General features: G+C 40.1%; 47 protein-coding genes, 2 tRNA genes and 1 pseudogene (1 of these 50 running past the window's edge). 9 read left to right on the top strand and 41 right to left on the bottom strand.

Features of this window, described 5'->3' with window-relative positions; translation table 11 throughout:
* The 11 genes from recA to ACTQX6_RS03560 all read right to left on the bottom strand — a co-directional run.
* Positions 1–523: the 5' portion of a recombinase RecA gene (recA, locus tag ACTQX6_RS03610; protein WP_117446263.1), read on the bottom strand. 479 nt of this gene lie to the left of the window's left edge; the window shows 523 of its 1,002 coding nt (coding positions 1–523); the start codon lies at positions 521–523; its stop codon lies off the left edge, out of view.
* Between the two features lie 3 nt (positions 524–526).
* Positions 527–997 (bottom strand): CinA family protein, encoded by a 471-nt coding sequence (locus ACTQX6_RS03605; RefSeq protein ID WP_168964438.1) that lies wholly within the window; start codon positions 995–997, stop codon positions 527–529.
* Positions 997–1,575: a CDP-diacylglycerol--glycerol-3-phosphate 3-phosphatidyltransferase gene (pgsA, locus tag ACTQX6_RS03600; protein WP_441657338.1), complete on the bottom strand. Its 579-nt coding sequence runs from the start codon at positions 1,573–1,575 to the stop codon at positions 997–999. Before pgsA ends, ACTQX6_RS03605 begins: the two co-directional genes overlap by 1 nt.
* A complete protein-coding gene (locus tag ACTQX6_RS03595; protein ID WP_181965605.1) occupies positions 1,559–2,551 on the bottom strand; it encodes a helix-turn-helix domain-containing protein in 993 nt (330 codons plus the stop codon). The genes pgsA and ACTQX6_RS03595 overlap by 17 nt, the downstream gene beginning before the upstream one ends.
* 72 nt (positions 2,552–2,623) lie before the next feature.
* A complete protein-coding gene (locus ACTQX6_RS03590; protein WP_117446267.1) occupies positions 2,624–3,211 on the bottom strand; it encodes a uracil-DNA glycosylase family protein in 588 nt (195 codons plus the stop codon).
* A gap of 686 nt (positions 3,212–3,897) precedes the next feature.
* Positions 3,898–5,280, bottom strand: coding sequence for an NADPH-dependent glutamate synthase (gene gltA / locus ACTQX6_RS03585; RefSeq protein WP_117446268.1), 1,383 nt, complete (start codon positions 5,278–5,280; stop codon positions 3,898–3,900).
* A gap of 1 nt (position 5,281) precedes the next feature.
* Positions 5,282–6,124, bottom strand: coding sequence for a sulfide/dihydroorotate dehydrogenase-like FAD/NAD-binding protein (locus tag ACTQX6_RS03580; protein WP_117446269.1), 843 nt, complete (start codon positions 6,122–6,124; stop codon positions 5,282–5,284).
* A gap of 60 nt (positions 6,125–6,184) precedes the next feature.
* On the bottom strand, positions 6,185–7,162 hold the full coding sequence (locus tag ACTQX6_RS03575) for a hypothetical protein (protein ID WP_117446270.1): 978 nt from the start codon (positions 7,160–7,162) through the stop codon (positions 6,185–6,187).
* The gene (locus tag ACTQX6_RS03570; protein ID WP_294686721.1) at positions 7,155–8,630 is read right to left on the bottom strand and encodes a DUF2779 domain-containing protein; all 1,476 of its coding nucleotides are present in this window, start codon (positions 8,628–8,630) and stop codon (positions 7,155–7,157) included. Before ACTQX6_RS03570 ends, ACTQX6_RS03575 begins: the two co-directional genes overlap by 8 nt.
* Positions 8,611–9,588, bottom strand: coding sequence for a helix-turn-helix transcriptional regulator (locus tag ACTQX6_RS03565; protein ID WP_294686723.1), 978 nt, complete (start codon positions 9,586–9,588; stop codon positions 8,611–8,613). The genes ACTQX6_RS03570 and ACTQX6_RS03565 overlap by 20 nt, the downstream gene beginning before the upstream one ends.
* Before the next feature lie 57 nt (positions 9,589–9,645).
* Positions 9,646–10,812: an AI-2E family transporter gene (locus ACTQX6_RS03560; protein ID WP_294686725.1), complete on the bottom strand. Its 1,167-nt coding sequence runs from the start codon at positions 10,810–10,812 to the stop codon at positions 9,646–9,648.
* Between the two features lie 219 nt (positions 10,813–11,031).
* Here ACTQX6_RS03560 and ACTQX6_RS03555 point away from each other — a divergent pair, with 219 nt between their 5' ends.
* Together ACTQX6_RS03555 and ACTQX6_RS03550 are read left to right on the top strand one after the other, a co-directional pair.
* Positions 11,032–12,663 (top strand): CTP synthase, encoded by a 1,632-nt coding sequence (locus ACTQX6_RS03555; protein WP_294686728.1) that lies wholly within the window; start codon positions 11,032–11,034, stop codon positions 12,661–12,663.
* A gap of 36 nt (positions 12,664–12,699) precedes the next feature.
* A complete protein-coding gene (locus tag ACTQX6_RS03550) occupies positions 12,700–14,787 on the top strand; it encodes a glutamine synthetase III family protein (protein ID WP_117446274.1) in 2,088 nt (695 codons plus the stop codon).
* A gap of 31 nt (positions 14,788–14,818) precedes the next feature.
* Here ACTQX6_RS03550 and ACTQX6_RS03545 read toward each other — a convergent pair whose 3' ends face one another.
* Positions 14,819–16,120, bottom strand: coding sequence for an alpha-amylase family glycosyl hydrolase (locus ACTQX6_RS03545; protein WP_294686732.1), 1,302 nt, complete (start codon positions 16,118–16,120; stop codon positions 14,819–14,821).
* Positions 16,121–16,130: 10 nt separating this feature from the next.
* Positions 16,131–16,694, bottom strand: coding sequence for a TetR/AcrR family transcriptional regulator (locus ACTQX6_RS03540; RefSeq protein WP_022788931.1), 564 nt, complete (start codon positions 16,692–16,694; stop codon positions 16,131–16,133).
* Between the two features lie 216 nt (positions 16,695–16,910).
* On the opposite strand from ACTQX6_RS03540, the gene ACTQX6_RS03535 reads away from it, so the two are divergent.
* On the top strand, positions 16,911–17,789 hold the full coding sequence (locus ACTQX6_RS03535) for an Rpn family recombination-promoting nuclease/putative transposase (RefSeq protein ID WP_294686760.1): 879 nt from the start codon (positions 16,911–16,913) through the stop codon (positions 17,787–17,789).
* A gap of 33 nt (positions 17,790–17,822) precedes the next feature.
* On the opposite strand, the gene ybaK is transcribed toward ACTQX6_RS03535, so the two are convergent.
* From ybaK to ACTQX6_RS03520, 3 genes are read right to left on the bottom strand one after another with little or no spacing between them, the layout of a single operon-like run.
* Positions 17,823–18,305 carry a Cys-tRNA(Pro) deacylase gene (gene ybaK / locus ACTQX6_RS03530; protein WP_117447053.1) on the bottom strand — a complete coding sequence of 161 codons (483 nt, stop codon included), beginning with the start codon at positions 18,303–18,305 and terminating at the stop codon, positions 17,823–17,825.
* Positions 18,302–18,877: an ANTAR domain-containing response regulator gene (locus tag ACTQX6_RS03525; protein ID WP_195223054.1), complete on the bottom strand. Its 576-nt coding sequence runs from the start codon at positions 18,875–18,877 to the stop codon at positions 18,302–18,304. Before ACTQX6_RS03525 ends, ybaK begins: the two co-directional genes overlap by 4 nt.
* Positions 18,878–18,890: 13 nt before the next feature.
* Positions 18,891–20,096, bottom strand: a complete 1,206-nt coding sequence (locus ACTQX6_RS03520; RefSeq protein ID WP_294686740.1) for a glutamine synthetase family protein — start codon at positions 20,094–20,096, stop codon at positions 18,891–18,893.
* A gap of 218 nt (positions 20,097–20,314) precedes the next feature.
* Between ACTQX6_RS03520 and ACTQX6_RS03515 the strand changes: the two genes are divergently transcribed.
* The 4 genes from ACTQX6_RS03515 (at position 20,315) to ACTQX6_RS03500 (ending at position 30,025) form a co-directional block, all read left to right on the top strand.
* Positions 20,315–22,411, top strand: a complete 2,097-nt coding sequence (locus tag ACTQX6_RS03515; RefSeq protein WP_294686742.1) for a glutamine synthetase III family protein — start codon at positions 20,315–20,317, stop codon at positions 22,409–22,411.
* Between the two features lie 72 nt (positions 22,412–22,483).
* Entirely contained in the window at positions 22,484–24,067 is a 1,584-nt protein-coding gene (gene asnB, locus ACTQX6_RS03510; RefSeq protein WP_117447057.1) for an asparagine synthase B, read from the top strand.
* A 12-nt stretch (positions 24,068–24,079) separates the two neighbouring features.
* On the top strand, positions 24,080–28,561 hold the full coding sequence (gene gltB, locus ACTQX6_RS03505) for a glutamate synthase large subunit (RefSeq protein ID WP_294686746.1): 4,482 nt from the start codon (positions 24,080–24,082) through the stop codon (positions 28,559–28,561).
* Positions 28,562–28,570: 9 nt separating this feature from the next.
* Entirely contained in the window at positions 28,571–30,025 is a 1,455-nt protein-coding gene (locus ACTQX6_RS03500; protein WP_294686748.1) for a glutamate synthase subunit beta, read from the top strand.
* A gap of 70 nt (positions 30,026–30,095) precedes the next feature.
* On the opposite strand, the gene ACTQX6_RS03495 is transcribed toward ACTQX6_RS03500, so the two are convergent.
* The 5 genes from ACTQX6_RS03495 to ACTQX6_RS03475 all read right to left on the bottom strand — a co-directional run bounded on the left by ACTQX6_RS03495 (position 30,096) and on the right by ACTQX6_RS03475 (position 35,129).
* Positions 30,096–30,677: a metallophosphoesterase gene (locus ACTQX6_RS03495; RefSeq protein WP_294686750.1), complete on the bottom strand. Its 582-nt coding sequence runs from the start codon at positions 30,675–30,677 to the stop codon at positions 30,096–30,098.
* Positions 30,631–31,197 (bottom strand): NAD(P)H-dependent oxidoreductase, encoded by a 567-nt coding sequence (locus tag ACTQX6_RS03490; RefSeq protein WP_294686753.1) that lies wholly within the window; start codon positions 31,195–31,197, stop codon positions 30,631–30,633. The genes ACTQX6_RS03495 and ACTQX6_RS03490 overlap by 47 nt, the downstream gene beginning before the upstream one ends.
* Positions 31,190–31,792 carry a sugar O-acetyltransferase gene (locus tag ACTQX6_RS03485; protein WP_272005879.1) on the bottom strand — a complete coding sequence of 201 codons (603 nt, stop codon included), beginning with the start codon at positions 31,790–31,792 and terminating at the stop codon, positions 31,190–31,192. Before ACTQX6_RS03485 ends, ACTQX6_RS03490 begins: the two co-directional genes overlap by 8 nt.
* Before the next feature lie 47 nt (positions 31,793–31,839).
* Complete coding sequence (ppdK, locus tag ACTQX6_RS03480) at positions 31,840–34,467, bottom strand: pyruvate, phosphate dikinase (protein ID WP_195222851.1); 2,628 nt, start codon at positions 34,465–34,467, stop codon at positions 31,840–31,842.
* Between the two features lie 212 nt (positions 34,468–34,679).
* Positions 34,680–35,129, bottom strand: coding sequence for a Spx/MgsR family RNA polymerase-binding regulatory protein (locus tag ACTQX6_RS03475; protein WP_022788917.1), 450 nt, complete (start codon positions 35,127–35,129; stop codon positions 34,680–34,682).
* Positions 35,130–35,237: 108 nt separating this feature from the next.
* On the opposite strand from ACTQX6_RS03475, the gene trpS reads away from it, so the two are divergent.
* Entirely contained in the window at positions 35,238–36,227 is a 990-nt protein-coding gene (trpS, locus tag ACTQX6_RS03470) for a tryptophan--tRNA ligase (RefSeq protein ID WP_117447064.1), read from the top strand.
* 26 nt (positions 36,228–36,253) lie between these two features.
* Here trpS and ACTQX6_RS03465 read toward each other — a convergent pair whose 3' ends face one another.
* Genes ACTQX6_RS03465 through mraY form a run of 3 tightly spaced genes read right to left on the bottom strand, consistent with a single transcriptional unit; the run spans position 36,254 to position 39,371 of the window.
* Positions 36,254–37,078, bottom strand: coding sequence for an undecaprenyl-diphosphate phosphatase (locus ACTQX6_RS03465; protein ID WP_117447065.1), 825 nt, complete (start codon positions 37,076–37,078; stop codon positions 36,254–36,256).
* Between the two features lie 3 nt (positions 37,079–37,081).
* Complete coding sequence (murD, locus tag ACTQX6_RS03460; protein ID WP_294688112.1) at positions 37,082–38,398, bottom strand: UDP-N-acetylmuramoyl-L-alanine--D-glutamate ligase; 1,317 nt, start codon at positions 38,396–38,398, stop codon at positions 37,082–37,084.
* Position 38,399: 1 nt separating this feature from the next.
* The gene (gene mraY / locus ACTQX6_RS03455; protein ID WP_294688109.1) at positions 38,400–39,371 is read right to left on the bottom strand and encodes a phospho-N-acetylmuramoyl-pentapeptide-transferase; all 972 of its coding nucleotides are present in this window, start codon (positions 39,369–39,371) and stop codon (positions 38,400–38,402) included.
* Between the two features lie 140 nt (positions 39,372–39,511).
* Between mraY and rpmB the strand changes: the two genes are divergently transcribed.
* Positions 39,512–39,703: a 50S ribosomal protein L28 gene (rpmB, locus tag ACTQX6_RS03450; RefSeq protein WP_117447068.1), complete on the top strand. Its 192-nt coding sequence runs from the start codon at positions 39,512–39,514 to the stop codon at positions 39,701–39,703.
* A 36-nt stretch (positions 39,704–39,739) separates the two neighbouring features.
* Here rpmB and ACTQX6_RS03445 read toward each other — a convergent pair whose 3' ends face one another.
* The 17 genes and pseudogenes from ACTQX6_RS03445 to ACTQX6_RS03365 all read right to left on the bottom strand — a co-directional run bounded on the left by ACTQX6_RS03445 (position 39,740) and on the right by ACTQX6_RS03365 (position 57,327).
* Entirely contained in the window at positions 39,740–41,008 is a 1,269-nt protein-coding gene (locus tag ACTQX6_RS03445; protein WP_117447069.1) for a hypothetical protein, read from the bottom strand.
* Positions 41,009–41,027: 19 nt separating this feature from the next.
* Entirely contained in the window at positions 41,028–41,633 is a 606-nt protein-coding gene (locus ACTQX6_RS03440; protein WP_181965666.1) for a thiamine diphosphokinase, read from the bottom strand.
* Complete coding sequence (rpe, locus tag ACTQX6_RS03435; RefSeq protein WP_117447071.1) at positions 41,630–42,289, bottom strand: ribulose-phosphate 3-epimerase; 660 nt, start codon at positions 42,287–42,289, stop codon at positions 41,630–41,632. The genes ACTQX6_RS03440 and rpe overlap by 4 nt, the downstream gene beginning before the upstream one ends.
* On the bottom strand, positions 42,286–43,137 hold the full coding sequence (gene rsgA / locus ACTQX6_RS03430) for a ribosome small subunit-dependent GTPase A (protein ID WP_117447072.1): 852 nt from the start codon (positions 43,135–43,137) through the stop codon (positions 42,286–42,288). The genes rpe and rsgA overlap by 4 nt, the downstream gene beginning before the upstream one ends.
* Positions 43,138–44,802: a Stk1 family PASTA domain-containing Ser/Thr kinase gene (gene pknB / locus ACTQX6_RS03425; protein ID WP_259295360.1), complete on the bottom strand. Its 1,665-nt coding sequence runs from the start codon at positions 44,800–44,802 to the stop codon at positions 43,138–43,140. It lies immediately after the preceding gene.
* Between the two features lies 1 nt (position 44,803).
* On the bottom strand, positions 44,804–45,541 hold the full coding sequence (locus ACTQX6_RS03420) for a Stp1/IreP family PP2C-type Ser/Thr phosphatase (protein WP_117447073.1): 738 nt from the start codon (positions 45,539–45,541) through the stop codon (positions 44,804–44,806).
* A complete protein-coding gene (gene rlmN / locus ACTQX6_RS03415; protein ID WP_117447074.1) occupies positions 45,542–46,585 on the bottom strand; it encodes a 23S rRNA (adenine(2503)-C(2))-methyltransferase RlmN in 1,044 nt (347 codons plus the stop codon). It abuts the gene before it with no gap.
* A gap of 39 nt (positions 46,586–46,624) precedes the next feature.
* The gene (gene rsmB, locus ACTQX6_RS03410; RefSeq protein ID WP_117447075.1) at positions 46,625–47,839 is read right to left on the bottom strand and encodes a 16S rRNA (cytosine(967)-C(5))-methyltransferase RsmB; all 1,215 of its coding nucleotides are present in this window, start codon (positions 47,837–47,839) and stop codon (positions 46,625–46,627) included.
* 1 nt (position 47,840) lies between these two features.
* The gene (gene priA / locus ACTQX6_RS03405) at positions 47,841–49,964 is read right to left on the bottom strand and encodes a replication restart helicase PriA (protein WP_117447076.1); all 2,124 of its coding nucleotides are present in this window, start codon (positions 49,962–49,964) and stop codon (positions 47,841–47,843) included.
* 134 nt (positions 49,965–50,098) lie between these two features.
* A tRNA-Leu gene (locus ACTQX6_RS03400) sits at positions 50,099–50,185 on the bottom strand.
* Between the two features lie 4 nt (positions 50,186–50,189).
* A tRNA-Cys gene (locus tag ACTQX6_RS03395) sits at positions 50,190–50,263 on the bottom strand.
* 539 nt (positions 50,264–50,802) lie between these two features.
* Positions 50,803–51,432, bottom strand: coding sequence for a hypothetical protein (locus ACTQX6_RS03390; RefSeq protein ID WP_294688095.1), 630 nt, complete (start codon positions 51,430–51,432; stop codon positions 50,803–50,805).
* A gap of 27 nt (positions 51,433–51,459) precedes the next feature.
* Positions 51,460–52,530, bottom strand: a complete 1,071-nt coding sequence (locus tag ACTQX6_RS03385) for an FIVAR domain-containing protein (RefSeq protein WP_294688092.1) — start codon at positions 52,528–52,530, stop codon at positions 51,460–51,462.
* A complete protein-coding gene (locus ACTQX6_RS03380; RefSeq protein WP_366558439.1) occupies positions 52,494–55,043 on the bottom strand; it encodes an endo-alpha-N-acetylgalactosaminidase family protein in 2,550 nt (849 codons plus the stop codon). Before ACTQX6_RS03380 ends, ACTQX6_RS03385 begins: the two co-directional genes overlap by 37 nt.
* Positions 55,044–55,114: 71 nt before the next feature.
* A pseudogene (locus tag ACTQX6_RS03375) lies at positions 55,115–55,528 on the bottom strand (endo-alpha-N-acetylgalactosaminidase family protein); the annotation flags it as partial.
* Positions 55,468–56,301, bottom strand: coding sequence for a hypothetical protein (locus tag ACTQX6_RS03370; RefSeq protein ID WP_294688089.1), 834 nt, complete (start codon positions 56,299–56,301; stop codon positions 55,468–55,470). The gene ACTQX6_RS03370 and the pseudogene ACTQX6_RS03375, both read right to left, overlap by 61 nt.
* Positions 56,302–56,313: 12 nt before the next feature.
* Positions 56,314–57,327, bottom strand: coding sequence for a carboxypeptidase regulatory-like domain-containing protein (locus tag ACTQX6_RS03365; RefSeq protein WP_294688086.1), 1,014 nt, complete (start codon positions 57,325–57,327; stop codon positions 56,314–56,316).
* Positions 57,328–57,671: the final 344 nt, after the last annotated feature.

Below are 57,671 nucleotides of genomic sequence, written 5' to 3'. Positions count from 1 at the left end.
CCTTAGACATCATACGAGCCTGAGATCCAACTTGCAGATCGCCCATTTCCCCATCTAATTCAGCCTGAGGAACTAAAGCGGCAACACTATCTACGACAACCAGATCAACAGCACCACTTTCAATCAACATCAACATGATGTTTAACCCTTGTTCACCGGAATCCGGCTGTGAAAGGATCAACTCATCAATATCAACACCTAAATTACGGGCATAAACAGGATCAATCGCATTTTCGGCATCGATAAACGCTGCACGACCGCCCATTTTCTGCACTTGTGCAATCGCATGCAGGGCCAATGTCGTTTTACCACTTGATTCCGGTCCAAAGATTTCAATAATACGACCTTTTGGATAACCGCCGATTCCTAAAGCCTGATCTAACAGTAAACTTCCACTGGGGATCGGTTCTACATCCACTGCTGCACGATCGCCCAGCTTCATGACTGCGCCTTTTCCATATTCCTTTTCAATTTCATTCAATACATCATGTAGTAATTTATCTTTATTTTCTTCTTTTGGCATTTTTTACTCCTTTGTGATTTCCTGTATAAGATTCTGGATCATGATCTCAACCGCCTCTTTTCGTACTTCATTACGGCTTTTGTGATCCAGAAATAATTTAAAATTTTTGACATTTTTTTTGGATGCGATCGAGCAATAGACTAAACCAGCCGGCTTATCCTCCATCGTATCCGGACCGGCATTACCGGTAAAGGAAACGCAGTAATCGCTCTCTAACAATTCCCGTGTCTTTTGAGCCATTTGATCCGCACATTCTTTAGAAACGACACCGTATTTTGAAATCACTTCTGCATCGACACCGACTACTTTTTCCTTGATTTCTGTAAAATATGTGACAATGCCACCCTTGAGTACTTTACTGGCACCAGGTACAGAGGCAATTTCAGCACTGAATAGACCGGCAGTCAAACTTTCGCACGATGCGATCGTCCGCTTTTTTCTGGTACATAACTTTACAAGCTCTTGTGCACTCATTATATGCTCTCCAATACATAATCTTTTAACTGTACAAAATAGACAAAACCGCTCCACAAGCTTGCGAGGGTAGCTGCCCATAACAAAATCTGATCAACCGGTAATCCAATATAGACAAACGGCCAGTTCTTTAATAATAAGAACACGATCGCAAACATCTGCAATACCGTTTTCAGTTTACCAAAAAAGCCGGCACTGACAACTTTTCCGTGCTGCGAAGCAAGCATACGAAGACCATCAACCACAAGATCGCGAGCAATCATCAATAATACTGCCACAACATTGGCCTGATGCGTATAAACCAATAAAATCAACAATGTATTCACCAGCATCTTATCCGCAATCGGATCGACAAATTTACCAAACGAGGTAATCAAATGCTGTTTACGAGCGATCTGTCCATCTAACATGTCTGTAAAGCTGGCAGCCGCAAAGACCAGAAAAGCTAAAATATCCCGCAATGCCAGTCCATTGGTTTGCGATACAATACAAAAATCTTGCGGTATCAACAGATAGATCAATACCACAACCGGTACCATCACGATCCGCAGCATGGTCAGTTTATTCGGTAAGTTCATAATTTGTCTCCTCTGTACTCTGGTTTTCCTGACTGGTTGCCGTTTCATTGCTTACTACATCCACATAGAGTGTAGCCGGCATTCCCTGTGCCCAATAGGTAGGATCAAAGGTCACCGTTTGATCGGCAATCGTAATAGTCGTCCCTTCGGCAACATAATTTCCGATTTCAATGCTGATGCGACAAGCTTCACTTACTTCAATTTCCTGTTCAAAGGTATCCGTATAAACTGTATCTACATTGTCTTCATCCATTGGTACATCATCTTTATAAATCACTACCGTACTCTCCTGCGGCAGTTCAATCTTCACAGTAAAGCTTTTTGTCGTTTCCAATACATTGGAAAGCTGGAACACGTTAGTTGAGGCATCCATGACCTTAAACTTCAAGGACTGATTTTCTCTTTCCTGCTGGCGCTGTTTGGCAAGACGATCAGTTTCCTCTTCTTTTTGACGCAACTCTTCCTGACGCTGGCTTTCCTGTTGTGCCTGCTGACTGGCAGAACGAGCATCCAGCCAAAAACTGACGCCGGCCGCCAAAACAATCAATGCGACACCGGCAAGCAGGATTTTTTGAAGATTCTTCCGGTTTCGAAACTGTAAATTTCGCGATATGGCCGAAACCCGCTTTTGAAAACGACTATGTGACGGATGTTTTCGTTTTGAAACCGATGAACGATTCGGCATCTGTTGTACGATTTTACGCTGCGCCTGACTTAAAGCCATGGAACGCTTACGCGCATAATCATTGATATCCGCATCCACTTCCTGACTGATCACGCTCCAGTTGACACCGATTGCATCACAATACGCATGAACAAAGTACCGGACAAACGAAAAGTCATCCGAGAAAACATCAAGATTATGTTCTTCAATGGCCTGAATATACTGCGGAGCCAGACGTGTCTGACTGGATACATATTCAATAGTGAGATTTAAATCCATTCGTCTTTGTCTAAGAATATGATAATAGGCCATCTGTTCTCCCCCTTTTAGCCATTCCATTATATCAAAATGGTTCCTAAATTTCTTAGAAAATCCTATTTTTTTTCATTCTTCATCCAAAGATAAAATTTCAGCAATTTTTGTACGCAATACCGGTAGTACATCTTGTTTGAACCATGGATTCTTTTGTTGCCAGCGAAAGTTCAATGGACTCGGATGCACAATAGGAAAATACAAAGGTAGATATTCTGAAAAAGAGCGTACAGTTTCGGTTAAATTTTTCTTCATCGAGTGCTGTAGATAATGTGCCATCGCATATTTTCCCACTAAAATGGTCATTTCTACAGAAGGCATATTATCAAAAAGCTTTTTATGATAAGTATCGGCAACCCAGGGCCGTGGTGGAAGATCCCCGGTCTTTCCCTTTCCCGGATAATAAAAATCCATAGGTACAATGGCAATCTGCTTAGAGTAAAAAATCGAAGCGGAGATTCCCATCCATTCCATTAAAGTCTGCCCTGATTTATCATGGAAAGGAATCCCATTTTGTTCCACCTGTCTTCCCGGCGCCTGCCCGATTATACAGATTTTTGCCTGTGGATCAACCTGCAGAATCGGTAAGATACCTCTTTCTGTAAATTCTTGATTTCTTGGATCTTCCGAAATTTTTTTGATGATAGTCTCTAAACGCATATAGATTTCCTCTTCTTCATTCTTGAAAGGAGTATAACATCTACTATGAAAAAAATATATTTCTTTGCATAAAACAGATAAAAAGCACTCTAAGAGTGCTTTTTATCAAGTATCGAAAGGAATCGATATGAATAAATTGTCTCACACACAATAAGGAAGGATGTAAGTATGTGAGTTGTTGAAATTGAGCCTTATTTCAACTTTATTCGTCTTTATAGTACACCTGCTTTCATAAAATGTAAACCCTTTCATTTGTAAAAACCAAATAAAAAAACAAAATTTACAACAATAAACTTATAATGAAAGCCAATATTGCTAAAGAAGTCGCTTAAAAAGAAGCGATTTTTGACGAGTTATGGCACCATAACAGGTCACACATATAAAATAAATCAAAAATAATCGACTAAACGCAAAAGAACCTGCCCCAAACCAGCCATAAAGCAAACAGATCACAATCAGTACATTATGATTTCTAAAAAGTACTTGCACCTTTTTTTGATGGATATCCTAACTGTCAATTTAAAAAATCGATGTGTTTGTTTTGATGTAACCACCAAAGTTTCTAAATAGAAGATATACAGAAACTTTTCATTGTTACCTTCCTATACAGGGAAATCTATGTATCATGGCAGCACAAATTATTTCTATTCATTTGACCATAAAAAAGAATGCCTTTTCAGACATTCCTATTCACTCATTAATTTCTTATCAATGGCAGCGGCTGCTCTTTTTCCGGCTCCCATCGCATTGATAACAGTGGCTGCACCAGAAACCGCATCGCCTCCGGCATAAATATTTTCACGGGAAGTTAAACCATCTTCATCACAAATGAAACATCCTTTTCGATTGACTTCCAGGCCTTTTGTCGTATGACGAATCAATGGATTCGGGCTTGTACCGATGGCCATGATCATACAGTCGATATCAATAGTGAAATTAGAACCTTCGATCGGCACCGGTCTTCTTCTTCCGCTTTCATCCGGTTCACCTAGTTCCATACGAATACATTCGATCTGTTTACACCAGCCTTGATCGTCACCGATAACACGAACCGGATTGCATAAAAGATCAAAGATGATACCTTCTTCCTCGGCATGCTCAACCTCTTCTTTTCGAGCCGGCAGTTCCTCCATGCTTCGGCGATATACGATATGCACCTCAGCGCCTAGACGTCTGGCACATCGAGCCGCATCCATGGCAACGTTTCCACCACCTACGACAACACATTTGGTAGGATGTTGTACCGGTGTATCGCTGTCTTCCTGATATGCTTTCATCAAATTGATACGTGTTAAAAATTCATTGGCCGAATAAACACCGATCAAGTTTTCTCCAGGTAATCCCATAAAGTTAGGAAGACCAGCACCTGAACCGATAAATACAGCTTCATAGCCTTCTTCCATAATAGAATCGATGGAATCAGAACGCCCCACAATAAAGTTTGTGATGATTTCTACACCTAATTCTTTTAAGTGGCTGATTTCTTTTTGCACGATTTCCTTTGGTAAACGAAACTCCGGAATACCGTACATCAATACACCTCCGGCAACATGAAGGGCTTCAAAGATCGTTACCTGATATCCCAGCTTGGCCAAGTCTCCGGCACAGGTCAATCCGGCAGGTCCGGCACCTACGATGGCCACCTTATGACCATTTGACTGTGGTTTTTCAAAAGGTGTGTCGTTATGTTCTCTGTGATAATCGGCAACAAATCGTTCCAAACGACCGATCGCAACCGGCTCATTTTTAATACCGCGAACGCAGACTTTTTCACATTGATTTTCCTGTGGACAGACACGACCGCAAATAGCCGGTAATGTGCTGGTCAAAGAAATGATCTTATATGCTTCTTCAAACTCTCCCTGCGCTACTTTTTCAATAAAATCCGGAATATGGATATTCACAGGACAGCCGCTTACACAAGGCTGATGTTTACAATGCAGGCAGCGAGTTGCTTCTTCAACCGCCATTTCCGGCGTATATCCTAAAGCAACTTCATCAAAATTTGTGATACGAACAGCCGGATCCTGAACCGGCATCGCAACTTTATCCGGACGCATATTTGGCATATTATTCAACCTCCTTATTCAGAAGATGACAAGCTTCATCTCGCTTATGTGCTTCAAAGCTTTTATAAGCCGTATTTCGAGCCATAGCCTGATCAAAATCAACTAAATGGCCATCAAAATCTGGTCCATCTACACAGGCAAACTTGATTTCATCTCCAACCTTCAAACGACAACCACCGCACATTCCGGTACCATCGATCATCACAGGGTTCATTGATACCGTAGTTGGAATATTGTATTTCTTTGTTGTTAAAGAGACAAATTTCATCATGACGATCGGACCGATAGCCACAACTTCGTCAAATTTTTCACCGCCTGTGATCAAGTCTTCCAGCTTATTGGTAACTAAGCCTTTTTCTCCAACAGAACCATCATCACTCATTAGATAATAGGCATCACTGACTTTCTTAAATTCCTCTTCCAGGATTACAAGATCTTTGTTTCGAAAACCAACGATCGTTGTCACATCAGCACCCGCTTCATGAAAAGCCTTGGCAGTCGGATAAGCGATGGCACATCCAACACCACCACCGATGATACAAACCTTCTTATTTCCATCGATCACACTTGGTTTACCTAAAGGACCGGCGAAATCTTTTAAACAATCTCCTTCATTTAGTGCGTTTAAAAGCATGGTCGTTTCACCGACAACCTGGAAAATGATCGTAACCGTACCTTTTTCTGGATTACTGTCGGCAATCGTCAAAGGAAGACGTTCTCCCCGCTTGTGAACACGTAAAATAATAAACTGGCCGGCTTTAGCTCGTTTGGCTACAAAAGGCGCTTCGATTACCATACGAGTTACAGTCGGATTTAAAGCTTCTTTTTTCAATATTTTATACATAACATTCCTCACCCGTTGAAAATTATATCATAAAACTTTGAAAATTTATTACATTTTTTATCATTTAGAATTATAGACCAAATCAAAATGAACCATTGGAAGCTTTTCTTCCAGTCCGGTATCGTAATCCTTCTGTCCGATAAAGCTTAAAAAATCTTCATCCCTGGTCGAATCCTCCAGGCACTCCAAAAGTAACGCATTCACCTTAAAGGCTTTATCCATCGCTCTATCATACAAATCAAAGAAGCTTTCTGTACTTTTGATCTCCTCATCGCAGGGATGTACCCATTCTTTATGTAACAGATTGATTGTATCAAATGGATCTTCCGGTTGATTGGGCACAAAGAAGCCCGAAACAGCGCTTTCTGTATTTGTCAGTTTTTCGATATTGTGAAAGAAATGAAATTTTTTACCCGAGGCATCGTAAAAGACCTTCTGCATAAAATTCCAGTCTTCTATGCTTTCTAAAATTTGATGCGGTTTGACATCCACACCATAGATTTGTCTTGCCACCGGCACATAAATACGTGCAATCGCCCGCACTTGTTCTAAAGAAGCATCTGTGATCATATAAGCCTTGAAATCCTGAATCGTCTGTTCTCTTTTGACCTTCAACATGATCGCATCGATCAAAGATTCAAAGCGATGATGCCACCAGCTGCTTTGTGCACTTTTACATCCTGTTCGATAATACACATACGGATGCGCCGTTGAATCCAGCGACCAATGCATCAAATGTCCCATCAAATAGGCCGTCATATCTTTTTGAATCTCTTTGTCTTTTTCCTTACGAATACAGGCAAGCGCACATTGATAAAACTCACGTATATGTTGCGAATGCACTTTGCTTCCTAATTTTCTTAACGGTGTCTTTTGAAACGCTCTGGTTGGACTTAAACCATGAAAGAACAAAAAATCCGGACCGTTGGCACCAATTTCCACCAATTGTTTTCTAGGTAACAGCCATTCTTGTAAACTGGTACTGGCATCTTCTAAAAACTCATTGGCAAATAATGTATGAGTAATGATATTAGGCATTTTCTTCCTCCTTAATCTGATTTATCAATCCATGATACACCACATATTCCGCATAAGTATCCATTCGACAATAATTTCGAATATCCTCGCGAATCTTTTTTTGATCCGCCACACTGGCCTGTTCGATCGTACGATAGGCATGCACCGCATTTAAACCATCATGGATCGCCAGTTGTTTATAAGAAACTTCATCGGTAAAAACAGGCAATACATTTTTTAAAGAATAATGACCTCGCATACGATTGTCATAATAGATTCCGGTTTCAAATGGTTTAGATAGATCCATCATACGATCGCAAACTGCTTTTAGGCGATCGGCATATTCCCGAAACTGTTCAGCAAGCTGCATCAATCGTAATTTTTCAGCCCCCTCCATATTATAGACAAGGATCGAACCTTCGGATGGAAGATCGTTAAGTAACGATTCGATAAATGCTTTACGACAATCACTGGTGCCAAAGAAATCACGATGTTCCAATTCTTTTTTACGAGTTTCAATATGCAGGCTGTATTGAAAACAAAGTACATCAAATGGTTTCATGTTCGGATAAGGTGGTATGCCAAAGGTATCCCACTCAAAATCTAAATAACTGATCGGATATTTTACCTTATCCAGCCATTGTGACAAGGCCAGTCGATCCATAAAAAAGCCATTGCGACTTGCCATGAACTGTGCATACTGTAAGCGATAGCCTTCCAGCTGATCGATATCCATTTGAGAAATGTGACGCAATCCCTGCCGATACGCTTCCAGTTTATTTTGTGAAGTCGTCAAAAACAAAACGGAATCATCCGGCAAAACCGAATCATCAAAACAGGAAGCATAATAACTGCACCGTCTTCCGGCCGTACAATTCTTATTTCGCTCCATGTTGATTTCGCTTTGAGCTACGATCTCTTTGGTCTTGGCAATGCAGGCATCCAAATCGACATCAATAGCTTGCACACGCGAATCGATATTCTTTGATGGATTATTTCGACGGTTGAAGAAACAGTCCCCTTTTACCAACAAAGAATGAAGATCCAGGTCTTCCTTACGCACATAATCTTTCTGTATGTAGATAATTTCATGCGATACGATCGATATCCCGGCCTTTTGGGCAATCAGATCATTTAATTTCATGCGAAAGGCTTCACTTTCCCTGGGATAACAACTCAAATACGGATAGATCGCATGATATCCCTCTTCCCTTTTTATCAATACAGGAATCTGTGTTCGACATTCATCATAAGAGAAACGGGCAAAGAGAATCACGGATGTATCTTTCATTTTCGCCATAGTCATCTCATTGGTATCCCCAACTTGTCCACATACGGCATCCTCCAATCCTAAATATGCTTTCCACAAAGAGGAGAATGGTTCAATCATATGGAAATATTGTTTAGGAAGACTGATTTTATGATAAATGTTCCAGGCATACTTTTCACAGCAAAGCGCATGCAGGATATCAGTAACATGAATCATCATAAGGTTCACCTGTTTCTAAAAAAGCACGAATTTTTGATGTAAATTCTTCCCGATAGCTTTCGGGTTCTACAATCGTTACTTTGCCATCAAAAGAAAAAATCTGACGATAGAGCTCATAACGATCCGGACTCTTGAAGCTATAGAGAATACCACGAGGCGTTTCAGCTTCTTTTTTCAATTCAACGCCCCAGCCTTTATATTCTTCAAAACGATCGACTTGATCTTTTTGGACCAGCACTTTCACACGCTTAAAATCATTTTTGATGATCCCAAAACGACTGATGATAGACATCAGCTGATATTGCGAATCCCACAGAAATGTATCTTTGGTCTTTCTTAGCGATCGCATGCGCTTTTCACTGAAGCGATAGACACGATATTCCTTGCGCAAATGGGAAAAGCCAACCAGATAATACGTATTGCGATAATGGATCACATCATAGGGATCCAATTCAAAAGACAGGCAGGTCTCATTTTTAGTCCCCTGATATTCCAACAGTAAAATTCGATGTTGAAGAATCGCTTCCATCGCAAGATCCAACATTCTTTGCAGGTTGACAGATAGCTTTTCACCCGGACTTTCCAAATAGCGTATAGAAACCGGCACTTTTTGATGACTGACATCAAGCACCTTATCCATTGCACTGCGATAGGCCGGATAAAAAGAAACTTCCGGATGTCCTTTCATAAAAGAAATACCTTCTTCCAAGGCTGCCATTTCTTCTTCTGTCAAACGAGTGACCGGCATAAGCTGTTCTTCATCCAACATATAACCGCCATAAGGCCCTTTCTTTTCAATGATATTAAAACCGGCTGTCACCAGCTCTTTTTTAAATTCACGAATATTTCGAGGATTTGTTTCCAGCTCCTGTGCTAAAACACGGGTACTTACCGGGTATTTTGTTCCCGTTGCCCTTAATATCATCAACATGCGAATCGTCAATGCACATCGATTCATAATTCTCACTTCCAAACCGTCTCAATTGTACCATGCCCGCTGTATAAAAAAAAACTCCTAAGAGTTTTTAATTTGATCTTTGTATTTGATCCGCTTTCGAATATCTTCTCCCAACAGCTGATAGATACATGAGCAGATCGGAATAAAGATGATCATTCCCAGAATACCGGCAAGACTGCCACCTACAGTTACCGCAACGATCACATACATCGGCGGAAGTCCTACACTTCTTCCTACAACATTTGGATAGATGAAATTGCCTTCGACTTGTTGAATACAAATAAACAAGATCAGAAAGTAAATGGCACTCATCGGGTTTTCAACCGCAATAAACAGGGATGCCAAAATAGCACTGACCAAAGCTCCAAACATAGGGACATAAGCACCGATCGCAACGATGATACCGGTAAGCAGTGCATAAGGAATCTGAAAGATCGTACAGCCGATAAAAACCAGTGTTCCCAGAATCAAGCATTCACAGCTGGTTCCGGCAATATAACTTGTAAATGTCTTTTTGACAATCGAGCATACGTGCATCGTCTTATCATAATAGGGATTGGGAATGTAAGCCTTTAATAAAGCTTTTAATTCACGAACAAACGTTTTCTTGTTGAATAATAAGATAAAAGAAAACATGATCGCGATACAGGCACTGGCCACAACGGAAAACGTAGTTGTCAATGCGGAGTAAATCGAATCAAAAATACCGTTGGCACCACCGGAAAAGACCCAACCAAACAATCCGGGCAACATATCCGCCAGCTTATCCATATCACTTAAAGAAGAACGCATATCCAGTAATGGTTCATGAATCGATTCAATTGGTTTTGTGACATCTAAAAGCCAGGCGTAAAAATGATTTAACGCATTTGGCATCTGTTCTACGATGCTTTGAATAGAATCTAACAACTGCGGACTCAATAAAAACACAAAGCCTAATATAATCGAAAAGACAAAAATAATGGCAAGGATATTGGCAATGGCCCTAGGTCCTGTCGTATCTTTGACATGGAACCATAAACCAGCATATTTCATCAATCCATTCGAGACAATATTAAAGATAAAAGCGAGACCTGCCCCAAAAATAAAAGGATAACAGATCGCAATCAGGCGCATCAAAAAATCATAAATCAGACTGGCATTGAATATCAGTAAGATCAAAACAGCTGTAAACAAAATCAGTCGCTTGATCATAGATTCTAAGGCTCTTCCATTTTGTTTCATTCGGTTCACCACCTATGCAGTATTGTACTTCAAAATCTAACGCAACTCAAGAAATCAAGGAATTTCTACTATTTATATGTGCATTGCCTTCAAATGAATGATTTTGATTTGTAATCTTTTACATATCTTTGAAAATCAACTTTATTTTTTTACATTTTCTCTTTACATTAAGCATGCTCTCTACTAGAATAGTTCCATTAGAAATTGAGGTGATCAACCATGGATACAAAGTATATTTTTGTGACCGGCGGTGTTGTTTCCGGATTGGGAAAAGGAATCAGTGCTGCCAGCTTAGGACGACTTTTAAAAGCGCGCGGCTATAAAGTAACAAGCCAGAAGCTGGATCCTTATATCAATGTGGATCCCGGCACGATGTCGCCTTTTCAGCACGGTGAAGTTTTTGTGACCGATGATGGCCTGGAAGCCGATTTGGACTTAGGCCACTATGAACGTTTTATTGATGAAAACCTGCACTCTTATTCCAATCTAACAACCGGAAAAGTTTATTGGAATGTATTAAATAAGGAACGTGACGGAAAATATTTAGGACAGACTGTACAAGTAATTCCGCATATTACCGATGAGATCAAGAATTTTATCATTCAGGCCGGACGACATGCACAAGCGGATTTTGTGATCACAGAGATCGGCGGAACGACCGGTGATATCGAAAGCCAGCCTTTTTTAGAGTCCATTCGACAGGTGGCTTTAGATGTCGGAAGACAAAACTGCATCTTCATTCACGTAACATATATTCCCTATATTTCCGGAAGCAAGGAATATAAATCCAAACCGACACAACATTCTGTGAAGGAACTTCGTTCCTATGGAATTACGCCGGATATCATCATTGCTCGTTGTGATGAAAAGATTCCGCAAAGCGTAACGGATAAAATCTCTTTATTCTGTAATGTGCCTAAAGAATGTGTCATTGAAAATACAACATTAGATTCTTTATATGAAGTTCCGTTAATGTTGGAAGAACAAAATTTAGCCGATATCATCTGTCAAAAGGTCGGTTTAGAAGTTCGTCAACCCGATTTGGAAGACTGGAGAGCCATGGTACAAACCATTAAAGAAGCCAAAGAACCGGTTCGTATTGCCCTAGTCGGAAAATATGTTGCGTTACACGATGCTTATTTAAGCGTCAGCGAAGCTTTATATCATGCCGGCTTTAAATGTGGTGCCGATGTAAAGATCAAATGGATCGATTCTGAAAAGATTGAAGACCAAAATCTCGATGAAGTCTTTAAAGATATCGATGGTATTATCTTACCTGGTGGTTTTGGGGATCGCGGCATAGAAGGAATGATCGATGTAGCGTGGTATGCCTATCAAAACAACATTCCATATTTAGGTATTTGTCTGGGTATGCAGATCATGGCCATCGCCTTTGCCCGTCATGTTTTAGGTTTGAGCGATGCCAATTCTTACGAGTTTGATCCTCTAAGCAAAAATACGATCATTGATTTTATGGAAGATCAGAACAGTGAGATGCGAAAAGGAGGTACGATGCGCTTAGGAAGCTATCCTTGTGCCGTTCGTCCGGACAGTCTGTTAAACCGCTTGTACAAACAGGAGATGATCGATGAAAGACATCGCCATCGTTTCGAATTCAATAACTATTATCGCAGTGACTTTGAACAAAACGGAATGTTGATTTCCGGTACCAGTCCGGATAAGCAGCTTGTGGAAGCAATTGAATCTATTAAGCATCCGTTTTATATCGGTGTACAATTCCATCCGGAATTTAAATCTCGCCCAAACCGGGCCCATCCGCTCTTTGTAGGCTTGATCGAAGCCAGTCTGAAAAACCGAAATGATGAAAAGAGTTTTATTCATTGTGAATAATTGGTAAAATAACAGTAACGTAATGGAGGAATTTGTATGAAGATTGTTGACGAATTTTTTGGATGTGATGTATTCGGGCCTGCTGCGATGCAACGCTATTTACCACATGCGATCTATAAACAGATGATCGATGTCATGGAGCATGGAAAAGAGCTCCCTAAAGAAATTGCCGATACCGTTGCCAATGCCATGAAAGACTGGGCCATGGACAAGGGCGCAACGCACTATACACACTGGTTTCAACCAATGACCGGCATCACGGCCGAAAAACACGATGCCTTTATCAATCCGACCGGTCCTAATTCTGTAATCAGCGATTTTCGCGGAAAAGAATTAATCAAAGGAGAGCCGGATGCCTCCAGTTTTCCCAGCGGTGGATTACGCGCCACATTTGAAGCACGTGGCTATACCGCATGGGATCCGACAAGCTTTGCCTTTGTCAAAGAAAAGACCTTATATATACCAACTTTGTTTTGCAGCTATGATGGCTCTTCGCTGGATAAGAAGACTCCGCTTTTACGAAGCATCGATGCTTTGGATAAAGCAGCAGTTCGCCTTTTAAATCTGATGGGCTATCATACCAAAAAGATCACGATCACCGTTGGGCCGGAACAAGAATATTTTCTGATCGATGAAAATCTCTTTAAACAACGCCTGGATTTGATGGTTACCGGACGTACTTTATTTGGTGCACCACCGGTCAAGGGACAAGAACTAGACGATCACTACTTCGGTAATATTGACGAAAGAGTCAAAGCGTATATGGAAGAAGTTGATCAGGAGCTTTGGAAGCTGGGTGTCTTTGCGAAGACTGAACATAAAGAGGTGGCTCCCTGCCAGTTTGAGTTAGCACCGGTTTTCAGCTCCGTAAACAGCGCCAACGATCAAAACCAGATCACAATGGATGTTTTAAAGCGGGTAGCTCGCCATCATGGATTCGTCTGTCTGCTTCATGAAAAACCATTTGAAGGTGTCAACGGTTCCGGTAAACACAATAACTGGTCCTTTAGTACCGACAGCCATGAAAATCTTTTAGAACCCGGTGATGATCCAAAAGACAACATTCGTTTCTTGACGATTCTTGCGGCTATCATCAAAGGAGTTGACGAATACCAGGATTTGCTTAGACTTTCCGTTGCCAGTGCCGGAAACGATCATCGACTGGGAGCCAATGAGGCACCACCGGCCATCATCTCCATTTATCTGGGCGATGAATTGACCGCTATCCTGGAAGCAATTGAACAAGGAAAAGAATATGTGGAGAACACCAATCGTAAATTGGAGTTAGGTGTTAGTGCCTTACCGCCGATTTCCAAGGATTCCACCGACCGCAACCGTACTTCTCCGTTTGCGTTTACCGGAAACAAATTTGAGTTCCGTATGTTGGGATCAGCCTTGAACATCTCCTGTCCCAATACGATTTTAAATACGATCGTAGCCGAAGAATTAACACAGTTTGCCGATGAACTGGAAAACTATGCACCGGAACAAAGAACCGAGCATGTGATTTCCATGATTCAAAAAACGCTCAAAGAACATAAACGAATTCTTTTCTCCGGAAATGGATATAGCGAAGAATGGCGTCAGGAAGCCAAAAAACGAGGCTTGCAGGAATTAAAGACAACGGCAGATGCTCTGCCGCATTATACGGCTCCTAAAAATCTGGCGATGTTTGAAAAACATAAAGTATATTCAGCCAATGAACTCCATGCCCGCGAAAACATTCTTCTGGAAAATTACTATCAAGTCGTTTTGATTGAGGCAAGAACGATGGCTTATATGTTGCGAAAACTAATCTTACCGGCTGTATTTGAATACGAAGCAAAGCTGGCAACGATCATACAAACAAAAAAAGCCAGTGGTATCAATTCTCCACTGGAAGAAAAGATTCTTTTCAACATCAATGAACCATTGGAATTTGTATCCAATCATCTGGAAACTTTAGAAAACTTGATTGAAAAAGTGCCGGCCAGTGAAAAAGAAAAAGCACAATATGCAGCGGATGAATTGTTGCCACTTATGGAAGCCATACGAACACTGACGGATTCCATCGAACAAAACATTCCTAAAGATTTCTGGCCATTACCAGATTACAACGATCTTCTTTTCAAATCTGTACAGTAAAGGGTTGCCACAACGGCAACCCTCTTTTTTTTTAAATTTGTAAGATCATCGATGAATTAGGTTCTAAGTAAAGTACCCCATTTATATCCACCTGACTTTGGGTAAGCAAATTATTCGCCTGCCCCCGATAATCAATTGGTACTTCTACATTGTCCGGATTCATATTGATGCAAATCCAAAGTGTTTCTTTTTCACTTTTCATTTGATAAATACAGGCTGTATTCGTCAGATAAATCTGTTGATAATCGCATTGATGAAGTGCATCGTGTTCATGCTTGATCAAAATCAGCTTCTGTATATGATCCGTTAATGCATTCCATTCTAAATGCGAAATCTCCGGTCTTAATTCGGTATCGTTCCAATTTTTCTTTCCTTCGATACCCCATTCACTTCCATAATATAAACACGGTATGCCCGGCATCGTAAACAACATCGTATAGATCAATGACAGATGTTCTTTATGAACAAGCTGAGATGCGATGCGCTCTACATCATGATTATCCACAAAGCTCAATAAGTGCTTACCTCGATACAAGCACCAGTTATCTTTACCAAATTGACGATGAAGTGAATGAAGGATCTCAAATAAGTTGGCACTGTTAAAGCTGGAGTATAATCCTTTATAACATTCATAGTTAGTGCAACTATCCAACATTTCCGCATTGACCCATTGATTGTAATCACCATGTAAGGTTTCTCCCAGCAGAAAAAAGGAAGGATCTATTTCCTTACAAGTCCTGTGCAGTGTTTTTAAGAATTCTCGATCCAGACAATAAGCTACATCTAAGCGTAAGCCATCAATTTGAAACTCGTTTCTCCAAAAGGAAATCACATCCAGCAGATATTGTACAACTTCATAATTTTGAAGATTCAATTTCACCAGGTTATTATTCCCTTCCCAATTTTGATAGTTTAAATGATCATCGTAATTATTATTCTCCCAGAAATTAATATAAAACCAATCTTTATAGGAAGAGTTTTCACGATTCATCAAAACATCCTGAAACGCAAAAAAGCCTCTGCCTACATGATTAAATACACCATCCAGAACAACACGAATCCCATTTTCATGTAATAGCCTGCATATAGATGTGAAATCTTCATTCGTTCCCAATCGACTATCCAATTTTTTATAATCGATCGTATCATAACCGTGTGTATGACTTTCAAACACAGGATTAAACAAGATACAATCTACACCCAGCTTCTTTAAATGCGGTATCCAGTCTTTCATACGTAAAATTCGGCTTTCCGATTGAAAGTCATTTTCAAAAGGACAGCCAAAAGCTCCTAACGGATAGATTTGATAAAATACACTTCTATCGCTCCACATATTCTCTCTCCTATTTCTGCAGCAGTATTCTTAAATACGAAACAGCCGTCTCCTTATCAATTCTTTGTTCCTTTAAAAAACTATGCTCTAACACCAAAAGAATCGTGTTGCAATAATGCTCTGCCCATAATCGATTGGGCAGCCCATTATGATCTGAAAAATCAATCGTATCCATAATTTCCAAAATCTGTACTTTCACATACTGTTTAAATCTTGTATAAAGCTCTCCTTCCAGAGAATTATGTACCAGTATGCGAAACAGTCGTTCCTGCCGCTGTTCAAAAAAATCATAAATACGACCAAATACTTCATAGATTCGATGATCCGTTTCCAAATCTTTAAAATCATACAAGCGAACCTTTGATTTTAAAATATCCCAACAATACTCCAAGAGATCGTATTTATCTTCAAAATAATTATAAAAGGTAGCTCTGGGATAATTGCTTAAAGAACAAAGCTCAGAAACCATAATCGTTTCAAAGCTTTTTGTTTCCAATAGATCAAACATCGTACTTGAAAAAGCATCCAATGTACGCATTGCGAATCGATTTCTTTTTTCTAAATTGTAGCGCATAATATTTTTTCCTTATGTATATATTTTTACACGTGTCTAAATACAGAAATATTATAGCTTGAATCCATTTCAATCGCAATACAAAAAAATTAAAGTTTTTTTAAATGTTTTTCGATTTTTTATCGTATTAAATAGTAGTACTTATTTTTTTCCGGAATAGATATAGTGCTGATTCAGGATTCATTCATAAAAAGAAAAGAAGGTGATATTTTGACAGTGAATCCCTATGATCTCTGTTTAAAAGAGTTCTTTTCCAATAAGCAATATTTTGCGGATCTGTTTTCTACCGTCTATTTTAAAAAAGCGTTACTTCTGGATCCAGACAAGCTTTCGCTCTATGACAAGGAAACACATCATGATTTAGGATTTCGTAAGGAAAATGATTTGTTGATGTTTTATGATAACAAGTTCTTTCTCCATCTTGAATTTCAAAGAAAGAAGGATCCCTACATGCCCGTTCGTATCTTAAACTACAAGTATGCCGGTATCCATCAACAGATCAAGACCGATACCAAACTGCATCTGTTGTACCCGGTTTATTCCCTGACCCTTTACATGGGCGAATCAAAATGGGAACATCGTAAGAGATTGTATGAGTGCATGGTCGATAATCAGTGGAACGCAAAAGAGATTCCCGACTATCAGATGGAACTGTTTGACATTAACAGTGATCCTATCGATTTTATGTGTCTTTATTTACAGAAGTTCTTTCGTATCATACAATATGTATATCAAAAGAAATGGGAAAATTTATACACGGATTCCTTACTGGAGAACGTAGAAGAGGATATCTTCTATCATGCCAATGTATTTGTGAATTTAAATCAAGAGTTTATACAAAAGCATACAAAGGAGGGTGTTATCAGCATGTGTAAAGCATTAGAAGAATATACACAGGAATGCATTGAAAAAGGGGAAAGAAGAGGGGAAAGAAGAGGCATTATTAAAGGTGAACAAAGAGGTTATTCAAAAGGTTTAACAAATAAGGCTTATGAAATAGCACAAAATATGTTATCCAAAGGTTGCCAGCACAATTTCATAGCCGATATGACAGGCCTTAGCCTTGATACCGTTCTTAAGCTTTCAAACCATTAAAAAGGCGCTGCAATTTGTAGCGTCTTTTCTAATCTATTTCGTTAACTCTGCATGATTTACAGGAAAATGATTTAAAAAGTCAGTTGTTTTCATCTCAATTTGTAGCCCGATCTTGCCTCCGCTAAAAAAGATATGCTCTTGTTGTAAACAAGATTCATCGATGAAAGTACGATATGTTTTTTTCATTCCCAAAGGTGAGCATCCCCCACGTATATAACCTGTAATCGATAACAAGTCCTTTACATGAATCATATCAACTGATTTTACACCGGCGGCTTTTGCACATTTTTTTAAATCCAGTTCCTTGGCAACCGGCAACATAAATACAATATACTCTCTTGTATTGGCCTGTGTCACCAACGTTTTAAAAACACAATTTTCATCTTGTCCCAAAATTTCGGCCACATGTATGCCATCAACTGCTTCATTACCGTTATGCTCATACGTGTGCACCTGATAGTCCAGCTTCTTGGTATCTAATAAACGCATGGCGTTTGTCTTTGTGATTTTTTTCATGATGATCGTAAATCTCCTTCAATGATCGATCGAGCAATATCCACCTTTTTTTGTGATGTATCCATGGCAAGCTTTTCAATGTAATGATGCGCCTTCTTTTCATCCCAGTGATAATTTTCGATCAGTATCAGTTTAGCACGATAAATAATTTTTTCATCCTGTAATCGCTTTTTTTCTTTTTGAAGCTGTTTGGTCAAAGCTTGTATCTTAATTTGTGCAGCCATGCCATTGGCAATCGTCTGTAGTAACATTTGCCGGGAGGCCGGTAATGCCATCACAAAAATTCCTTGTTCCTTTACCTGAAAACAAATTTGATCATAAATATCATTTTTCACCAACAGTAAAACACCGATAGAAAACGCGACTTCAATTTCTCTGGCTGTACGGACACCAAACTCATCTTTTAAAGGCGGCTGTAGAATACAAAGATCATATCGTCTTTGTCGCAGCTGTTTCTTGGCATCCATGGCAGAGGACACAAATTGAATCCATGGATAGATTGTTCGCGGCAGGATTTCCTGAATGACCTTTCGTGTGCTTTCTACAGAAGTAACCACAAGAATATTCGACATAATTAAGTCCCGCTTATTTTAAATAATTCTTTAGTATTTCCTTTGGCAGCACACGTTGAATAAAATCACTGTTTTTTGCGATGGCAGAGGATTCTTCAAGTGAGGATGGAAGCGGTGTTAAATGAGATGTTATTTCTGTAGATGCCTGATATAAGTTTAAATCCACGGGATCTGACGGTTCTCTTTGTTTCAATATACCCTCGATGCCTGCATAAATGATCAAGAGATAAACTAAGTAAGGATTAGAGGTACAGTCCGGTGATCGAAGCTCAATTCGTTTTTTCTGATTTCGTACGGCCGGAATACGAATGGCCTGAGAGCGGTTTTGATAAGACCATGTCACAAATTTGGGCGCCTTGCACTCTCCCAATCGCTGATAGCTTTCCGTACAGGGATTCAAAAATAAAGTAATCTCCGGCAAGCGATATAAAATACCGGCCATAAAGGCTCGTGTTTGATTCAAATGACCGGAATCATTGACCGATACATTGACATGCATACCGTTTCCACTATGCTCCTTTAAAGGCTTGGGATCAAAATCGGCCATTAAACCATTGGCCTTTGCGACCGTTCGTACGACCCATTTAAAGGTAGCCGCATCATCCGCTGCCTGCAACGGCGTACTGTAACGAAAATCAATTTCATTTTGTCCAGGTCCTTCCTCATGATGACTGGCCTCCGGATGTAATCCCATTTCCTGCAACGTAAAACAAATATCCTTTCGTACATCTTCACCCTGATCCTCCGGAGCGATATCCATATAGCCTGCCGTATCTAAAGGAATATGAGAGTTTTGTCCTTTTTCATCCGTCAAAAACAAATAGAACTCGAATTCTGTTCCGATCTGAATCTCGATTCCCTGCTCTTTGGCATACTGCTCTGCCTGTTTTAATAAATAGCGTGTATCCAGTTCAAAAGGCGTTCCATCCGGATATTGTATATCGCAATACATGCGAACGACCGAGCCATCCAAAGATCGCCATGGCAAAATGGATAACGTAGAAGGATCCGGCATCAAAAATAAATCGCTTTTGATATCGGTTCCAAACCCGGCTATTGCACTGGCATCAAAGCTTATTCCTTCCGCAAAGGCTCTGGGAAGCTCATCGGGTAAGATTGAAATATTTTTTTGATGACCGTAAATATCAAAGTAGGCCAATCGAATAAACGTTACGTTCTCTTCATTTACATAGGCAAGTACATCTTCTTTTGTGTACATGAAGTCACCTCCTGTTTTCCATTTATTTATACAACATATTATTTTTTGTTTCAAACTTTTCATAAATTTTCATAATTTTACATTTTTATATTGACAATTTCATTTCCCTCATTACAATAGTACACATAGAAACGGCAAGGATGCCAAAAAGTAGGAGTTTTCTCCTCCCTTTTTGCTTTGCCGTTTTTTTATTTTATCGCCTTAAAGGAGGAATCGACATGGCAAAATCTATTCCGGATCTGTTTGGATCCAAAGTGTTCAACGAAAAATGTATGAAGGAAGGCTTAGCTTCCGATACATACAAAGAGCTTCAAAAGACAATTCAGGAAGGAAAACCATTAAATCCAAAGATTGCCAACGCGGTGGCTCATGCCATGAAAGAATGGGCCATTGCACAGGGAGCAACCCACTATACACACTGGTTTCAACCAATGACCGGTGTAACAGCCGAAAAGCACGACAGCTTTATTGAGCCGGTAGATGGCGGAAAAGTTATCATGAGCTTTTCCGGAAAAGAATTGATCAAAGGAGAACCGGATGCTTCCAGTTTTCCTAACGGTGGTTTAAGAGCAACCTTTGAAGCCCGTGGTTATACCGCATGGGATCCTACATCGTATGCCTTTATCAAAGATGACGTACTTTGTATTCCAACGGCCTTTTGTTCCTATACCGGTCACGCACTGGATAAGAAAACCCCTTTACTTAGAAGTATGGAGGCTATCAATACACAGGCTTTGCGAATCTTAAAGCTGTTTGGAAATACCGATGTGACATCAATCAAAACCACAGTGGGTCCGGAACAGGAGTATTTCCTGGTTGATAAAGACTACTATGCCAAACGTAAGGATTTGATTTATACCGGACGTACTTTATTTGGTGCCCCCTGCCCAAAAGGACAGGAAATGGAAGATCACTATTTTGGTACGATCAAATCACGTGTACAGTCTTTCATGAAAGACTTAAATGAAGAGCTTTGGAAGCTGGGCATTGCGGCTAAGACAGAACATAACGAAGTAGCCCCTGCACAACATGAGCTGGCTCCGGTCTTCTCGACAACAAATATCGCCACTGATCATAATCAGCTTACCATGGAACTGATTCAGCGCATTGCCAAAAAACATGGAATGGTGGCTTTACTGCATGAAAAGCCATTTGAGGGCATCAACGGTTCCGGTAAACACAATAACTGGTCGATTTCAACCAACACCGGTAAAAACTTATTAGAACCTGGTGATACGCCTTATGAAAATGCACAGTTCTTATTGTTCTTATCAGCTATCATCAAAGCTGTGGATGAGCATCAGGATTTGCTTCGATTAAGCGTTGCCAGTGCCGGAAACGATCATCGCCTAGGTGCAAACGAAGCACCACCGGCTATTATTTCTGTTTTCCTGGGCGATGAATTAAATGCCGTATTAGAAGCCATCATAAACGATAAACCTTATGATGGCACTGAACATAAACTGATGAAGATTGGCGCTTGTGTATTACCTAAGCTGCCAATGGATACGACCGATCGAAACCGAACCAGTCCCTTTGCCTTTACGGGAAATAAATTTGAATTCCGTATGCCAGGCTCCAGTTCTTCCATTTCCGGCTGCAACTTCGTGTTAAATACCGTAGTGGCCAATGCCCTGCGTGAATTTGCCGATGTGCTGGAAAAAGCGGATGATTTTGAAAGTAGCCTTCACAGTCTGATCAAACAAACATTGAAAGATCATCAACGAATCATCTTCAATGGCAACGGCTATGATGATGCCTGGATCGAAGAAGCTAAAAAACGTGGCTTGTTAAATCTTCGAACTACACCGGATGCTCTTCCTTATTTCATCCATGAAGAAAACATTCGCCTGTTTGAAACTGAAAAAGTATTAGATCGTGAAGAGATGGAATCACGCTATGAAATTACCATGGAAGAATACACAAAGGTCATCAACATAGAAGCTTTGACCATGATCAATATGGCAAAAAAAGAAATTCTTCCGGCGGGATCTCGCTATTCGAAAGAACTCAGCGATACCTGCTTATCTAAATGCCAGCTGGATGCCCAGATGGATGTAACTTATGAAAAAGAAATGTTGACACAGATCAACACATTATTAAAAGAAGCCTATCAGGCTTGTTCTGAACTGGAAGAAAAAACAAATGTTCTGCATTCCATCCAAGATTTTGAAAAAGCGGCCTTCTTTGTACGCGATACGATCTTGCCGTGCATGGATGCACTACGAAAGCCTTGCGACGTCTTAGAAACCATGACAGATGACAAAGTATGGCCATTTCCAACCTACGGAAAGCTGTTATTTGGCATTCTGTAACCAACATGATCATCTATCGAAACCGGCGGCAACTGCTGCCGGCTTTGATGGTCTTATTAGAAGGAGAAATTTATGTGCACAATTATGGGATATTTTAAAGAAGGAATCGATCCTTCTGTACTTCAAAAAGCCCTTGAAAAAACAAAGACCCGTGGACCTGATGATACACGTTTCTATTCATTTAAAAAAGGTGTGTTAGGATTTCAAAGATTGGCCATTATGGGATTAAGCCAGGAAGGCATGCAGCCTTTTGTTTTTAAAAACTCAGCTATCGTATGTAATGGTGAGATCTATGGTTTTCGAAAGCTCAAAAAAGAATTGGAGGATAAAGGCTATACCTTTCAAAGTGAAAGTGACTGTGAGATTCTATTGCCGCTCTACGAAGAATATGGTGTTTCCCTTTTTGAAAAGCTGGATGCGGAATTTGCCTGTATTCTTTATGACGGAAATTCAGACAGTATCATTGCGGCCCGTGATCCGATCGGCATTCGACCTTTATATTATGGGTATGACAAAGATAACGCCATCGTATTTGCCTCCGAGCCTAAGAACCTGATGGGAATTGTGAAAACCATCATCCCTTTTCCACCGGGACACTATTATAAGGATGGAAAGTTTGTCTGTTACGCCGATATGACCAAAGTGGATTCCTACATTCATGACGATTTAGAAACCATCTGTCAAAACATTCATGATCTTTTAATACAAGGGGTACAAAAGCGATTGGATGCCGATGCACCGGTCGGATTTTTATTAAGCGGTGGTTTAGATTCTTCTTTAGTCTGCGCCATCAGTCAAAAATTGCTTTCCAAACCCATTCGGACATTTGCGATTGGAATGAAAGAAGATGCCATTGACTTAAAATATGCCAGAGAAGTAGCCGATGCGATCCACAGCAACCATACGGAAGTCATCATCACCCAGGAAGATGTACTCAACGCCTTAGAAACAGTGATCTATCATCTGGCCACTTATGATATCACAACCATTCGTGCCAGCATCGGTATGTATCTGCTTTGTCAATATATTCATGATCATACAGACATCCGCGTACTATTGACCGGAGAGATCAGCGACGAGCTGTTTGGTTATAAATATACAGATTTTGCCCCAGATTCCGCATCCTTTCAAAAAGAAAGTGAAAAGCGCATCAAAGAGATCCACATGTACGATGTATTACGCGCCGATCGATGCATCAGCTCTAACTCAATGGAAGCACGTGTTCCCTTTGGCGATCTGGCATTCGTTCGCTATGTCATGCAGATCGACCCGGCTTTAAAAATGAATACGTATCATAAGGGCAAATACCTATTACGCCATGCGTTTGAAAAAGATAATATTCTTCCACACTCAATCTTAATGCGTGAAAAAGCTGCCTTTTCCGATGCGGTCGGTCATTCGTTAAGAGATACGATACAAGAAGCGGCCAACCAAAAATACACAGATCAGGAATTCGAAGAAAAACGAAAACAATATACTTTCAATCCCCCTTTCACCAAAGAATCCTTATGGTATCGGGAGATTTTTGAAACCTACTATCCAAATCAGGCATCTATGATCAAAGCATTCTGGATGCCGAATAAAGACTGGAAAGGCTGTGATGTAGACGATCCCAGCGCTCGTGTCCTTTCGAATTACGGAGATAGTGGAAAATAAGGAGGAAATGACATGAATCCAAATTTTGAACATGATGCCTGCGGTATCGGTACCGTGGTGCAAATCGATGGAAAACAAAGCTACGATGTTGTGGATAAAGCGCTGCATATCGTTGAAAAGCTGGAACACCGAGCCGGAAAAGACGCCAGTGGTAAAGTCGGTGATGGTGTTGGTGTACTCTTACAGATATCACATCGATTCTTTTCAAAGATTGCCAAACAGGAAAATATTTCCCTTGGTAAAGAAAGAGAATATGGCATCGGTATGTTTTTCTTTCCCCAGCAGGAATTAAAACGTAATCAACACAAACGTCTGTTCGAAACCATTGTGAAAAACGAAGGCGCCCGATTATTAGGTTGGCGTACCGTTTGTTGCCATCCGGAAATCTTAGGACAACCGGCTAAAGATTGCATGCCTTATATCGAGCAGGCTTTTATAGAAAAACCGGAAGGTATAGAAAAAGGCTTTGCGTTTGATCGGCTTTTATATGTGATTCGTCGTGAATTTGAAAAAAGTTGCCCGGAAACATATGTAGTCTCTTGTTCCAGTCGAACAATTGTTTATAAAGGAATGTTTTTAGTCGGACAGCTTCGTAAATTTTATGAGGACCTGCAAGATACAGATTACCAGAGTGCTATTGCGATCGTGCATTCTCGATTTTCAACCAATACAACACCTTCCTGGCAGCGTGCGCATCCCAATCGTCTGATCGCCCACAATGGAGAAATCAATACAATTCGTGGCAATGTCGATCGAATGTTAGCCAGAGAAGAAAGCATGTCTTCTGACTTTCTGGATGCCAATTTAAAGAAGATCCTGCCAGTCATCAATGCCAAAGGCTCCGATAGTGCCATGTTGGATAATACGCTGGAATTCTTGATGATGAATGGTATGCCTTTGGCTAAAGCTGTCATGATTACGATCCCCGAGCCATGGAAACACGTACCTATGGAAGAACATAAAAAAGATTTTTATCACTACTATGCGACCATGATGGAACCATGGGATGGTCCGGCTGCCATTCTCTTTTCAGATGGCGATCAGGTAGGCGCTGTATTAGATCGTAACGGTTTACGCCCAGCCCGTTATATGATCACCAAAGATAATCTATTGATCTTATCCAGTGAAGTCGGTGTATTGGACATTCCTGCCGAAAACATCCTCTGTAAATCACGATTGGAACCGGGAAAGATGGTATTGGTCGATACAAAAGCTAAAAAGATGTATAGCGATGTCGAGATCAAAAATCATTTTGCGACATTAAATCCATACGGAGAATGGCTGGATTTACATCTTTTACATCTAAAAGATCTGAAAGCCCCGGATAAAAAAACACAGATGCACACACAGGAAGAGCGTAATCGATTGTACAAGGTCTTTGGTTATACGTATGAAGATATCCAGGATGAAATCTTACCTATGGCAAAAAACGCCAGTGAGCCTACTGCCAGTATGGGTACCGATATTCCATTAGCCGTTTTAAGTAATCGACATCCTTTACTCTTCCATTACTTTAAACAGTTATTCGCTCAGGTTACCAATCCACCGATCGATTCCCTTCGTGAAGAAATTGTCACCGATACAACCGTGTATATTGGAAGTGATGGAAATCTGTTACAGGAAAAAAGTACAAACTGTAAAGTTTTAGAAGTCAACAACCCCATCTTGGATGCCCGTGATATGGATAAGATTCAAAACTTGAAAAAAGAAGGCTTTCAAAGCGCTACGATTTCCCTTTTGTTCTATCGCGGTATGCCTTTACAGGAAGCTTTGCATCATCTGTTTATCGAATGTGATCGGTTGTATAGAGATGGTGCCAACATTTTAATTTTAAGTGATAAAGGTGTAGATGAAAGCCATATGGCAATCCCCAGTCTACTGGCAGTATCGGCTTTAGAGCATCATTTGGTACAAACGAAAAAAAGAACAGCTGTTTCAATCATCCTGGAAAGTGGTGAACCTAGAGATGTTCATCAGTTTGCCTGTTTATTAGGCTATGGGGCAACGGCCATTTATCCTTACCTGGCGCATGAATGCATTGAAGAAATGATTGAAAAAGACATCTTAGATAAAGAGCCTTCTGTTGCGATTCGCGACTATAACGAAGCAATCCTTCATGGTATCGTCAAGATTGCCGCAAAGATGGGAATCTCCACCCTACAATCGTATCAAAGTGCCCAGATTTTTGAAGCCATTGGCATCTCTAAAAAAGTGATTGATCAATACTTCACCAATACCGTATCGCGTGTAGGAGGAATCGGCTTAAAAGAAATTGAAGAAGACCTTATCGTTCATCACGATCATGGTTTTGATCCATTAGGTCTTTCTTGTGATACCAAGTTAGACAGCTATGGTTTCCATAAGTTAAGAAGTGGGCAAGGTAAAGAAGATCATCTCTATGATCCGAAAACCATCGTAACGCTGCAAAGGGCAACGCGAGAAAACGATTACGAGCTTTTTAAAGAATATACAAAAAGAGTAAATGACAAAGAACATCCTCATACATTAAGAGCCTCTTTAGAATTCAAATCCAATCGAAAACCGATTTCGTTAGAAAAAGTCGAACCTGTATCTGAAATCGTAAAACGATTTAAGACCGGAGCAATGTCGTATGGTTCAATTTCTGAAGAAGCACATACTTGTATGGCCATTGCGATGAATCGACTGCACGGAAAATCTAATTCCGGTGAAGGCGGTGAAAAGCCGGAACGTTTAGGCACTGAAAAAAATTCAGCCATCAAGCAGGTCGCCAGCGGTCGATTTGGCGTAACCAGCGCTTATTTGGTCAGTGCCAAAGAAATACAAATTAAAATGGCACAGGGTGCAAAGCCCGGCGAAGGTGGACATCTGCCAGGCAAGAAAGTCTATCCATGGATTGCCAAGACCCGTTACAGTACACCCGGTGTTACCTTGATTTCACCACCACCTCATCATGATATTTATTCTATTGAGGACCTGGCACAGCTGATCTATGATTTAAAAAATGCCAATAAAGAAGCACGTATCAGCGTTAAGCTTGTCAGCGAAGCCGGTGTCGGAACGATTGCCAGCGGTGTGGCCAAAGCCGGAGCTACCGTTATATTGATTTCCGGTTATGATGGCGGTACCGGAGCCGCTCCCCAATCCAGCATTCACCATGCGGGATTACCTTGGGAATTGGGGTTGGCCGAAACCCATCAAAACCTGATTGATAATCACCTGCGTTCTCGTGTCATTCTGGAAACCGATGGTAAGCTGATGACCGGAAGAGATGTAGCCATTGCCTGTTTATTAGGAGCCGAGGAATTTGGCTTTGCGACTGCACCATTAGTTACTATGGGATGTATGATGATGCGTGTTTGTAATCAAGATACCTGTCCTTTCGGTGTTGCGACACAAAATGAATCCTTGCGTAAACGCTTTAAAGGAAAACCTGAATACGTGATGAATTTCATGTTGTTTATTGCCCAGGAATTACGTGAGATCATGGCAAGCCTAGGCTTTAGAAGCATCGACGAAATGGTTGGTCACAGCGATTGTCTGCAAGTGCGAAACGATTTAAAACCAAGACAAGCTATGTTGGAGTTACATTCTCTGATTGGAAAAGATCGAAATGTGCATTATGATCCAAGGGATGGCTATGACTTTAAGCTGGAAACAACGCTGGATTCTACCCAACTGATTCCCGGTTTTAAACCGTATATGGACTCAAAAATCAGTCATACGATTAATGTGAATCTATCCAGCACGGATCGAAGCTTCGGTACTTTATTCGGTTCTTTGATCACCAAACAATTTGGCGATACCTTACCGGAAGATACCTTTGTCGTACATGGAAAAGGTGGTGCCGGTCAATCTCTGGGTGCCTTCATTCCAAAAGGATTGACGTTAAAGATTACCGGTGATGCCAACGATTATTTTGGTAAAGGATTATCCGGAGGAAAGCTTGTGATTGCACCTGATCCTACATCCTCTTTTAAAGCCGAAGAAAATGTCATTATCGGAAATGTCGCCTTGTATGGTGCAACCAGTGGTAAAGCCTTCATCCGCGGAAAAGCCGGTGAACGCTTCTGTGTACGAAATTCAGGCGCGACTGCAGTTGTCGAAGGTTGTGGCGATCACGGTCTGGAATATATGACAGGCGGTTATGCCGTGGTTTTAGGAAAGACCGGAAAAAACTTTGCCGCCGGTATGTCTGGTGGTGTAGCCTACGTTCTGGATGTTGATCATGCTTTATACAAAAACGTGAATAAAGAACTTGTATCCATTGAAGAGATCATTAGTAAATCCGACAAAGAAAAACTGTATGAAATCTTGCATGAGCATTATAAAGAAACAAGTTCAGAAGTGGCACGACACATTTTGGATCATTTTGATGATGAACTGCAACACTTTAAAAAAATCATTCCAAACGACTATAAAAAGATGTTGAAATCCATCAAAGATTTACAGGACAAAGGGTATCATCAAGAAGAAGCAGAATTAAAAGCCTTTACCATGGCTTTTCGAAAGTAGGAGGTCAACATGGGAAAACCAACAGGATTTTTAGAATATGAACGTAAAGATAATAATGCACTTAGTGCATTACAACGCATTCAAAACTTTTTGGAATTCCATGAAGACATGGATATAGCAGAAAGACAAAAACAAGGAGCTCGCTGTATGAATTGCGGTGTTCCCTTCTGTCAGGCAAGCATTGAATTAAAAGGTATGACAACCGGCTGTCCTTTACACAATTTGATTCCAGAATGGAACGATGAAATTTATAAAGGACATATGCAGCAGGCACTATCCAGATTGTTGAAAACTAATCCCTTTCCGGAATTTACCGGACGTGTCTGCCCTGCCCTTTGCGAAAAGTCATGTTTGAATGGTGTTGACAGTGATCCTGTCACCATCAAAGAAAACGAATACTTCACTATTGAAGAAGGCTTTAAAAATCATTGGATGAAAGCGCAGAAACCAGAAGTCAGAACGGATAAAAAAATCGCCGTCATCGGCTCCGGCCCCGCCGGACTCAGTGTTGCGTATGCCCTAAACCAAAGAGGACATCAAGTAACTGTCTTTGAGAAGGAAGATTCCCCCGGAGGATTATTGATGTATGGCATTCCCAACATGAAGCTGGAAAAAGAAATCATTCAAAGACGAATCCAGCTCTTAGAAGAAGAAGGTATTCAGTTTCAATGTAATGTCAATATAGGAATAGACATTTCAAAAGAAGAACTGACAAAAGAATACGATGCGATTGCCATGTGCATCGGCTCTAAAAAGCCAAGAGATCTTGTCTTTGAAAACCGAGATACTAAAGGCATTTACTTTGCGGTCGATTATCTAACCAATGTAACAAAACATCTTATCAAAGGTTCAAAAACAGAAAGTGCCAAAGGAAAACACGTTGTAATCGTAGGTGGTGGTGATACCGGAAACGATTGTGTGGGAACCAGCATACGTCAGGGCTGTAAATCCGTCACACAGATTGAAATGATGCCTGAGCCACCCAAAGATCGACTAGCATCCAACCCATGGCCAGAATGGCCTAAAGTCTTAAAAACAGATTATGGTCAACAAGAGGCCATTGCGGTATTTGGAAAAGATCCAAGACTTTATGAAAGAACAATCAAAGAAATTGAAGTGAAAAACGATAAGATAAAATCTGTCACTTTAACCAAAGTTCAATTCATCAATGGGAAAATGAAATTTGTCAAAGGATCAGAACAAAAAATCCCATGTGATTTATTGTTGATTGCCGCTGGTTTTATCGGTGTAGAAGATGATGTAAAAAAAGCGTTTGCCCTTGATATGTCACCAAGAAATACTTTTGTGACGAAACCTAATTCTTATCAGACCAAAGAAACAAAGATCTTTGCGGCCGGTGATGCGCATAGAGGACAATCCTTAGTCGTATGGGCCATTCATGAAGGATTGGAATGTGCAAAGGAAATCGATACCTATTTAATGGGATATACTAATTTGGAATAAGAATAAGGAGTTAATTTTCAAAGAATTAACTCCTTTTTCGATTGTGATCATATATTAACCATCATATTTATCATACCTTATAATTTCCTCTATACTTCTTTAATATACGCTTAAACTCTTCCAACTGTGCTAATCCTTCTAATAAAATTGTATCCGGACATATCGAATCATCATCCGATCGATAGAATGTAATTTGTATATCATTGAATAAGTTGATAATGGCATATGTCCCATAGGCATAAGAGCCACGATTAACCATCAGACTTCCCGGATTCACAAACGTAATTCCATCGATTTTCTTGATTGTCGGTACATGGGTGTGTCCATGAAAACAAAGCGTACAGTTATTTTCCTTACATAAAGCTAATAACTCTTCATATCCATCATAAATATGATAGAAATGTCCATGTGTAACACAGATTTTTTTATAGATCACATACGGAGGATACGCTTCTTCATCATGATTACCCCGAACCGCAATATCAAATTGCTTCATCACTTTATCATTTTTAGGAAGTGCAGAATCCCCACAATGAATCATCAAATCTACTGTGCCCTTATATTTTTTCACAATACGAGGTAAATGATCCAAAAAGCGATGACTGTCACTGACCAACAAGATCTTCATTTGTGAATCTCCGATCGATTTCATGCATTGCATCTTGAAGAATTTGTTGAGGATCTTCTACCACATCCAGATTTTGTGCACAAATCAGTTCTACATCCTCAGTTTTAAAAAAATAAGAGAAAACACCTTGGATATATTCAAACCCAAACGGTTTATAAACACGTCCTCCGGAAGTTGTTACATAATATACTTTCTTACAACGACAACAGTTTTGACAATTTCCTTCCTGGTCATAATAAAATGTAATTCCCTGGCAACAGATCATCTCAATATAAATTTTTAACAGAGAAGGGAATGAAAGATCATAATAGGGAGCGGCAATCACAATAGTATCTGCTTCAGAAAACTGTTTGGCATACTGTGTAGGATATGTTCCGTTTTCTCGTTGTTGTAAAGCATTTTGATCCAAAGGATGAAGATTCGTTTCCTTTTGTAAGTTGATTTCTTCTATATCCCCCTGCAAATGACTCAGTAAATATCTAGCCAGAGCATCCGTTCTTGAATTCTTTGAAATGGTGCTGTTAATATATAAAATCTTATTCATTTTGGTACTCCTCATATTTTTTCATCCAATATTCATGATCTTTTTCATCAATGGATCGTAACACACGACAAGGATTACCTGCCGCAATCACATCACTTGGTATATCTTTTGTGACAACACTGCCGGAACCAATGATGCTGTTTTTCCCAATCGTGACACCCGGATTAATGATGACATTGCCGCCAATCCATACGCCATCTTCAATCACTACGCTAGAAGCATATTCCAAATCCATTTTTCGAATGGCAGGATCAATGGGATGCGCAACTGTATAAATGGAAACTCTGGGGCCAATCAGCACATCATCTCCAATGATGACTTCCGCTTCATCTAAAATCACGATACCAGTATTTCCCTGAAAGTGTTTTCCAATTGAAATATTGATTCCATGATCACAATAAAATGGCGGCACCAAAGAAATGTCATCATACGACTTTTTAAACTTCTTACGTAATTCTTCCAATGGCTTTCTATCTTCCCAATAAGTGCTGTCATTAAATGCTTTCAAGTAAGGACGAAGCTCTTTCCATGTCGGTTTTTCCAATCGAAATGGATTGTATAGCTTTCCTTGTTTCATCTTTTCTGTTTCCTGCATACAATGTCCTTTCTTGAGTAAAAAAGAGGTCGAAAGACCTCTTTGTGCTATTTCTGCTTAATCGCTGCCTGAGCGGCTGCCAGACGAGCAATCGGTACACGATAGGGTGAACAAGATACATAGCTCAATCCCAATTTATTGGCAAATTCAATACTGGATGGATCTCCACCATGTTCTCCACAGATACCTAATTTAATATCCGGACGTGTCTGACGACCTAAAGTCACAGCCATCTCGATCAATTTTCCGACACCTTTCTGGTCTAAACGAGCAAATGGATCGTTTTCATAAATTTTGGCATCATAGTATTCAGGTAAGAATTTACCGGCATCATCACGTGAGAAGCCAAAAGTCAACTGTGTTAAGTCGTTTGTACCAAAGGAGAAGAATTCAGCTTCCTGTGCCAATTCATCAGCCAACAGGGCAGCTCGAGGCACTTCGATCATCGTTCCGACATGATATGTCAGTTCTACACCAGCTTCGGCAATGATCTGATCGGCTGTTTCCGTTACCATTTTCTTTACATACTGTAATTCTTTTAAATCACCAATTAACGGAAGCATGATTTCCGGTTCAATGTTCCAGTCCGGATGTGCTTTATTCACATTGATAGCGGCTTTAATAACAGCTGCTGTCTGCATATGCGCAATACCTGGATTGGAAACGTCCAGACGACTTCCACGATGTCCCATCATCGGGTTTACTTCATGTAATCCAGAAATTACCTGTGCTAATTCATCGTAAGAGATGTTCATTTCTTTGGCAAGCTCTTTGATATCTTCTGGATCGGTTGGAACAAATTCATGCAAAGGTGGATCCAAGTAACGAATTGTCACCGGTCTTCCTTCCATAGCTTCATAAATACCTTCAAAGTCTTTTTGCTGCATCGGTTCCAGTTTATTTAAAGCAGCCTGCATCTGCTCTTCAGTCTTGGCAACGATCATTTCACGAATAGCCTTGATCTTATCGCCTTCAAAGAACATATGTTCGGTACGAACCAAACCAATACCTTCAGCACCAAATTCAACAGCCTGATGTGCATCTCTTGGGGTATCCGCATTAGTACGAATCTTTAATGTACGAGCCTTGTCTGCCCAGCTCATGAAACGCTCAAAGTTACCACTGATTTCAGCTGGTACCGTTTCAATTTTTTCTCCATATACATTACCGGTAGATCCATCGATTGAAATCCAGTCACCACGATTATAGCGTTTTCCACCTACAACGAAGTAACCTTCTTCTTCATGCATTTCAATATCACCGGCACCACTGACACAACAAGCTCCCATACCACGAGCCACAACAGCCGCATGACTTGTCATACCACCACGTACTGTCAGGATACCTTCTGAAACTGCCATACCTTCAATATCTTCCGGGCTTGTTTCCAAGCGTACTAAGATAACTTTCTTTCCGGAATCTGCTTCTTCTTTTGCCTCATCTGCTGTAAAAACGATCTGTCCGGAACCAGCACCAGGACTGGCCGGCAAAGCACTTGTAATGGCCGTAGCCTTTTTCAAAGCTGCAGGATCAAACATTGGATGAAGTAATGCATCTAACTGCTGTGGTTCTACCATCAATAAAGCTTCTTCTTCATTGATCAAGCCTTCATCCACCATATCACAGGCAATTTTTAAAGCCGATTGTGCTGTTCGTTTACCATTACGAGTCTGCAACATAAACAATTTACCACCTTCAATAGTAAATTCCATATCCTGCATATTCTTATAATGATGTTCCAGTTTTGAACAAATATCAACAAACTGTTCATAAGCTCTAGGACTTACTTCCTTTAATTGATCGATAGACTGTGGTGTACGCACACCGGCTACTACATCTTCACCCTGTGCATTCATCAAGAATTCACCAAACAGCTTATTTTCTCCGGTAGCGGGACTTCTAGTAAAGGCAACACCGGTTCCACAATCCTCACCCATGTTACCAAAAACCATCATCTGTACGTTAACCGCAGTTCCCCAGGAGCTGGGAATATCGTTCATACGACGATAGTAAATAGCACGCTCATTATTCCAAGATTTAAATACCGCTTCAATCGCTTCCATCATCTGTGTTTTAGGATCTGTTGGGAAGCTTTCATGTAATTCAGCCTGATAGAATTCTTTAAAACGCTCTACCAGAGTCATCATGTCTTCTGCCGTTAGTTCTAAGTCGTCCTTGATGCCTCTTTGAGCTTTTACTTCATCAATAATTTCTTCAAAACGTTTTTTGCTCAATCCTTTTACAACATCGGCAAACATTTGAATAAAACGACGGTAAGAGTCATAGGCAAAACGAGGGTTCTGTGACTTATCCGCAATTGTTTTAGCCACGACATCGTTAATACCCAGATTCAAAATTGTATCCATCATACCAGGCATACTGGCTCTGGCTCCGGAACGAACCGATACTAACAAAGGATTTTGTGCATCCCCGAATTTTTTACCTGTTTCTTCTTCCAGTTTTCCCAGATACTCCATGATCTGTGCCTGGATTTCTTCATTGATCGTTTCACCATCTTCATAATATTTGTTACAAGCTTCTGTAGTGATGGTAAAACCGTTAGGGACAGGCATTCCCAATTTGCTCATCTCCGCAAGATTGGCACCTTTTCCTCCAAGAAGTTCACGCATGTTCGCATCACCTTCCTGAAAAAGGTACACATACTTTTTTGTCATTCAATAATCCTCCTTATGCGTCAAATTTGTAAACGTTTTCAACGTCACTATTATAGCACATTTTCTTTCAAAGAATAGAAAAATGTCATCAATATATGATCTAAGATAAAGTAAAGAATATACTTTCTTTATAGAGTTTCAGCTTTCTTCTTGCTCTAATTTCTACATTCCATACAAAAAGGCAGTCAAACTGCCTTTGTCTATAATATTCTTTATAACTGTACCTGTGCTGGCTGTTCTGCACGTACTCCACCGCAGATTTCATAATTAGGACAACTTGGGTTACAAGACTCTTCAATAACAGGCCGAAGTTCTGCCGGCATCATTGTTGTAATCTCATCATCATCGTAGCCCACAACCAAACTTTTCTTCGATAACATGATCGGTCTTTTTAAGATGGATGGATTCTTTTGAATCAACGTTACCAATTCTTTCATCGAATAATCATCAATTCCCTTTTTCAAAGATTGAAATGCCTTTGAACGAACAGAAATGATATCTTCGGTTCCATTTTCACATCGAGATAATATGTATTTGATTTCATTTTCATCGAGCAGTGTCGTAAAAATATTTTTTTCCTTAAATTCGATTTGGTTGTCCTTGAGCCACTGCTTCGCTTTACGGCAGCTTGCACAGCCAGGAGATGTATATATAATAACCATAAATATGCCTCCTTTTCACGTAATCCTATTATAGCACTATGAAATCAAAATACCATTGGTTTTTGTGACAAATTGCGGTAAAATAAGAAAATAATCGGAGGGATGAAAATGGAGAGAATGTTAAGCGGTATCAAACCGACAGGAAGATTGACTTTAGGCAATTATATTGGAGCCATTTCTCAATTTGTAAAATATCAGGATGAATACGAATTATATATTTTTATTGCGAATCAACATGCGATCACGGTACCCATCGAAGCCAAAGAGCTAAGACAAAATACAAAGGATTTGGTAGCCTTGTATCTGGCCAGCGGTTTAGATCCGGAAAAGGTAACGATTTTTCTACAAAGCGATGTTTCCGCGCACGCAAAACTTGGATGGGTCATGACTTGTATGAGCTATATGGGCGAATTACAGCGAATGACACAATATAAAGATAAAACGGCTAAAGGAGAAACAGGCATCACTGCCGGCTTATTTACCTATCCAAGCTTGATGGCTGCCGACATCTTATTATACGATGCCAAATATGTACCGGTAGGTATCGATCAAAAACAACACGTGGAACTGGCACGAAATCTGGCAGAACGTTTCAACAATCGTTATAGTGATACCTTTGTGATCCCGGAACCATTGATGACAACCGTTGGTCAAAAAATCTATTCACTACAAGATCCAACTAAGAAAATGTCAAAATCGGAAACTAATCCGAAAGGAACAATCGATTTATTGGATGATCCGGCTGCTGCCCGTAAAAAAATCATGTCAGCTGTAACAGACTCCCTGGGCATCATTCAATATGATCCGGAAAACCAGCCAGGTTTGGCCAATCTTTTAACGATTCAATCCGTACTTTCTAAAGAACCGATTGAAAGCATTGTCAATCGCTACCAGGGAAAAGGATATGGCGAACTGAAAAAAGAAATCGGACAGACTGTCTTTGATTTCCTAACCGATCTTCAAACAAAATATAAAGATGTCTTAGATCGAAAAATAGTTGATCAGGTTCTACAAAATGGTGCACAGAAAGCCGGTATCATTGCGAATAAGAAAGTACAAAAAGTCTATCGCAAAGTAGGTTTCACCATTACAAAATAAACAAAAAAGGCGACTCGCTCGCCTTTTTATAATACGTAGAAAAATAAAATAACCAAGATACCTAAGACGATTCGATACCAGCCGAAAGCTGTAAAGTCATGCTTGCGTACATAACTCAATAAGGCTCGAATCGCAAATAAAGAAACCACGAAGCTGATAAAGGTTCCAAATAAAAGTACGATCAACTGTCCAAAGGAGAAGAAACCAGATTCCATAAAATACTTAACCAGTTTCAAACCACTGGCGCCCAACATGATCGGTACTGCTACAAAGAATGAAAACTCACTGGCAATCGTTCTTGTACAACCGCTGTAAAGACCTCCTAAGATTGTTGACCCGGATCGTGAAGTTCCCGGAATCAATGCCAAACATTGAAAACAACCAATCTTTAAACTGGTCTTATAATCCAATTCATCGAGTGTATGAATGGTTGGTGTCTTTGGATGTTTTTCCACAACTATAAAGATGATACCATAGGCAATCAATGTGATCGCAATAATAAAATTCGCACTTAAATAACCCTCGATGATATCATCCAACAAGAAACCAAGAATGGCAGCCGGTATCGCACCTACGATTACTTTCTTCCATAACTCAAAAGTCTCTTTTTGTCTGGCACGACTTTTCTTTTTACTCCAGGGATTCAAGCGATGAAAGTAAAGAACAACGACCGCTAAAATGCTTCCAAACTGAATAACTACTTTAAAAACCTCAAAAAAGGCAGCTGGCTCCAGCGGTAAGACACTGTCCAATAAGATCAGATGTCCTGTACTGCTGATGGGAAGCCATTCCGTAATTCCCTGTACGATTCCAAAAAGAATGGATTTAAGTATATCCAGAATAAACTGCATAAATTAGTTCTCCTTCTCTTTCAGTTGTTCTACCAGCTCTTTAAAGATTTCTCCACGAACCTCAAAATTCTTAAACTGGTCAAAGCTGGAACAAGCCGGTGACAGTAAGATCACATCACCTTTACTTGCCATGTCATATGCTTTATGAAGTGCTTCTTCCATCGTTTCACAAGAAGTCTGATGCGTAAAGATTTCTTTGAAATGATCTTTGGTTTGGCCAAAAGAGAAACAATGTTTGATTTTTTGATCATACTGTTTTAGATCCTCAAAGGAAATATGTTTATCCTTACCACCACATAATAAGATCACATTTTGATCAAAGGCACTTAAAGCCGCACAGGCCGCATGAGTATTTGTTGCCTTGCTGTCATTATAAATGCGAACACCTTTGATCGTATCTACATACTCGATACGATGTTCCACACCTTTAAACGAAGAAATGACTTTTTGAATAGACTCTACAGAAACGCCCATACGATATGCCATACAGGCTGCCATCATCGCATTCCCACAGTTAAAGCCGCCTACGATCTTTAGATCGTCCAATTTAAAAAGGATCGTATCATTCAAATACGCGTATTTTTCATCTCTATGCAACGCTACATCTTGTCGAGTTAAAGAAAAATCGATGACTTCACATGGAATATTTTTGGCATACTTGCGAATTTCTTCATCATCTACATTACGGATAAACCATGCATCGGGCTTACAGTTTTCATAAATCTTCATTTTAGATTGATAATAATCTTCCAAAGAATCCATATAATCCAAATGATCCGGTGCCAGATTGGTCACAACACAAACGCTGGGCGCAAAGCTTTCAATTCCTAAAAGTTGAAAGTTACTCAATTCCAGGGCTACGGCATAATCCTTTTGATTATATTCCAAAGCTAATTCACTTAAAGGGATTCCTATATTCCCGGCTACAAGGGCATTTTTTTCTGTTTTCAACATCTCATACAACAAAGTTGTGACAGTGGTCTTGCCATCGGTACCGGTCACAGCCGCATAAGAGAAGTTTTTGGCATAACGATACGCAATTTCTATTTCTGTATAGATAGGAACTTGTTTTTTGACAAAATAATGTACAAATGCAGCGCGATAAGGAATACCCGGATTTTTTACCACAAAGGCATAAGGAATTTCTTTTAATTCATCCGGATGCCCCTGATCAAACACATGTACACCTAGAGCCTGCATCTGTTCTTTTTGCGCGATTTCCTTCTGATCGGTTAAATAAACCTCATAACCCATCTTACATAAAAGACGAGTCACCGCAATGCCGCTTCGGGCAGCTCCTATCACCAAGACTTTTTCCATATTATCGCACTCCTATCAAAAGCCCAAGAATCGCAAATAGTACACCAACTATCCAAAAACGATGAACGATCTGTGTTTCCTTCCAACCACTCTTTTCAAAATGATGATGAAGCGGCGCCATTTTAAAGACACGCTTTCCGGTCGCTTTAAAGGATGTCACCTGGATCACGACGCTTAAAACTTCGATCACAAACACAAAACCGATCAAGATCAATAAGATTTCCTGTTTTAAAACCATGGCAACTGCAGCCAGTAAACCACCTAAGGCCAAAGAGCCGGTATCGCCCATAAAAATCTTGGCCGGATGCTTATTAAAATACAAATATCCAAGCAGAGCCCCTTCAACCAAAATCAGTAAATAAACCAGATTCAGGGCATTTGATAAGTACGCAAAAACGATAAACGGAATCAAAGCGATGATCATCTGTCCGGAGCACAATCCATCTAAACCATCGGTTAAATTTACCGCGTTGGTTTCAGCTGTAAACATAAAGAAAATCAAGAAGAAGTATAAGAAACCGATATCAAAAGAAATATCTACGATCGGAATCCACAAAGTTGTCGGATTATGCGAAGAATACATAATATAGAACGCCACTGCCAAAATACTCTGCAATAAAAACTTCACAGCCGGCTTTAATCCGGTATTGTCTTTTTTGGCAACAATGATGTAGTCATCAATAAAGCCGATCAAGCCATACCCGACAAAGGCCAACAGTACGATCCACAGCTTCATATCGATCTTATAAGGTGTGATAAAAGAAGATAAAACAAATAATACAACCGGTACTAAGATAAAGGCAATCCCACCCATTGTCGGTGTACCATTTTTTGCTTTATGGCTGGCCAAGCCCTCTTCTCTTTCGGTTTGTCCAAATTTGATCTTATGCAAATATCTGATAAAAGACGGCATAAGAAGAAACATACAAACTAAACTGGCAATAAAGCCTATAGGCATATATACTAAGTCCATGCTGATCTCTCCATTCCGTTCTCCATTATAGCATGTGCTCAATCACAAAAACAATGAAATTTCCTCTTGAAAAGATAAGCTACAAATGATATCATAAATAAGCAATTTCGCAAGCAGAAAGGAAAAAGGAGGACAGCGACATGTCAAAAGTATGTGCAGTATCTGGTAGAGGTCCTTTAACTGGAAATAAGCGTTCTCACTCTATGCGTGCTACTCGTCGTAAATGGAATGTCAATCTGCAGAAAGTTAGATTGGTAGTGGACGGGAAACCTCAGACAGTTCGTGTGAGTGCGCGTGCCTTAAGAACATTAAAGAAACAAGGCGCTATCTAATAGCGAAGGGACAAATAAAGTACCACAAAAAAGACTTCATTCGAAGTCTTTTTTTGTATGTAATGTATATAAAGTTCTGGTAATAATGGGACTGTTCTTTTTCAAATATTCATTCTGCAGCCACTCCAGATAGGTACCCGGAGATATGATACCTCGAATACTTAAAATATCCGCACCCAGACAACCTAAGATACGATCGGTAAATAAAGCACAGTTATCCCCTAAAGCCCAATAGGTTTTAAATTTTCCCTGTTTAAACTTATAAAGCTTGGCACCGGTTTTATAATGCAGACGGGAAGGATAATCTTCTTTATACGTATCAAAACGATTATAGCCATCTTCTCTTTCTATCTTAGAATACCAGCGATAACTGTTATTCTCAAATTCCTGAACCTGCGCTTCCAATACCTCTCTTTGTTCTTCATTTAAGGCAATACCATATTCAAAGATCGTATTTTTCTCAGCTTCCATCGCATTGGGAATATAATACTCTACCGGCACCTTAAAGAATACACCATCGCCTAGAGTCTGATTTAAGCGAAAAGAATCGCTGTCATAATTTCCATAGCTGTAGGCAATTCCTTTATACGCAAAACAAATATGGCCGACCTTTTGAAAGCCTACCGGTCCCACATGAACAAAAACGCTCAGATCATGCTTCGCATTTCGCTCCTTCTGTTCCAGTTCAAAAGGCTCTTCCGCTTCCAGATAATGGTTGATTGCTGTTAAAGCCCAATCTGGAAAGAAGGCACACAAGAAAGCCGGAAAGGTAATTCGTACCTTCCGTTTCCACTCATACTTGGTCAAAGGATTCACACAGGCAAAACCATCATTGACATAACGAGCACCTAAGATCATTAAATAAAAACCAAAAGCACGAATCAAAATCTTTAGATCTTTATCAACACGAATAAGATAAATCCCCAAAATCCAATAGAAAAGGCTGAACAAGAAAAGAAAAAACTTCCCTTTACTGTTATTCAGTGCATTGATCACCATCTGTATAAATAAAGCCGCTCCGTTTAAAAGACAATAAACTCCAAAAATAATTTGTAGTATATGTAACGGAATGCTTTGATGATTGGATAAAATCACAAATATCACAAAAGAAAAAAGAGAAGAAACAACATCAAGAATGTTTCTTCGTTTAAAAAAGCGTACGATCATCCATAATGAACTGATTCCCAAAACAACCAATAATAAGTTGACCAGGATCAAATAGACTCCATCCGGTGCCAGAAGCATCACAAAGCCGAAAATGACCGCTAAAGAACCTAATAGAATATTGCTTAGAATCTCCTGCATAATAACTATCCTTTTCTAATTAGCGTACATTGGATTCAATACAAAGTACCTTCCCTTTATCCAGGGTGATGATACCTTGTTCTTTTACAATCGAATTGGAAACGGTAATGATATCGTCCGGCTTCAGATCATATTGATGAAGAGGATATAAAAATCCCTCCAGCGATACGATCGAGCCTTCGATCGCAAAAAAGGAAATATGCTTGTAAGAACTGCGAATCGTATGTATGCCCTTCAAAAGACAATACATCTTTTGGTCAGGCTCCCATAAGATCAGATCCGCATAGCGATACATCAACAGGCGAATATTGGCAATCGTATGATCGATGCGCCCATGAAGGCTTCCTGTCAAAATAAGAGGTGAATACCCTTTTTTATGACAAAGGCGCAAAGCTAATTCACTGTCAGTTTCATCTTTTTGAACCGGATGAATCGTAAGCGAAGCCCTTTGTTTCAACACCTCCAACATGTCTTTGTCCATGGAATCAAAATCACCGACACCAAAGGCTAATGGAAGTCCCTGATTTAAAATCTGCAGACAACCGGCATCCACACCGATATAATCGGCATCTTTTATCTTTGGAATTTCCTTTGTCAAGGGTGTTACCAGCACCGCAGGTTTCACTTTAAAAGCTCCTCGATATTCGCACAGATATCGCCTTTAAACACAAAGCTTCCGGCCACTAAAGTATCACAACCGGCATCAATTGCATTTTGGAAGGTATTTAAATTGATACCCCCATCGATTTCAATGCGATAAGATAATTGTTTTTCCTCTCGCTTCTGTTTTAACCAGGTTACCTTGCTTAATGTACTTTCCATAAAAGACTGGCCGCCAAAACCAGGCTCTACGCTCATGATCAACACGATATCGACCTGATTTAAAAGAGCTTCAAAAGGCTCGATCTTAGTATTAGGTTTGACAACGATCCCGGTCAAGACACCCATTTCGTGATTTTTCTTTAATAAAGCGGAAATGCGATCGATATCATTATCTAAAGCTTCTGTATGAAAAGTTACACAGCCGGCACCGGCTTCAATAAATACAGGGGCATATTTTTCGGGATCCGTCACCATCAAATGTACATCTAAAAGCTGCCTTGCACTTTTCTTAAAGCCTTTTAGAATATCCGGACCAAAGGTAATATTAGGTACAAAATGCCCATCCATGACATCAAAATGCAGCCATTTTGCCTTACTTTGATTCAGGATCGCAATTTGTTCTGTCATCTTGGAATAATCCAAAGATAACACAGAAGGTGCTATGATTCTTTCATTCATTTCGTATTGACCTCCTTTAAGATTTGTACATAATCTTCATATATTGTTGGATTGATTCGTTTTTCCTGCACTGCGTTTTGGATAGCACAATCCGGTTCATGGATGTGTCGGCAGTCATTAAAGCGACATTGATGCAGATACGGTTTAAAATCTTTGATACACGCATCCAGGCAAGAAAGATCCATTCGTGAAAAATCCAGACTGGAAAAGCCGGGTGTATCTGCCACCAGACCCTGTGCAACTTTATGCAGCTCACAAAACCGTGTGGTGTGCTTTCCTCTTCCTAAAGCTTTAGATATTGCCTGCGTCTGTAAAGAAAAGCTTGGCTCCAATCGGTTTAATAAAGAGCTTTTACCGGCACCGCTTTGCCCGCATAAAACACTGACTTTATCCTTCAATATGTTTTTTAATTCTTCATCATCACTGCCCGGATACGTCATCAAAAGAGTATAACCGGCTTTTTGATACCATGAAAACTGTGATGTATAGATATCCATGTCCTCGATCAAATCTTGCTTGGTGATGATCAAGATTGGTTCCACATGCGCTAAAGAAACCAGAAAAATCAAACGATTTAAAAGATGGACCGAAAAATCCGGATCTTTTAAACTGGTTACGATCAAAGCCTGATCCACATTGGCAATGGCCGGTCGCAACAAGCGATTTTTTCTTGGTTCAATGGAGTGAATGCGGTAACTGCCATCCAAATTTTCCACCTGCACAAAATCACCGACAACCGGAGCTTTATCCAGGCGAAGCTTTCCTCTTGGACTGGCGACAATGATACGATCCGCCATTTGAATCGTATATTGATTTGAAATGATCTTTATAATTCTTCCCTTTTCCATTTACTCTGTGTACAGCGTAATATAGCTGTTTGATCCCTCCTGTGTATAGATACTGCCTACGGCCGGTGAAACATTGACGATCGTAGAACCACTGCCGCTTTGTACGACCGCGATTCCCATCGCATTTAATTCCCGATAAACACTTTGATAGCTTTGTCCGATCCAATCCTGGGAAATCGTGACCTGCGGATAGGCTGCGACAACAAACGTGATCGTCTGTTCTTCATCCGGATCGATACGAGAACCGACAGTCAATCCTTTTTGTTCTAAGATATAACCCGGATTGGTATCTGCCATCGGCTTTTCTTCAACCTCGATCTCAATATTTAAGCCTTCTTCTTTCAATTGTTCTTCCACATCTGAAATGTATTGACCGGTATAATCCGGTACCAGAAATGTCGGGCCTTTACAGATGGTCAGCGTAACGGTTTCGTTTTCACTAACGCTTTCTCCGGCTTTGATATCCGATGCGATGACATGTCCTTTTTCTACCGCATCGTTAGCTTCTTCTTCCACTTGTATCTGAGATGAGGCTATACCGACTTCTTCTAATGCCTGCATGGCATCTTCCTGACTCATATTCACAACATCCGGCATCGTTGCCTGTCCAAAGATGGCGCCAATTGAAATCACACCGGTCGCCTGTAATGTGAAAATACCGACAGTCCCAACAAGCAGTACCAGACAAATACCAAGAACGATTGGTATCGTCTTGTTTCGCTGCTTTTTTTTAGGCTCCTTCTTGTTTTCATCATATTGAACCTTGACGCGCCCCTTGTCAACTTCCACATGACTGACAGGTCGATCATCGATATCGATACGCTGCATATTGCGATATTCCAGATCTCGGCAATGTTCCAGATCGTACAACATCTCCTGGGCATACTGATAACGTTGTTGCGGATCTTTGGCTGTTGCCTTTAAAACGATATTTTCCACCGACTGAGGAATGCTCGGATTAAAATCACGCACGTAAGGAATCTTGACACGCAAATGCTTAATCGCAATTTCCGTAGGTGTCTGCCCGGTAAAAGGAACGCTTCCTGTCAACAGCTCATAAAATACGATTCCCAGGGAATAAATATCCACCTGATACGATGGCTCTTTTCCCTGTGCAGTTTCCGGGGCCAGATAATGAGCCGATCCCATGACCGCATTATTGAGCGTCAGCTGTACCGAATCACTGGCAACCGCGATTCCAAAGTCTGTGATCTTGACCGTTCCATCGTCTTTGATCAATACATTCTGTGGTTTGATATCCCGATGGATGATGTGATTTTGATGAGCTGCCACAATAGCACTGGTCAACTGCTTCATGATATCGATGGCTTCATTGTAATGAAGGGCGCCACGCTGCTGGATCAGCTGTTTTAGCGTTCGTCCGCGAATATACTCCATGACGATATAATGCAGGCCCTCGAATTCTCCGACATCATAAATATCGACCACATTGGGATGAGAAAGACGGGAGGCTGCGCTGGCTTCTCTTTGAAACCGAACCAAAATCATAGGATCTTCACTCAGCTTGGAGCGTAAAACTTTGATGGCAACGATACGATCTAAGATCTTGTCTTTGGCCCGATACACATCAGCCATTCCACCCTGTCCGATCAATGATAAGATCTGATACCGGTTGGCAATCTGTTGGATCATCGTTTGTGCCATATTAGTTTTCCTCGTTCTCGATCACGATGACCGTACAGTTATCATAACCGCCGGCATCGATTGCCATCGAAATCAATGTATCTACTTTCTTTGGTACGGAAAGCTTTTTATTTTGAATGACTGAAAAGATCTTATCGTGCTCAACATAGCCATGCAGACCATCACTACAGATCAAAAGCGATTTATAGTTGGATTCGATCTTGTTGGTATCGACACGAAACACGTGCCAGACTCCTAATGCGTTTGTCAATGTATTACGCTGGGCATGTGTTTTTGCCTCTTCACTGGTGATCTTTCCTTCTTTCATTAACTGAGCAATCACGCTGTGGTCTTCACTCATCTGAATCAAGCCATCCTCATAATACGCATAGATACGGGAATCCCCGACATTGAAGATATAAGTTTTTCCGTGCGTGATCAACGTACCTACACAAGTTGTCCCCATGCCTCGTTCTTTTTTGTTCGACATGCTTTTTTGATAGATCCGTTCATTGGCAAGATCCAATGTATTCTGGATCCAGGCATTCACATCACTATCCGAGTAAAAAGAATCGACCTTTAAAAACTCCTCCCGGAATGTAGCTACGGCCAAAGCACTTGCTACTTCTCCGGCTGCCGCTCCACCGATTCCGTCACAGACGATGGCCAGCAGATCATCCTTTTGATTTTGTAAAACACAAAAATCATCCTCATTTAATTGTCTGGTACATCCTACATCCGTATTCGCATATACTTTCATTTAGTTTTGACCTCTTTTCAATTCCTTGATACGAAGCTGTCCACAGGCCGCATCAATATCATTGCCATGCTCCTTGCGAATCGTACAGCGTATGCCATCTTTCATCAAGGTATCATAGAATACCATGGCTTCCTGATGGGTAACGCCTTGAAAGCCTTTTTCATCGACCGCATTATATGGAATCAAATTAACATAGGCATTATATCCTCTTAAAAGCTTTGCCAGCTGATGCGCCTGACTTTTGGAATCATTGACCCCTTTTAATAAAATATACTCAAATGTTAAACGACGATTATTTTCCTGACAATAATAATCCAGAGCCTTCATTAGCTCTTCCAGTGGATACGCATGATTGACCGGCATCAACTGATCACGCAACGCATTGTTTGGTGCATGAAGACTGATGGCCAAATTGTATTGCGTATGCTCATTGGCAAAATCATAGATTCTGGGAACTATACCACAGGTAGAAATGGTAATGTGACGTGATCCGATACCTAAGCCACGATCGTGATTGACCGTAGAAAGAAAATTCATAACATTTTCATAGTTATCAAAGGGCTCTCCGGTTCCCATGACAACGATATGGCTTAAACGATCCTGCGTCTGATCTAATTCTTTTTGCACATAAAGAAACTGCGCCACCATTTCTCCGCTTGTCAGATTTCGTTTCTTTTTGGTTAAACCGCTGGCACAAAAGGCACATCCCATATTGCACCCTACCTGCGTGGTTACACAGATACTTTTTCCATAGTCAAAAAGCATCATGACACTTTCCACCAGCGCCCCATCTTCCAGGGCAAAAAGAAACTTTGTCGTACCATCATGAGAAACTTGTTTACGCACCAGATGCAACGGACTCACGATAAAATCTCGTTTCAAGATTTCTCTGGTTTCTTTACTGAGATTGCTCATTTCATCAATGCTGTCAACACGGTTTCGATACAGCCACTGAAAGATCTGATGGCCTCGAAATCCTTTCCATCCATAGCTTTTCGCCAATTCTTGTATTTGTTCATAATTAAAGTCATAAAGGCTTTGCATAATCCACCTCAATTCATCTAAAAATTATAACAGAGAATCTTATTGTTTCTCAAGCTTTGCCATATAGAATCCATCTTGTCCACGGCTCGGAAATATCGTCTTTTCTTCCAACAAAATAAAGTCCGTATGTCGTTTTAAAAAAGACTGAATCTGCTTCTCGTTTTCTTTTTTATTGATCGTACATGTCGAATAGACCAAAATGCCGTTTTCTTTGACATAATGACTACCACTTTCCAATATTTCCTGCTGTAAAGGAATCAAAGCATCCATGTCTTCTGACTTCATTCGCAGGCGAATGTCCGGTTTTCGTGCCAATATGCCATAACCGCTGCACGGAACATCACATAAGACACGATCAAAAAGACCTAGATCCTCTAAATCACGCGCATCCTTACAGATTGCCTTTACGCGATGCAGATGCAATCGCTTAGCATCGTTTTCAATCAATTTTACACGATGTGCATGCAGATCCACCGTTATAATGTGTCCTGTATCTTTCATCCGTTCTGCCATAGCCATGGTTTTTGTGCCCGGTGCCGCACATGTATCTAAGACATCCATATTCGGTTTGGCATCAACAAAACAGGCAATTTCATAGCTTCCGATATCTTGTATGCTCATCTTTCCCTGTTGATAATAAGGATGGGCAGCGACATCGTTTCCATGATAGATGTACAAGTCATTATGTACCGCTGTAAACTCCGACTTTTCAAAATCTTCAATCGTACTGTATAACGCATTTCTTCGCACATAGATTGGCAAGGTCTGATTTGTCCACAATAGCATTTCCCTTGTCTGTTTGATTCCATACTGCGCCTTCCACATATAGACAAGCCAGTCTGGTAAAGAGTGCAGGATCGAAAGTGCTTCTTCTTCCTTTTCCGGCAAGACAATATCCTTTTGTTTCACACGATGTAAAAAGGCATTGACCAGGCCGCTAAACGATGGATTTTTGATTTTTGTCAGTTCAACAGCTTCATTGACAACCGCATATGCCGGAACTTTATCCAGAAAAAAGAGCTGATACACACTCATTAACAAAAGAATACGAACACGATTGGGAAGCTTCTTTTTAACATATTGATTCACACAATAATTTAAATACCCATAATTTTGTAAAGTTCCATAAAAAATATGCGTTGCCAAAGCTCGATCCTTTGGTGCACATTCCTGTAAATGATGTTTTAAATACAAATTCGAATACTGCCCCTGACAGATGACCTCCATCAAGGCATCTAAAACCCATGATCGCATATTACTCCTCCAAACCAAATGGATACATGTTGATATCCTGCTTGACTGTTGTTTTTAAGCGCATATGATGATGCACCAGCTGCCATACGCGTTGTGTCAAAAGGGCTTTATCCTTAGCTTTGATCACTATACGAACTCTGGCCTTTTGTTGGCGCATTGATATGGAAATAGGCCCTAATACTTTTAAATCACTTAAATAAGCTTTGGCATCCTGTGCCACCTGCATGGCCTTTTCCTCTTTTTTATCCTGATAGATCACCGTACAAAGATAAACATACGGTGGATACATTCCTAAATGACGATACTTCATCTCTTTGGAAAAGAAAGAAAAATAATCATGTTGGATCACACTTTGCATCACATAATGATCCGGTTCAAACGTCTGAATATAAACATTACCTTCAATTTCACCTCTTCCACAGCGGCCACTGGCTTGTTCCAGCATGGAATAGGCTGTCTCGGCACTTTGATAATCAATACGCGCCAGACTGGCATCTGCCTGTAAGATACCAACTACACTGACTCTTTTATAATCCAGACCTTTGGCAACCATCTGTGTTCCCACAAGAATATCACCTTTTTCTTCAAATTCCTTCAACAATTTGGCATGTGCGTTTTTTTTACGCGTACTATCCGCATCCATGCGCACGATATACGCATTTGGAAACATCAGCTGTAAGTTTTCTTCCAGCTTTTCCGTACCCATGCCTAGTCGATAAAACGAATGTGAGTGACATTTTGGGCAAGTATGATCAAAGTGAAAGACTCTGCCGCAACAATGACACATCAAAAGATCTTCTTTTTTATGATACGTTAAGGCTATGCCACAATCCGGGCAAGTAAAAGTTTCTTCGCATTGACTACATTTTACAACCGGAAGATATCCTCTTCGATTCAACAACAAAATCACCTGTTGATGATCAGACAAAGCCTGTTTGATGGCTGTGATCAAAGAAGCCGATAATCCATTTTCCACAGTTTGCGTTTTCACATCCACCAAATGAATCTTTGGCATCTGTAAAGAGATTCGTTTGGTCAAAGAAACAAGCTGATATACCCCTTTATAAGCGCGAGCATACGAATCCAGACTCGGTGTAGCACTGGAGAGTACCACCTTACAATGATGAAATTTAGCACGCTCCATCACGACATCCCTTGTATGATAGCGTGGCATAGAATCCTGCTTATACGATGAATCATGTTCTTCATCCATCAAGATCAAGCCCAAATTTGAAAAAGGCATAAAGACACTGCTTCTTGTTCCTACAACGATAGAAACTTTATTTTCTTTAACCAGCTGATACTGCTCATATTTTTCCTGTGCATTTAAAGAGGAATGATAAATGGCAATCTTTGTTTGAAATCGCGCCTTTACTCGTTGAATCATCATCGGTGTTAATCCGATTTCCGGCACAAGGAATAAAACCTGTTTACCTTTTGACAATACTTTTTGTGCTAACTGTAAAAAGACTTCGGTTTTACCGGAGCCGGTTACACCATGCAGTAAATACACTTGATGACTTCCTGTTTCAATCTTCTCAATAGCAGCTTGTTGTTCATCCGTCAACACAAAGGATGAATCCTCGATTTCTTCAATTGGGACTACGCTTTCCTTTACACGTTTTTCTAAGGCAAGCGCCCCTTTTTCAAATAAAGGACGAGCTAAGGAAATCTTTTTTCGTAAAAGACTTGCTTTCATGGGAAGCTGATCTCGAATCAAAAGAAATGCTTCCCTTTGTTTTGGAGTCAAAGAAACCGTTTCATCCTTTAATATGGCCCAATCTTCATATATGATCTTATGTTCTGTACTGGAAGGGCGTAAAGCCGGTGGAAGCATCGTCTTTAAAACAGAAATTACGGAACATACATAATTCTGAGAAATCGTATGTGCCAGCTTCATCAATTCATCATTCAATAAAGGTTTGGTATCAATAACTTCCAACACAGCTTTTATATGTTGTACTTTGGGTACGACATCGACACTTTCCACAAAGCCTATTAAATCCTGTGCACCAAAAGGAACACGCACACGACATCCGACTTCTACTTTCTGATCACAGGCATAAGTAAATGTTGTATTCAATGCCAAAGAGTTATGTTCGATATAAACATTAATATAAGACATAAAACAATTATAGCACACCTTATCTTACTGACATCTTTACAACTATCAGAATTGCATCTATAGAAACAAAAAAAGCAGCTCAAGCCGCTTTCTATGAAAAATAAAAAAAGCTCTAGACGAGCTTTTCATTCAGATGGTGGGGACGGTGGGACTTGAACCCACACGGGATTTCTCCCAACGGATTTTAAGTCCGTTGCGTCTGCCTATTCCGCCACGACCCCATATTGGAGGTTCCGATCGGATTTGAACCGATGATCACAGAGTTGCAGTCTATTGCCTTACCGCTTGGCTACGGAACCAGCTGCTTAGATATTATATGAAATATCGAACAGAAATGCAAGAACTTTTTATTTTTGTTGTAAGTTTGTATTTTGAAGAATAATTCCTCCACAATATAAGATGATTATCTAATTGTTTATCCTGTGGCCTTCACAAATGGGAAATTACTTTTTTTACTTTCACAGTCATACGCTAACGGCAAAGACTAAAGATAAGGATGGTAGCATTCTGTATCCTCTACAACTCATGACAAAAAGATTTATTTTGTCATAGCCTAGTTTGTGTATTTAAGATGTATTATAGTTTGAAAGAGGGAATTTTAAACTGCAATACGAAACTCCAATAAAATTTTAAATAACCAAAAAAATTTGTGACAGAACCACAAAAATTCATTTTGTTCTATTTCTGTCACAAATCAACTTGTATTGAAAACTGATCGTAAAAGAGATTATCTTACATAAAATTCATTTTTTAGATTGCTGACTATGCAGTATAAAACTCAATGAACATCTAGTGTGATACTCTTTTATCTCTCTATAGGATCAAATTTACTCATACATTATTTCTTTTTTCTTCTTACTTTCACCAGAATCAAACCGGCAATAGCAGCTAAAGTCGCAATGGATGAAGTAATCCATACGATTGGTGATGTAGCCAGGCTTGTATGAATCGTATTTTCTTGTCCTGTTGATGGATCTTTAGGCGCTGTAGAAGCTGAATGCGTTTCCTCATTTAGCCTTGCCGCTGTCTGAACCAAAGAACTCAAAGCCTGATCAACATCTTTTTGCGTTGCAGAAGCATCTTCCAAAACAGATTTGGCCTGTTTCAAAGCTTGCTCATACTGTTTCCAATTCTCTTTGGAATATTTTTCTTCTTTATAGTATGCGATGCATTCATTGTAGAAAGTTTCCAGTTTAGAAATATCAACTGTTTCTTCCGGCTCTTCGTTTTCCACAAGATTTGATACTGCTGCTTTTAATGCCTGAACAACTTGATCCACCTGTCCCTGGCTGGCATTTGGATTTTCTAAAACTTTATTAGCCTCTTCAACAAGATCGGCAAAACGTTTCCAGCTTTCTTTGGTATAATTATGTTCTTTCAAATGGGCAATTTCCAACAATTCTTTCTGCAGTTCAGCTTTATTAACAGGATTCGATGTTTCATCTTCAATCGGCACTAGATCCGTCATGCTCTGCATCAAAGCATCCAATGCATTTTAAACACTTTCTTCTGTACGATTAGGATCCTCCATAACTTGGTACGCTACAGCTAACTTTTGCTCTAAAGCAGACCAAGATTCTGTTGTATAGAGTGAAGACTGTAATTGTTTTACCTGCTCTATAGTTTCCTGAAGACGAGTCGTATCAACAACTGGTTTTTCTAAATGAACCAAAGATTCTATGGCTGCCAATACCTTTTCTTTTGCTTGGACAACTGCTTCATTCGATGGCGATGCATCATTTAATACATGATTTGCATTTTGCAAAGCTTCATCCAGTGCTTTCCATGATTCTTCTGTATAAGCATCCTTATTCAAATTTGCTGCCTTGTCTATGGCCTCTTTTAATTCCGTTTTATCCACTTCTACCGGCTCCGGCTCCTTCTCTTTCAACAAAGCCAATCCAGCCTTTAAGGATGTAATCGCCTGATCCACCTGTGCTTGTGTCACATTTTCATCTTTAAATATATCTTGTGCATTTTCATAAGCATCGGCAAATAACTTCCAGCTATCCGGCGTATAGCTGTCCTGTTGTTTTTGAGCGGCTTCCTCAAGAAGTGCTTCCAGCTCTTCTTTGTTTATTGGTTCCGGCTGTGGCGCTTCGGCTTCTTTTAAGTCTTTGATTGCATCCATCAGGTTGGCAGATGCCAATAATACATCATAATTTGATGCGTCTTGTTTTGACAGTACCTCTTTTGCGGCGGCAATCTTTTCTTTTAATGCAATAAATGTATCCGGTGTATAGTTTTCTTCCTTCAAGGATTCTGCCAAAGAGATTGCTTCTTCCAGGCTTTCAGTATCCACTGTGATCGGCTGTTCTTCTCTTTCCTTTAATAATCGAATCTCTGCCGCTGATGAGAATGTATTCGGTGAATCTCCTAATGTCGTTGTAGGAACAATTTTGACATTGGTAACATTCTGCATCGGATCAAAGGAAACGCCCTGCCATCCACTTGTGCCAAAAGTAGCTTCGCTCACTTTTGTATATTCGTCTTCTCCATCTTTTTTAACTAAGATATCAGCGTTTTTAATCAGTCCATTTCGCCCCTGCCGTTGTAACAAACGCACCCGTTGTCGTTTTCATCAATTCCCCGGTGATAAAACAGTCCATTTCGCCCCTGCCGTTGTAACAAACGCACACCGGCTACCGTAGTTGGCTCATTTAACTGTAGTTCGATCCACTGTTTATCAAACGAGTCAACAGATGGCGAATATTGCGTATGCCAAATTGTATTTTCGTTGCCATCTAATACATATTCTGCCAATCCTTCTCCCGCAATGCCGTTTTGCTGGCTGCTGGCGGTTGCGCTCATATTTTCTGTCGGTATATCTCGGGAATCATCCGTCGCATCCATGCCCTGCGAACGATCTAATGTAATCATCATTTCTTTTAAAAAATGGTATGCATTTTCAATATCTTGAGCATCTTCTTTGTCTTTGGAGATTGCCACCTGTGCTTTGTCGAGTACATCCTGGAACGAATTCCATATTTCCGATTCATAATCCGATTTTTTATAGCCTTCTTTTGCCTGCTCGATCAGTTGTTTCAAAGCATCCTTGGTAATATCTTCTTCTACTCTTTCAATAACCAGATTATCTAATACCAGTTCTTTATAGCCACCAAAGTTGGATGCGGCTCCTCTTGTTCCCTGCAAATCCGGTGCTTTCGATGTGGAATAAATACCAAACCATGTTTGACCACTGGAATCACCGGTAATTTCGCAAGTATAGTGTCCATCAGCATCCTTGCCCATGGCTTTCGGTAATTCTTCTAAATTAACATTTCCGTTAAATTCTCCGACACCTACAGCGGCTGCATAAATAACGTCGCTGCCGGCTTGATAGTCAAAGCTTACCCGATAGGTAACGCCGGGTTCAAAGCGAACATTTTGCGGAATCGTCTGATAGGCCAGCTTGGCTTTCTGTGTTAATCCATTGATCTTGACCGACCAGTTTCCATCTAAGACATCATCCATTTTTTTGACATCCCAACCTGCCTGCGTATAAGGCTCGTGAAGCTCAGACAGATGAATTCGGTTATCCGAAACGCCTTCAATTCCACCAATGACAAACGGATACAATCCTTGCACATTGTTTTCAAAATTTTGTTCAAAGCGAATCATTTCTCCTTTATCGTTGGTTGTAATATTTTTAGACTCATTTTCCACGATACGGATATCATCAAAATAAGTAGATCCTTCCCCTTTTGCTCTTTCCAATTTCAAAGTCACTTCTCCATCATCCGGTGCGGTAAAGAAGACATACATATTTTGGAAATAACTCGTTCCATCTACGGTTGCACTTTTATTGCTGTGGGTGTAAGCCTGCACATAATTTTTGGCAATAGAGCGTGTCGTATAATTAGAAGCTAAGACTTTATCGTTTGAAAGTATGGCTAAAGTCGCTTTCGCATCGCTTCGATTATCTACACCAACTAAAACCGCATATTGTTTTCCCTGTTTCAGATCGGTCAGTTTTTGTGTCATAGATACATCATCAGTCAGTTTCATCATAGGATTACTAAACTGCGATTTAGCAATTTCAGCAGTTCCATTACCAGTTTTATCCCAGGCATCAAAAATTCCACTGTTGAAGCCGGCATCCACAATATGCATGCCTTCACTCCATTTTACATCCATATTTTGTCTTTCACCCTTGCAAACGACATATGGAACTTCTGATTCTGCCGTTAAAGTGATCTTACCGTTTTGCACAGGGATGGTCTGCTCATCCGTTTTTCCCAAATCTGTCAATTTATATAATTTTACATTGGCCAAAGAAGACCATCCATCCGGCATTTCCCACTCAGTTGTTCCGCCCTGCGTATTCCAGTGATATAACTTTTCGTCCTCCGGTGATACTTTTTCTCCTGTTCTGGCATCCCAGATCCATGGAAGCAAGTAGGTTTCGGTTCCTAAATTTCTTTTGTTCTGAATATCCTCATTGGTACGATTTCCCGGTGAAGGTGCTCCATAGGCAACGACCTTTCCATTCAAAGTCATAGTTCGATATCGATAATCCGGACTTTGCGGATCATCGGATTTTCTTTCCAATACAAGTTCAGACTGGTCATCCCGTAACGTGATCTTCATTTCCGGGCGCCATGTATAAGAGCCTCCATTCGGATTCTGGGCCGTAAAGCTATTATCCGCATCTTTCCAGCTCATGATCTTGTAATGTTGAATAAATTTTGTTGTAAGATCATGGGTATATAAATTAGTAATATACGTATCATAATCATTGCGGCCCTGCCATCCTTCAAAGTCTTTCATGTTATAGCCACCCAACAAAGGGGCCATTGCAGCACCGCCATACGTTGGATAATCACCGACCCATGAATCTTTTTGATGATTACGCAAGAATCGCATGACTTCACTGTTTTCACCTTTTAAAGTATAGCCGCCATAGGTCAAATCGGTAGCCCAATGTTGGAATGTTGAATCATATTCATTGGCAGAACCCCACTCGGTTGCCATACGCCATCCGTTATCATTGATTTCTTTTGATAATTTTCGTGTTTGCCAGGAATCATCGCTTCCACCGGTCTTGTTTCCCCAGACATCGACATAGACAAAATCCAAATTGGAGCAAACTCGTCTTCCAAGGCATTAAATCGTTCTTTTCTTGAACCGGTTCCCAAATCATATACACTGTCAATTCCGATTCCCTGATCGATCCAGTTCCAACCGTACCGTAAGTTTCCGGCGCTGTCTCTTCGAACCAGATCATCATTGAAAGCTTTGGCTTCCGGATACATTTCTCCGGCATTGACATGAATACCAAATTTTGCACCATATTCAGCACCTTTGGTCATTAGTGTATTCATATCTTCGACCCCGCCAATACGTTTTCCAATATCGGCATAATCTGGATGTCCGGAATCGTGTCCCTCGTTTCCGTATCCCTTAAGTAAAACCGACTGCCCTAATCCATCTGTATGTAAGGCCACTCGTTTTACATTATCCAATGTTGTTAAAAATGGATTTTGTGCCTGTCCTCCAAAATTCATCGCAATACGATACGCAACAAGATCAGGTACTTCTTCACCTTTATAAGGATTGTGCATGATATCTCTAAAGGCAACGCACCATCCTGCCAATCGATGGCATCATCTTCGTTTTTATCACCTGCAATGGCCACTTTTGCCTGTGGATTAGCCGTTTCTTCCACTAAATGCCATACACCTTTTGAATCCTGCTGTGCTCTATGCCAATACCATTGGGTACTGGATAATCCCACGGATAATCCGTTAATTGTCTGCTGCGAATTGACCATAACACGTGTATTATGGCTACCTCCGGCAACTCCTACGGCTTTAGCACTTCCTTCATTCTCGGCATTGCTCCATAATCCGGCACTCATCTCGCTGTTTGAAACAAAGGCGTACATGTAATCTTTATTCAGTGATGTCTGCTCATTGATATCATAATATTCATCACCGCTGATCGTCGTGTTGGAAGACATCAAAGCCCCTTTTAAATTTGGATTCTCCTGGCTTGTATTGACAGAAAGTAAACTGTGATTAGGGATTTCGATGCTTTGGATTGCATTTATATATACACCATCTTCTTGTTCTTTTTCATCAAGATGATTTTCTACATTGGTGATCTCAAAGCTCAATGTATTCTCTACAACCTTCAATTCCATGGTTAAGGTTGCATCAATATGATCTCCGTACACATCCATTGTATAAGTGGCTTTATCTTGCTCAAAGGAAGTCTGAATATCTTCTTTGGAAACCTTTATATCTTGACCATTGATGCGGATCGTATCGATTTTTTGGGTCTGTCCATAGAATGTTTTTCCTTCCAAATCCTGTGTTTTCATTTCATAGCGCACAACACTTGGAAACTATTGAGCTACATAAACATCCATGCTTGCAGAGCTTATTTTTTCTGTTTCAACACTTTCTTCCGGCTCTAATTGTATGGTATCCACAGCCAAATCCGATGTTTCAACTATAATGGATGTTTCCAGATCCTTATATCCCGGTTTTGAAACTTGTAACGTATAAGAGCCTGATGCCACATAATCATTATAAACACCGTCTTTATTTGTCGTCAGTGTTTTCCCGTTATAGCGAATCGTTGCGCCGGCAATAGGATTCGAATGAGGATCAACGACTTTTCCGGAAATTTGGTACGTTTCAATTTCCGGTTGCCCTGTGTAATGAATTTCTTTTAACAAAACATTTGTCACTGTTTCTCCCCAGGAGCCAGCCTTCAGCGCAATTTTATTTCCCATCGTATCAAAAATACCGGAAAAATCTTCCTGATTAAAAACAACTTTACCATTGAGTGTGAATGTAACTTTATGATCGGCTGTCCAATCAATACGTATTTTATTTTCTTCATTATTTTTTGGTGCGGCTTGACGTGGACCTGTATAGTAGGCACCTTTTCCATTTTGATATTTCTGCCAGAACCAGCCACCATTGTCATAGCCGATATACATTCCGTTACGATCCGTATTATAGCCCAAATATACACCAAATCGATCACTGTCATTAACACCGGTATTCGCATTGTTTGACTTAAGAGCAAATTCAAAATATCCATCTTTGGAAAAATCAAAAATGGAAGGATTTACCGTCATCGATGGATTGGTTCCCGGATTATTTCGACTTCCGGATGCCGGTTGAATATGAAGCCATCCATCCTGAACCTCCACACGATCTCCCTCTACAACATTTTCCTGTGTCCATTGATCATTCACACCGTCTTGAAGAATGACAGGTCTTTCTTCCGTGAGTGATGTGTCCTCTTCTAAAGCCATTGCAGTATCAAAATTAAACGGAATGATCGTTCCTGTCACCGATGCCGCCACAGCCACAGTTAAAATACCTGATATTGTTTTTTTTATCATACATGCCTCCTTAAAAAATTTCAATTGTGAAATAAGAACTATCTACTATTTATGAATTCTGTAGTTTTTACCTTGTCTCCCTTCTTCATAAGTAATAAAACTGCTACTTCATAATACCTACTTCAATGATAGTATATAGAATATAAGCTGTTTCTGATACCGCTAAATTGCTATTGTTATTATAGATATTGCAAATTTAGTAGAATTTAAAAATAAAAAAAAGACATGCTTTTTTGATCTGGTCCCTGTCAAGTGGACACATTAAATAAGTAAAAATTCTTGCCCAATTGGTATTATGCTGATTGGGCTTTGTTTTTAAGTGATTCCTTATATTTTGATATTCT

This window comes from Faecalicoccus sp. LCP19S3_E2, from assembly GCF_052121255.1.
Taxonomy (GTDB): Bacteria; Bacillota_I; Bacilli_A; order Erysipelotrichales; family Erysipelotrichaceae; genus Faecalicoccus.
This window is presented reverse-complemented; position numbering and strand designations above follow the sequence as displayed.

What these genes read in the sequence shown, in the direction of transcription:
- asnB (WP_117447057.1), top strand. Translation starts at nt 22,484, where the DNA reads ATGTGCACAATTATGGGATATTTTAAAGAAGGAATCGATCCTTCTGTA.
- ACTQX6_RS03580 (WP_117446269.1), bottom strand. Translation starts at nt 6,124, where the DNA reads ATGTATAAAATATTGAAAAAAGAAGCTTTAAATCCGACTGTAACTCGT.
- ACTQX6_RS03545 (WP_294686732.1), bottom strand. Translation starts at nt 16,120, where the DNA reads ATGTGGAGCGATAGAAGTGTATTTTATCAAATCTATCCGTTAGGAGCT.
- ACTQX6_RS03560 (WP_294686725.1), bottom strand. Translation starts at nt 10,812, where the DNA reads ATGAAACAAAATGGAAGAGCCTTAGAATCTATGATCAAGCGACTGATT.
- ACTQX6_RS03485 (WP_272005879.1), bottom strand. Translation starts at nt 31,792, where the DNA reads ATGCAGGAAACAGAAAAGATGAAACAAGGAAAGCTATACAATCCATTT.
- rsgA (WP_117447072.1), bottom strand. Translation starts at nt 43,137, where the DNA reads ATGGAAAAGGGAAGAATTATAAAGATCATTTCAAATCAATATACGATT.
- ACTQX6_RS03555 (WP_294686728.1), top strand. Translation starts at nt 11,032, where the DNA reads ATGGATACAAAGTATATTTTTGTGACCGGCGGTGTTGTTTCCGGATTG.
- ACTQX6_RS03500 (WP_294686748.1), top strand. Translation starts at nt 28,571, where the DNA reads ATGGGAAAACCAACAGGATTTTTAGAATATGAACGTAAAGATAATAAT.
- ACTQX6_RS03565 (WP_294686723.1), bottom strand. Translation starts at nt 9,588, where the DNA reads ATGAATCGATGTGCATTGACGATTCGCATGTTGATGATATTAAGGGCA.
- ACTQX6_RS03490 (WP_294686753.1), bottom strand. Translation starts at nt 31,197, where the DNA reads ATGAATAAGATTTTATATATTAACAGCACCATTTCAAAGAATTCAAGA.
- ACTQX6_RS03520 (WP_294686740.1), bottom strand. Translation starts at nt 20,096, where the DNA reads ATGTACACAAAAGAAGATGTACTTGCCTATGTAAATGAAGAGAACGTA.
- ACTQX6_RS03550 (WP_117446274.1), top strand. Translation starts at nt 12,700, where the DNA reads ATGAAGATTGTTGACGAATTTTTTGGATGTGATGTATTCGGGCCTGCT.
- murD (WP_294688112.1), bottom strand. Translation starts at nt 38,398, where the DNA reads ATGGAAAAAGTCTTGGTGATAGGAGCTGCCCGAAGCGGCATTGCGGTG.
- pgsA (WP_441657338.1), bottom strand. Translation starts at nt 1,575, where the DNA reads ATGAACTTACCGAATAAACTGACCATGCTGCGGATCGTGATGGTACCG.
- ACTQX6_RS03420 (WP_117447073.1), bottom strand. Translation starts at nt 45,541, where the DNA reads ATGAAAGTATATGCGAATACGGATGTAGGATGTACCAGACAATTAAAT.
- ACTQX6_RS03590 (WP_117446267.1), bottom strand. Translation starts at nt 3,211, where the DNA reads ATGCGTTTAGAGACTATCATCAAAAAAATTTCGGAAGATCCAAGAAAT.
- ACTQX6_RS03525 (WP_195223054.1), bottom strand. Translation starts at nt 18,877, where the DNA reads ATGTCGAATATTCTTGTGGTTACTTCTGTAGAAAGCACACGAAAGGTC.
- ACTQX6_RS03445 (WP_117447069.1), bottom strand. Translation starts at nt 41,008, where the DNA reads ATGCAGGAGATTCTAAGCAATATTCTATTAGGTTCTTTAGCGGTCATT.
- ppdK (WP_195222851.1), bottom strand. Translation starts at nt 34,467, where the DNA reads ATGACAAAAAAGTATGTGTACCTTTTTCAGGAAGGTGATGCGAACATG.
- ACTQX6_RS03605 (WP_168964438.1), bottom strand. Translation starts at nt 997, where the DNA reads ATGAGTGCACAAGAGCTTGTAAAGTTATGTACCAGAAAAAAGCGGACG.
- mraY (WP_294688109.1), bottom strand. Translation starts at nt 39,371, where the DNA reads ATGGACTTAGTATATATGCCTATAGGCTTTATTGCCAGTTTAGTTTGT.
- rsmB (WP_117447075.1), bottom strand. Translation starts at nt 47,839, where the DNA reads ATGCGATCATGGGTTTTAGATGCCTTGATGGAGGTCATCTGTCAGGGG.
- ybaK (WP_117447053.1), bottom strand. Translation starts at nt 18,305, where the DNA reads ATGAAAAAAATCACAAAGACAAACGCCATGCGTTTATTAGATACCAAG.
- ACTQX6_RS03465 (WP_117447065.1), bottom strand. Translation starts at nt 37,078, where the DNA reads ATGCAGTTTATTCTGGATATACTTAAATCCATTCTTTTTGGAATCGTA.
- pknB (WP_259295360.1), bottom strand. Translation starts at nt 44,802, where the DNA reads ATGGCACAAACGATGATCCAACAGATTGCCAACCGGTATCAGATCTTA.
- ACTQX6_RS03540 (WP_022788931.1), bottom strand. Translation starts at nt 16,694, where the DNA reads ATGCGCTACAATTTAGAAAAAAGAAATCGATTCGCAATGCGTACATTG.
- ACTQX6_RS03515 (WP_294686742.1), top strand. Translation starts at nt 20,315, where the DNA reads ATGGCAAAATCTATTCCGGATCTGTTTGGATCCAAAGTGTTCAACGAA.
- ACTQX6_RS03495 (WP_294686750.1), bottom strand. Translation starts at nt 30,677, where the DNA reads ATGAAATCGATCGGAGATTCACAAATGAAGATCTTGTTGGTCAGTGAC.
- priA (WP_117447076.1), bottom strand. Translation starts at nt 49,964, where the DNA reads ATGTCTTATATTAATGTTTATATCGAACATAACTCTTTGGCATTGAAT.
- rpe (WP_117447071.1), bottom strand. Translation starts at nt 42,289, where the DNA reads ATGAATGAAAGAATCATAGCACCTTCTGTGTTATCTTTGGATTATTCC.
- ACTQX6_RS03365 (WP_294688086.1), bottom strand. Translation starts at nt 57,327, where the DNA reads ATGATAAAAAAAACAATATCAGGTATTTTAACTGTGGCTGTGGCGGCA.
- gltB (WP_294686746.1), top strand. Translation starts at nt 24,080, where the DNA reads ATGAATCCAAATTTTGAACATGATGCCTGCGGTATCGGTACCGTGGTG.
- ACTQX6_RS03475 (WP_022788917.1), bottom strand. Translation starts at nt 35,129, where the DNA reads ATGGTTATTATATATACATCTCCTGGCTGTGCAAGCTGCCGTAAAGCG.
- ACTQX6_RS03570 (WP_294686721.1), bottom strand. Translation starts at nt 8,630, where the DNA reads ATGATGATTCATGTTACTGATATCCTGCATGCGCTTTGCTGTGAAAAG.
- gltA (WP_117446268.1), bottom strand. Translation starts at nt 5,280, where the DNA reads ATGCCAAATATGCGTCCGGATAAAGTTGCGATGCCGGTTCAGGATCCG.
- ACTQX6_RS03595 (WP_181965605.1), bottom strand. Translation starts at nt 2,551, where the DNA reads ATGGCCTATTATCATATTCTTAGACAAAGACGAATGGATTTAAATCTC.
- trpS (WP_117447064.1), top strand. Translation starts at nt 35,238, where the DNA reads ATGGAGAGAATGTTAAGCGGTATCAAACCGACAGGAAGATTGACTTTA.
- rlmN (WP_117447074.1), bottom strand. Translation starts at nt 46,585, where the DNA reads ATGCAAAGCCTTTATGACTTTAATTATGAACAAATACAAGAATTGGCG.
- ACTQX6_RS03575 (WP_117446270.1), bottom strand. Translation starts at nt 7,162, where the DNA reads ATGCCTAATATCATTACTCATACATTATTTGCCAATGAGTTTTTAGAA.
- rpmB (WP_117447068.1), top strand. Translation starts at nt 39,512, where the DNA reads ATGTCAAAAGTATGTGCAGTATCTGGTAGAGGTCCTTTAACTGGAAAT.
- ACTQX6_RS03390 (WP_294688095.1), bottom strand. Translation starts at nt 51,432, where the DNA reads ATGACGGATCTAGTGCCGATTGAAGATGAAACATCGAATCCTGTTAAT.